The organism is Methylomonas defluvii (assembly GCF_033949435.1).
In the GTDB taxonomy this organism is placed as follows: Bacteria; Pseudomonadota; Gammaproteobacteria; order Methylococcales; family Methylomonadaceae; genus Methylomonas; species Methylomonas defluvii.
The window spans coordinates 230,685-281,955 of record NZ_JAXARY010000003.1; the positions used below are offsets into that span (position 1 = coordinate 230,685).

At 54.2% G+C, this 51,271-nt stretch carries 38 protein-coding genes and 1 pseudogene (1 of these 39 running past the window's edge); 16 read left to right on the plus strand and 23 right to left on the minus strand.

All coding sequences use genetic code 11. The features are described 5' to 3' along the window. Together QLH52_RS05375 and QLH52_RS05380 are read left to right on the plus strand one after the other, a co-directional pair. Positions 1–4,948: the end of a YDG domain-containing protein gene (locus QLH52_RS05375; RefSeq protein WP_319960813.1), read on the plus strand. The gene continues 5,462 nt to the left of window position 1, outside the view; only the last 4,948 of its 10,410 coding nucleotides appear in the window; its start codon lies beyond the left edge, outside the window; its stop codon occupies positions 4,946–4,948. A 211-nt stretch (positions 4,949–5,159) separates the two neighbouring features. After that, positions 5,160–5,687, plus strand: a complete 528-nt coding sequence (locus tag QLH52_RS05380; protein ID WP_319960814.1) for an SRPBCC family protein — start codon at positions 5,160–5,162, stop codon at positions 5,685–5,687. A 139-nt stretch (positions 5,688–5,826) separates the two neighbouring features. On the opposite strand, the gene QLH52_RS05385 is transcribed toward QLH52_RS05380, so the two are convergent. Both QLH52_RS05385 and QLH52_RS05390 read right to left on the minus strand, forming a co-directional pair. Further along, positions 5,827–8,028 carry a hypothetical protein gene (locus QLH52_RS05385; RefSeq protein ID WP_319960815.1) on the minus strand — a complete coding sequence of 734 codons (2,202 nt, stop codon included), beginning with the start codon at positions 8,026–8,028 and terminating at the stop codon, positions 5,827–5,829. Between the two features lie 439 nt (positions 8,029–8,467). Further along, positions 8,468–9,139, minus strand: a complete 672-nt coding sequence (locus QLH52_RS05390; protein ID WP_205450247.1) for a response regulator — start codon at positions 9,137–9,139, stop codon at positions 8,468–8,470. Positions 9,140–9,645: 506 nt separating this feature from the next. Between QLH52_RS05390 and QLH52_RS05395 the strand changes: the two genes are divergently transcribed. The 11 genes from QLH52_RS05395 to QLH52_RS05445 all read left to right on the plus strand — a co-directional run bounded on the left by QLH52_RS05395 (position 9,646) and on the right by QLH52_RS05445 (position 19,694). After that, positions 9,646–11,454, plus strand: coding sequence for a methanol/ethanol family PQQ-dependent dehydrogenase (locus QLH52_RS05395; protein ID WP_319960816.1), 1,809 nt, complete (start codon positions 9,646–9,648; stop codon positions 11,452–11,454). A gap of 146 nt (positions 11,455–11,600) precedes the next feature. Then, positions 11,601–12,443 (plus strand): methanol oxidation system protein MoxJ, encoded by an 843-nt coding sequence (gene moxJ / locus QLH52_RS05400; protein ID WP_319960817.1) that lies wholly within the window; start codon positions 11,601–11,603, stop codon positions 12,441–12,443. Positions 12,444–12,457: 14 nt separating this feature from the next. Continuing rightward, positions 12,458–12,934, plus strand: coding sequence for a cytochrome c(L), periplasmic (gene moxG / locus QLH52_RS05405; protein WP_319960818.1), 477 nt, complete (start codon positions 12,458–12,460; stop codon positions 12,932–12,934). 158 nt (positions 12,935–13,092) lie between these two features. After that, positions 13,093–13,374 (plus strand): methanol dehydrogenase, encoded by a 282-nt coding sequence (locus QLH52_RS05410; RefSeq protein WP_319960819.1) that lies wholly within the window; start codon positions 13,093–13,095, stop codon positions 13,372–13,374. A 371-nt stretch (positions 13,375–13,745) separates the two neighbouring features. Further along, positions 13,746–14,765, plus strand: coding sequence for an AAA family ATPase (locus QLH52_RS05415; protein WP_319960820.1), 1,020 nt, complete (start codon positions 13,746–13,748; stop codon positions 14,763–14,765). Between the two features lie 5 nt (positions 14,766–14,770). Next, positions 14,771–15,397, plus strand: coding sequence for an MxaP protein (locus tag QLH52_RS05420; protein WP_319960821.1), 627 nt, complete (start codon positions 14,771–14,773; stop codon positions 15,395–15,397). A gap of 16 nt (positions 15,398–15,413) precedes the next feature. Then, a complete protein-coding gene (locus QLH52_RS05425; RefSeq protein WP_319960822.1) occupies positions 15,414–16,268 on the plus strand; it encodes a DUF58 domain-containing protein in 855 nt (284 codons plus the stop codon). Beyond that, on the plus strand, positions 16,265–17,185 hold the full coding sequence (locus tag QLH52_RS05430; protein WP_319960823.1) for a nonribosomal peptide synthetase MxaA: 921 nt from the start codon (positions 16,265–16,267) through the stop codon (positions 17,183–17,185). Before QLH52_RS05425 ends, QLH52_RS05430 begins: the two co-directional genes overlap by 4 nt. Next, the gene (locus QLH52_RS05435) at positions 17,182–18,165 is read left to right on the plus strand and encodes a vWA domain-containing protein (RefSeq protein ID WP_319960824.1); all 984 of its coding nucleotides are present in this window, start codon (positions 17,182–17,184) and stop codon (positions 18,163–18,165) included. The genes QLH52_RS05430 and QLH52_RS05435 overlap by 4 nt, the downstream gene beginning before the upstream one ends. Continuing rightward, complete coding sequence (locus QLH52_RS05440; RefSeq protein WP_319960825.1) at positions 18,162–18,725, plus strand: MxaK protein; 564 nt, start codon at positions 18,162–18,164, stop codon at positions 18,723–18,725. Before QLH52_RS05435 ends, QLH52_RS05440 begins: the two co-directional genes overlap by 4 nt. Positions 18,726–18,761: 36 nt before the next feature. After that, entirely contained in the window at positions 18,762–19,694 is a 933-nt protein-coding gene (locus tag QLH52_RS05445) for a vWA domain-containing protein (protein WP_319960826.1), read from the plus strand. Between the two features lies 1 nt (position 19,695). Here the strand turns inward: QLH52_RS05445 and QLH52_RS05450 are convergent, their stop codons facing one another. The 7 genes from QLH52_RS05450 to QLH52_RS05480 all read right to left on the minus strand — a co-directional run bounded on the left by QLH52_RS05450 (position 19,696) and on the right by QLH52_RS05480 (position 30,474). Then, positions 19,696–20,868, minus strand: coding sequence for an EAL domain-containing protein (locus QLH52_RS05450; RefSeq protein WP_319960827.1), 1,173 nt, complete (start codon positions 20,866–20,868; stop codon positions 19,696–19,698). Positions 20,869–20,887: 19 nt separating this feature from the next. Further along, the gene (locus tag QLH52_RS05455; RefSeq protein ID WP_319960828.1) at positions 20,888–23,566 is read right to left on the minus strand and encodes a molybdopterin-dependent oxidoreductase; all 2,679 of its coding nucleotides are present in this window, start codon (positions 23,564–23,566) and stop codon (positions 20,888–20,890) included. Positions 23,567–23,578: 12 nt separating this feature from the next. After that, on the minus strand, positions 23,579–24,802 hold the full coding sequence (locus tag QLH52_RS05460; protein ID WP_051669854.1) for an NAD(P)/FAD-dependent oxidoreductase: 1,224 nt from the start codon (positions 24,800–24,802) through the stop codon (positions 23,579–23,581). A gap of 77 nt (positions 24,803–24,879) precedes the next feature. Then, the gene (locus QLH52_RS05465) at positions 24,880–26,172 is read right to left on the minus strand and encodes an alginate export family protein (protein WP_033156208.1); all 1,293 of its coding nucleotides are present in this window, start codon (positions 26,170–26,172) and stop codon (positions 24,880–24,882) included. Between the two features lie 31 nt (positions 26,173–26,203). Continuing rightward, complete coding sequence (locus tag QLH52_RS05470; RefSeq protein WP_033156209.1) at positions 26,204–27,964, minus strand: ABC transporter ATP-binding protein; 1,761 nt, start codon at positions 27,962–27,964, stop codon at positions 26,204–26,206. Positions 27,965–27,974: 10 nt separating this feature from the next. Then, on the minus strand, positions 27,975–28,988 hold the full coding sequence (locus QLH52_RS05475; protein ID WP_033156210.1) for an ABC transporter permease: 1,014 nt from the start codon (positions 28,986–28,988) through the stop codon (positions 27,975–27,977). Between the two features lie 91 nt (positions 28,989–29,079). Then, a complete protein-coding gene (locus QLH52_RS05480; protein WP_033156211.1) occupies positions 29,080–30,474 on the minus strand; it encodes a CmpA/NrtA family ABC transporter substrate-binding protein in 1,395 nt (464 codons plus the stop codon). 621 nt (positions 30,475–31,095) lie between these two features. On the opposite strand from QLH52_RS05480, the gene QLH52_RS05485 reads away from it, so the two are divergent. Beyond that, a complete protein-coding gene (locus QLH52_RS05485; protein WP_319960829.1) occupies positions 31,096–31,638 on the plus strand; it encodes a hypothetical protein in 543 nt (180 codons plus the stop codon). A gap of 326 nt (positions 31,639–31,964) precedes the next feature. Here the strand turns inward: QLH52_RS05485 and QLH52_RS05490 are convergent, their stop codons facing one another. The 5 genes from QLH52_RS05490 to QLH52_RS05510 form a co-directional block, all read right to left on the minus strand. After that, positions 31,965–32,141 carry a hypothetical protein gene (locus QLH52_RS05490; protein ID WP_171695365.1) on the minus strand — a complete coding sequence of 59 codons (177 nt, stop codon included), beginning with the start codon at positions 32,139–32,141 and terminating at the stop codon, positions 31,965–31,967. Between the two features lie 206 nt (positions 32,142–32,347). Continuing rightward, entirely contained in the window at positions 32,348–33,328 is a 981-nt protein-coding gene (locus tag QLH52_RS05495; protein ID WP_319960830.1) for a response regulator, read from the minus strand. Positions 33,329–33,331: 3 nt separating this feature from the next. Then, a complete protein-coding gene (locus QLH52_RS05500; RefSeq protein ID WP_319960831.1) occupies positions 33,332–37,009 on the minus strand; it encodes a PAS domain S-box protein in 3,678 nt (1,225 codons plus the stop codon). 273 nt (positions 37,010–37,282) lie between these two features. Beyond that, the gene (locus QLH52_RS05505) at positions 37,283–37,414 is read right to left on the minus strand and encodes a hypothetical protein (protein ID WP_319960832.1); all 132 of its coding nucleotides are present in this window, start codon (positions 37,412–37,414) and stop codon (positions 37,283–37,285) included. 181 nt (positions 37,415–37,595) lie between these two features. Continuing rightward, on the minus strand, positions 37,596–38,297 hold the full coding sequence (locus QLH52_RS05510) for a hypothetical protein (protein ID WP_319960833.1): 702 nt from the start codon (positions 38,295–38,297) through the stop codon (positions 37,596–37,598). A gap of 465 nt (positions 38,298–38,762) precedes the next feature. On the opposite strand from QLH52_RS05510, the gene ftsH reads away from it, so the two are divergent. Beyond that, a complete protein-coding gene (ftsH, locus tag QLH52_RS05515; protein WP_319960834.1) occupies positions 38,763–40,694 on the plus strand; it encodes an ATP-dependent zinc metalloprotease FtsH in 1,932 nt (643 codons plus the stop codon). Between the two features lie 125 nt (positions 40,695–40,819). On the opposite strand, the gene QLH52_RS05520 is transcribed toward ftsH, so the two are convergent. From QLH52_RS05520 to QLH52_RS05555, 8 genes are all read right to left on the minus strand, one after another. Further along, positions 40,820–42,184 carry a lipase family protein gene (locus QLH52_RS05520; protein ID WP_319960835.1) on the minus strand — a complete coding sequence of 455 codons (1,365 nt, stop codon included), beginning with the start codon at positions 42,182–42,184 and terminating at the stop codon, positions 40,820–40,822. Positions 42,185–42,186: 2 nt separating this feature from the next. Continuing rightward, positions 42,187–43,371: a hypothetical protein gene (locus QLH52_RS05525; protein ID WP_319960836.1), complete on the minus strand. Its 1,185-nt coding sequence runs from the start codon at positions 43,369–43,371 to the stop codon at positions 42,187–42,189. A 375-nt stretch (positions 43,372–43,746) separates the two neighbouring features. After that, positions 43,747–44,379: a glycoside hydrolase family 19 protein gene (locus QLH52_RS05530; protein WP_319960837.1), complete on the minus strand. Its 633-nt coding sequence runs from the start codon at positions 44,377–44,379 to the stop codon at positions 43,747–43,749. Between the two features lie 66 nt (positions 44,380–44,445). Continuing rightward, a complete protein-coding gene (locus tag QLH52_RS05535) occupies positions 44,446–46,212 on the minus strand; it encodes a DUF2235 domain-containing protein (protein ID WP_319960838.1) in 1,767 nt (588 codons plus the stop codon). 109 nt (positions 46,213–46,321) lie between these two features. Continuing rightward, on the minus strand, positions 46,322–47,134 hold the full coding sequence (locus tag QLH52_RS05540) for a lipase family protein (RefSeq protein ID WP_319960839.1): 813 nt from the start codon (positions 47,132–47,134) through the stop codon (positions 46,322–46,324). 53 nt (positions 47,135–47,187) lie between these two features. Then, positions 47,188–47,586, minus strand: a complete 399-nt coding sequence (locus QLH52_RS05545; protein WP_319960840.1) for a hypothetical protein — start codon at positions 47,584–47,586, stop codon at positions 47,188–47,190. Between the two features lie 71 nt (positions 47,587–47,657). Next, positions 47,658–48,125 (minus strand): M15 family metallopeptidase, encoded by a 468-nt coding sequence (locus QLH52_RS05550; RefSeq protein WP_319960841.1) that lies wholly within the window; start codon positions 48,123–48,125, stop codon positions 47,658–47,660. A 32-nt stretch (positions 48,126–48,157) separates the two neighbouring features. After that, the gene (locus tag QLH52_RS05555) at positions 48,158–49,912 is read right to left on the minus strand and encodes a patatin-like phospholipase family protein (RefSeq protein ID WP_319960842.1); all 1,755 of its coding nucleotides are present in this window, start codon (positions 49,910–49,912) and stop codon (positions 48,158–48,160) included. 493 nt (positions 49,913–50,405) lie between these two features. Here QLH52_RS05555 and QLH52_RS05560 point away from each other — a divergent pair, with 493 nt between their 5' ends. Continuing rightward, entirely contained in the window at positions 50,406–51,080 is a 675-nt protein-coding gene (locus tag QLH52_RS05560; RefSeq protein WP_319960843.1) for a response regulator transcription factor, read from the plus strand. Positions 51,081–51,169: 89 nt separating this feature from the next. On the opposite strand, the pseudogene QLH52_RS05565 reads toward QLH52_RS05560, so the two are convergent. Next, positions 51,170–51,271 (minus strand): annotated as a pseudogene (locus QLH52_RS05565) (IS110 family transposase); the annotation flags it as partial.

Sequence of the window (51,271 nt, forward strand, 5' to 3'; positions counted from 1 at the left end):
CGTGGTCGATGCTGATCGTGCGGCCGGTAATGCCGTCATCGAAGTTGCCAACGGTGTTACGATCAACGCCGGCACCGGTTCCATCACCATGGAATTACGCGACGGCACCGGCAACACCGAAGACGACAGCGGCAATATCACGTTGGCGGGACAATTATTGGCCGATACGATCAGCATTATCCATCGCGGTACCGGCGGCGCGAGCGGCAGCAAAAATATCGTTTTGAACAGCGGTGCAGGCTTGACCGCCAACGGCAGCGGGGATGCGCTGGTTTTGGCGGCCGCCAGCGGCGGCGAGCTGATCAACAATGTGGGTAGCAATGTACTCTCTGCGGGCAACGGACGCTGGTTGGTGTACATGCACAGCCCATCGGGCTCGACCGAGGGCGGCCTGACCGGGGTGGCCGGTTCGGCGCTCCCCAGGCTATACAACAAAACTTACGACGGCAACGCGCCGGCAACAATCGTCGCGGGCAATCACCTGATCTATGACTACCAGCCGAGCTTGAGCGTCGACGTCGGCAACATCAGTAAAACCTACGGCGACGCCGACCCTAGCGCGAGCAGCGCATTTTCGGGCTACGTCAACGACGACGGCGTGACGGACTCGGCTACCGTCGCGGGTTTAAGCGGCACGCCGAGTTTTAGCATCGTCGGCGGCACGGCCGGCACTGCCCGCGCGGTCGGCAGCTATACCGTCAACGGCGCGGTGGGTTCGGCTGCGATCAGCGGCGGGGCCGGTTATTCGACGACGATAGGCACCGGAGGCGCCAGCGGAACCTTAACGGTCAACAAAAAAACGCTGACCGTGACCGCCAGTGACGACAGCCGCGCCTACAACGGCTTGGGCTACAGCGGTGGCCATGGCGTCAATATTACCGGCTTCGTTAACAGCGAAACATCAAGCGTATTGGGCGGCAGCGTCAGTTACGGCGGCACGTCGCAAGGCGCCACCAACGCGGGTAGCTACACCATTACCGGGAGCGGATACACTTCGAGCAACTACGATTTCAGTTATGTCAACGGCACTTTGACCATCACACCTTATGTGGTCAGCCTGACCGGCAATCGGGCCTTTAACGGTTCGACCAACGTGGCGGCCGGCATCTTTTCGACCGGCAGCTTGGTCGGCAGCGAAACCCTGAGCCTGAGCGGCACCGGTACGGTCGCCAGCAAAAACACCGGCACCGGCAAGACAGTTACCTTAGGCACCCTGGCGCTGGCCGACGGCAGCAACGGCGGTTTGGCCAGCAACTATACGCTGACGGGCGGCACGCATACCGCCGATATTTCAGCCGCCGGCTTGACCGTCAGCACCAGCGACGTCAGCAAGGCATACGACGGCGGCACCAGTGCGGCCGGTACCGCCACGCTGACCGGCGGTACGCTGTACGGCAGCGATAGTCTGAGCGGTGGGACATTCGCTTTCACCGACAAAAACGTCGGCGCCGGCAACAAGACGGTGAGCGTCAGCGGCGTGACGGTGAGCGACGGCAACAGCGGCGCCAACTATTCGATCAGTTACGCCAATAACACCAGCAGCACCATCACGCCGTTCGTGGTCAGCCTGACCGGCAACCGGGCCTATAACGGTTCGAGCAACGTGGCGGCCGGCATCTTTTCGACCGGCAGCTTGGTCGGCAGCGAAACCCTGAGCCTGAGCGGCACCGGTACGGTCGCCAGCAAAAACACCGGCACCGGCAAGACAGTTACCTTAGGCACCCTGGCGCTGGCCGACGGCAGCAACGGCGGTTTGGCCAGCAACTATACGCTGACGGGCGGCACGCATACCGCCGATATTTCAGCCGCCGGCTTGACCGTCAGCACCAGCGACGTCAGCAAGGCATACGACGGCGGCACCAGTGCGGCCGGTACCGCCACGCTGACCGGCGGTACGCTGTACGGCAGCGATAGTCTGAGCGGTGGGACATTCGCTTTCACCGACAAAAACGTCGGCGCCGGCAACAAGACGGTGAGCGTCAGCGGCGTGACGGTGAGCGACGGCAACAGCGGCGCCAACTATTCGATCAGTTACGCTAATAACACCAGCAGCACCATCACGCCGTTCGTGGTCAGCCTGACCGGCAATCGGGCCTTTAATGGTTCGACCAACGTGGCGGCCGGTATATTCTCGACCGGCAGCTTGGTTGGCAGTGAAACCCTGAGCGTGAGCGGCACCGGCACGGTCGCCAGCAAAAACGCCGGCACCGGCAAGACAGTTACCTTAGGCACCCTGGCGCTGGCCGACGGCAGCAACGGCGGTTTGGCCAGTAACTACACGCTGACCGGCGGCACGCATAGCGCCGATATTTCAGCCGCCGGCTTGACCGTCAGCACCAGCGACGTCAGCAAGGCATACGACGGCGGCACCAGTGCGGCCGGCACCGCCACGCTGACCGGCGGTACGCTGTACGGCAGCGATAGTCTGAGTGGCGGCACATTCGCTTTCACCGACAAAAACGTCGGCAGCGGCAATAAAACGGTGAGCGTCAGCGGCGTGACGGTGAGCGACGGCAACAGCGGTGCCAACTATTCGATCAGTTACGCCAATAACACCAGCAGCACCATCACGCCGTTCGTGGTCAGCCTGACCGGCAACCGGGCCTATAACGGTTCGAGCAACGTGGCGGCGGGCATATTCTCGACCGGCAGCTTGGTTGGCAGCGAAACCCTGAGTGTGAGCGGCACCGGCACGGTCGCCGATAAAAACGTCGGCACCGGCAAAGCGGTGATCTTGGGGACTTTGGCCCTGGCCGACGGCAGCAACGGCGGTTTGGCCAGCAACTACACGCTGACGGGCGGCACGCATAGCGCCGATATTACGGCCTACGTCGTCGACCTGACCGGCAGTCGTACCTACGACGGCACCACCGCCATCACTGCCGCTAGTTTGGCGACCTCTACCCTGGTCGGTAGCGAAACCCTGGGCCTGAGCGGTGCCGGAACGGTCGCGGATAAAAATGTCGGCACCGGTAAAACGCTTTCGCTAGGCTCTTTGGCCTTGAATGATGGCGGCAACGGCGGTCTGGCCAGCAATTACACCTTGGTTGGCGGTACGCTTAGTGCCGATATTACGGCTTACACAGTCAGTTTGACAGGCAATCGCAGCTACGACGGCAGTGCCGATGTGGCGGCCAATATTTTTGCCATGAGTGCGCTGCTTGGAACCGAAACCTTGAACCTAAGCGGTACCGGTACGGTGGCGGATAAACACGTAGGGGTCGGTAAATCCGTGACGCTCGGCAGCCTAGCGCTGGCCGACGGCAGCAACGGCGGTTTGGCTAGCAATTACACGCTGACGGGCGGCACACATAACGCGATCCTCACTACGGCAAGTTTGACCGTCAGCACTGGAAACGTCAGTAAAACCTACGATGGCAATACGTCGGCGATCGGCACCGCCATGGTCTCAAGCGGCACACTCTATGGTAGCGACAGCCTGATTGGCGGCACGTTTGCCTTCACCGATAAAAATGTCGGTATCGGCACCAAGACCGTCACGGTTGCCGGGGTCACCGTGAACGATGGCAATGCCGGCAATAATTATTCGGTGTCCTATCTGAACAACACAACCAGCACTATCAGCCCGTTTGTTGTGAACCTGAGTGGCGGCAGGAGCTATGACGGCACCACAGCCGTCGCCGCTACGGATTTGCACATCGGAAGTCTGGTCGGTGGCGAGACTTTAACCCTATCAGGTGCGGGCTCCATCGCTGATAAAAACGTTGGCATCGGCAAAAGCGTGAACTTGGGCTCTTTGACCTTGGCCGACGGCAGCAACGGCGGTTTGGCCAGCAATTACACCTTGGTAGGAGGAGATCTTAGTGCGGACATCAGCCAAGCTAATTTGGTTTTGACCACCGGCGACATCATCAAAACGTACGACGGCACCACGTCCGCCTCGGGAACGCCAATCGTCAAAGCCGGCAGCGCTAGCCAACTGTTCGGCTCGGACAGTTTATCCGGCGGTGTGTACACATTCATCGATAAGAATGCCAGCGGCGGTAGCACCGTGAGAGTTAGCGATATTAGCGTTTCCGACGGCAATGGTGGCAACAACTACGCAATCAGTTACAGCGATAACACGACCAGCACAATTTTGCCTTACGTCATCCATTTAACCGGTTCGAGGGCGTTCGACGGCAGCAACCTTGTGAACGCTAATGTATTCAATTTAGGCACTTTGGTTGGCAATGAAACTCTGCTGCTGAGCGGGGCTGGCCAAATGTTAGATAGCAGCGCCGGTATCGATAAACCGGTCGATCTTGGAACCTTGGCCTTGAGCGACGGCGGAAATGGCGGCTTGGCCGGCAATTACACGCTAGCCGGCGGCAATCCAGTCGTCACTATCCTACAAAGCTCCGCTGGCAATACGCCAACCGATACCGTCGACGCCGGTACCGTAGTACCGGACAGCGGCGGAAACGGCGGCGTGGGCAACAACGGTTCCAACAGCGGCGCCAAAACCGGCGGCTTAGCGCTTTCCGCGCTACGCGGTGCCGATAGCAACCGGACCGTACAATTCAATATCGCCGACTCGGGGATCAATGGCGGTGGTAGTAGCGCCACCGGCTTGACGACGGGTGGTACCGGGCCGACGCAATCAGGCAATACCGTGCATTTATTGGCGTCCCAAACCTTGGTGGCGGGAGGGCAGATGCAGATCGTTGCCAACGTTGAGGTTAATGATTATTCAAGTGGCTTCAGTTTTGCGCTGCCTGCCGGAGCACTGCCTGCAACGGCCGGAGACAGCACGGTCTCGGCGAAAATGGGTAACGGCGAGCCGTTACCGGCTTGGCTGAGTTTTAATAGTCAGTCGTTAAGCTTCAGTACCGACAGCGCCGGTGCGGCGCAGTTACCGCTGCAAGTCGTAATCACTCAGACCAGCGCGAGCGGCCAACAAAAATCGATTGTGGTGACTATCGAAAAACAAGACCAAGCAATCTGAATCTGCGGCGATAAAAGCTGATCGACCGGGCGAACCTTTGCTCGGTTTAACCGCGTCGGCTTCGCGATGCACTTACCTTTTCGCTCCTTTCGGCAGTTGCCGGGAGCAGGCTAAATGAAGTTTCCCCACATCAATTCGGGGTTTATTCCCGATGAACGCTGACGGTGCGCCCGGATAATACCGGGTTTTTCACCACCCTTCGGGATTGCTTATGCGACACATCATGCTTTCATTCAGCTTTTTGTTCCTTTCCTGGCAAGTTCACGCTCACGGCCCGACGCCGCAAAAATCCAAGGAGTCTGTGACCATCCAAGCGCCTATCGCCAAGGTTTGGACCGAATTAAAAAATTTCGACGACATTGCCAACTGGCATAGCGACTTGAAAAAGAGTGTGGGTGACGGCAAGAATCAGTCCGGCGGCCTGCGTACCTTGACGTTTCAAAACGACGAAACTCTCACTGAAGAACTGGATTATTACAACGAAGCGGAACACGAATACAGCTACCGGCTGAAAACCGAAAACACCAAAGCGCTTCCGACCAGTTCGCATACGGTTGATGTGAAAGTCGCGGCAGGCGAGACCGCCGACAGCAGCGTGGTCACCATCAAAAGCCGCTTCTACCGCGGTGATACCGGCAACACGCCACCGGAGAATTTGAGTGACGAAGCGGCGGTTAAAGCAATGACGCATTTTTTCAAGAACGGCTTGAACGGCTTGAAGGCCAAGCTGGAGAAGTAAATTTTATGTCGTCATTCCTGCTTACGTGGGAGTGACAGAGCCAGGGACCTTTGTATGTGAATTTCAATCGCCTCCTGTAGTGAGCGGAGTCAACCCACAAAAAAATCGCCCCTTGCGGGGCGATCTGTTGTCTGAGGTTTTACGGATTGGGTCCGTTGTGGCAGCTAAAACAACTCACTTGATAACCCGCCGGCCAATTCTTAATACCAAACTCATCGGCATCAATGGTTTTCGCAACCTTTACCGCACTCAAGGGAGTGCCGGCGCTGGTTGTACCGTGGCAATAGCTACAGCTTGGCGTAGTGGCTGTGCCGTTTTTATTGGCGTCTTCGTGTTGCTTAACCCAGGCGTCACCGGTGGTATGCATGCCGTGCGGGCCGCCGTTTACCGTATTCGGCACCGTGGTATGGCAAGCCTTACATTCGGCTACCGTACCGGCGTGTCCTTGCACGGCGATGCTTTGCAGGTTTTCATCGGCATGTGTGGAGGGATACTCCGCATGCGTCGAACCGTGGCAAGCCTCGCATTGCAAGCCGCCGTGGCCTTTACTGAAGCGGTACAAGTTCAATCCGGGAACCGGCGTATTGGCATTGGTGGCAAAGGTATGATCTGTTGGCACAATCGCTTTGCCGGTGGTGTCGATGCCTGAAATCGCGCGTTTGCCGGGCGCGGCGCTATTGTGGCAAGACTCGCAGGTCGGCTCGTTGAACCAGCCTTGCCGAGTGGCACTACCGACCGCTTTCATATTGCCGTGACAGCTCTGGCAACTGATAGCAGGGTCGCCGCTGGCGTCCGTGGCGGTGGACATCGCACCACGCAGACACTGCGTTACCGATCCCGGATGACATTGGTAACAAGCGCTGCGGTTGTCCAGGCTATCCAGGGTTAACTGGGTGGCAGGGTCTTTTACATCGGCATGTTTTAAATGCAAGGACTGGGTGAATGGCGCAATGCCGGTCATGCCGCCCATCACCGTGGTCTTGTTTTCCTTATCGAAATAGGCATTGCTGGCATGGCACGCCACGCAAAGAACCGGTTGCCCAGCATCGGCCGTCGCCAGTAAGCCTGCTGATTTGTAGCCTTTGCTATTCAATGTGGTCAGTGCATCGTTGAATAATTTACTCCCCGCCTGTTTTTCATCATGCAGACGCAGAATGTTACGCTTCCAATCTTTGTCGGGATCGGCATCGAACACCCAGCCCGCCACCGGTTTGGCAGCCGTTTGTGCGGCATTGTTATTGGTGTCAGTGGATGCGTGGCAGCCTTTGCAAGTCATCTCGTCGCTGACCGGCAATACGGTGGTGGCGCTAGCCAGTACTTTACCGCTCAGCGCATCCTTGGCGACGACCTTAACGGTGGGATAGAAGTTCTTGTTACCTTTGTCGTCGAAGGGCGTCACCGGAATACCCTCGGCCTCGAACCAGCCGAACGCTGTGTTGTAGGTCATCGGCGCGGGTGTTAGGGATGGCGTTTTGTTGCCGGGCATGGGGTTTCCGCTGGCGAGTCCGTCCAGGTTAACCCCGACATCCGGTGCCGGATTCAAGCCTACCAACTCGCCGACCCAAGACCAGAAATTGGTTTTGTTGGCGCTGCTGGTATTGATAGAGCCGCTACTGTCGGCGACTGCTTCATAAGTCAGCAACACGTTGCTACTGACTAACTTGCCGTTTTTGTCTTTCAATTGCGCATGCAAAGTGTTGTAGGGCGGCAAGATTGCGAACACGGAAAAATCCAGGCCGTCCATGCAATGCATACCTAAGTCATTCCAGGCCAGCAGGGTGTATTCGCCGACAGCCGTGGTATTTAATACCGTCACTGCGACCGTTTTGGAGGTCTTGCTGTCGCGGATGGTCACCGTGGCCGAGCCGGCTTTAAGACCTTTTATGGTAGCGAGATTATTGGCATAGCCGACGCTGGCAATTGAGTTGTCCGACGATTGAACGTTTACTGTGCCGGAGGCGTTGGTGACCGTGACGGTGGCAGTGCCGCCCACATTGACCGCCAATACGGCCGGCGAAATCGTCAAGACGGGAGAAGGGGCGCTGATGACTTTGACTTCCACGCGCTTCGAGCTCTTACGATCTCTCACCGTGACCGTCGTAGAACCAGCTTTTACACCCTTGATGCTACCGATACCGCTGGCGTAAGTGACTGTCGCCACACTGGTATTACTGGATTTTACACTGATGCTTCCGGATGATTTTGTGACCGCAATCTTGGCTAGTTCACCCACGAAGATTTCGACGGAATTGGGTTTGAGTTCAAGCGCCTGGACGCTACCAAATTCGCATACACCCAGAAAAATCAGCAAAAGCTGAAATATAAATAGACGTGCATTCATAATATCTCCCATGAATACGTTTTGATCGGATGGGTAATCGTTAATGAATTGCCCATATGAATGGAAGCAAACGGCCAACATCCGATACCGCGTCGCTTCTCGATGATGCTTAATTACTTTTTTTAATAAGGTTATTCAGTCGGCACAATAACCATTCAACATGAATTGAAGATGAAAATATAATGAAGTAATGATTAAGACTGGCGCAGCTTTTAGACCCGGAAGGCTTGAATCGGGGGTCTTGAGCCAGTTGCTTGGGAAAGGGATTTGCAGGCTTACAACCGGGAGTTCCGGTCGCAAGCGCCCATTCACAGCGTTGTTAAACCGGTTAGCTCTGAGTCTATCGAAGCGCACACCGGCCTAGGCTTCGACTCGCTCAGCCCGAACGGCATGCCAGGGATAAATAGGGCCGGGTTAATAGGGAAGGGTCTGTTCCGCGCTAGCTGTGCTCATACAGTTCGCTGCCGGTATTGATAATACCTTGGCGACCAGCCAGCAGTGTCAATTCCGACATGGTTTTGACGTTTAATTTTTCTTTGATCGCCGTACTGTGGTTGCAGACGGTTTTGTAGCTCAAACATAATTTTTCCGCCGCTTGACGGGTACTCAAACCATTGGCCAGCAGGCAAAAAATGTCGAATTCGCGCGGCGACAGCGATTTAACCTTATATGCCTCATCCTGGCCGATAGCCATATTCACCGCCAATTGCTGCGCCAAAGCCGGTTCGATATACGTGCCGCCTTCCGCCAGCGTGCAGACTGCGGTCACCAGCGTGTCCGGCTCATTATTTTTGGTGATGTAACCTTTGGCGCCGGCCTTGATCGCGCGGGTGACATAGACCAGTTCGTTATGAATCGAAAATACCAATATCTTGCAATGGGGATAGCGAACCAATAAGCGCCGCACCGATTCCAAACCGCCCAGACCGGGCATGGATAAATCCATCACCACCACATCCGGCGTCTGCTTGTCATATACCTGGCAAGCGGTCTCGCCCCTATCGGCTTCATAGACGGCGCCTATTCGTTCCGACAAGGATAAATAAGTCTTGTAACCGGCTCTGACCACCGCATGGTCGTCTACTAATAAAACGCTGATTTTATTCGCCACTAACTACGTGTCCTGATTGGTTTTTGGTGTGGATGAGCAAGAAACGCCCCCGGCAGAACCGGTGCTATCCCTAGCTGGCGCTTCTTGCCCCGCCATGATGCCGATTTTTATGCCGGGAAACCATGGGAGCTTTTCCCGTTTTGCCACGGCGTGCGGCTGCGTGCGACCGGGAAAACTTCCAGGACTTTTTTCGCGGAATTCCCAGGCTATTTATGGATTATTCCGTAACGCCCGATAGGCCGCCTTCTTTACCATTTGCGCCAGCATGGCCCGGTAGGTCTAAGTCAATATTGTGTGCGACTTGATTGAGATTGCTGATGTGAAAAGTGAAGGAGATTTCTGCCGCAAAGCAAAATCTCGCGTCACGGATGGACGCCAAAATTAAGCGCAGCGTGTGATTGATTTTGCCCGGAAATGCCGATGGCGTTATCCGCTTTTAACGGAAGGCTCCCCTAACCAACCGATTTGCCGGGCCATGCAACCTAATAAACAACATAGGAGGATTCATGCAAATTTCACGGTTTGCCAAGCAGGTATCGACCACGGCCTTAGTCACGGCTGCGGCCTTGGCCGTGTCGTCATCGGCGCAAGCGAATAAAGAACTGGAACAACTAGCCAAGCAAAACACCAACTGGGTGATGCAGACCAAGGATTACGGTTCGACGCATTTCAGCGAAATGATCGACATCAACGCCAACAACGTCAAAAATCTGAAAGTGGCCTGGTCGTTTTCCACCGGCGTCTTAAACGGCCACGAAGGCGGTCCGTTGGTTATTGATGGCATCATGTACGTCCACACGCCGTATCCAAACAATGTGTTTGCGATCAGTTTGGACGAGCCGGATAAGATTTTATGGCAGTTCAAGCCCAAGCAAAATCCGGCCGCCCGCGCAGTGGCTTGTTGCGACGTGGTTAACCGCGGTTTGGCCTATGCGCCGGCCGGTAAGGATTATCCGGCCACCATTTTCCTGAACCAGTTGGATGGTCATGTGGTGGCGTTAAATGCCAAGACCGGCGAACTGCTGTGGAAAATGGAAAACTCCGATATTGCGATGGGCTCTACGTTGACCGTCGCGCCGTTCGTGGTTAAGGACAAAGTCATTGTCGGCACCTCCGGCGCAGAGTTGGGGGTCCGCGGTTATGCCACCGCTTACAACATTAAGGATGGCAAGCAAGCCTGGCGCGTTTACGCCACCGGTCCGGATGAAGACATCAAATTATCCAAAGACTTCAACAGCGCTAACCCACATTACGGCCAATTCGGTTTGGGTCTGAAAACCTGGGAAGGAGACGCCTGGAAAATCGGCGGTGGCACCAACTGGGGCTGGTACGCTTACGACAGCGACTTAGAAATGTTGTATTACGGCTCCGGTAACCCGGCACCGTGGAACGAAACCATGCGTCCCGGCGACAACAAATGGACCATGACTATCTGGGGCCGGGACGTCAACACCGGTGAAGCCAAATTCGGTTACCAAAAAACCCCGCATGACGAATGGGACTACGCTGGCGTTAACTACATGGGTCTGTCCGAGCAAATGGTCGACGGCAAAATGACCAAATTGCTGACGCATCCTGACCGCAACGGTTTGGTCTACACCTTGAACCGCGAAAATGGCAGCCTGGTTAACGCTTTCAAAATCGACGACACCGTCAACTGGGTGAAAAAAGTCGATCTGAAAACCGGTTTGCCAATCCGCGATCCGGAGTATTCCACCCACATGGATCACCAAGCCACCGGCATCTGCCCATCGGCGATGGGTTATCACAACCAGGGTATCGAGTCTTACGATCCCAATAAAAAATTGTTCTTCATGGGCACCAACCACATTTGCATGGACTGGGAACCGTTTATGTTGCCCTACCGGGCAGGCCAGTTTTTCGTGGGCGCGACTTTGAACATGTATCCGGGTCCGAAAGGCACTTTGGGTCAAGTCAAAGCGATGAACGCTGTTACCGGCAAAATGGAATGGGAAGTTCAGGAAAAATTTGCAGTGTGGGGCGGCACGACCGCCACTGCCGGCGACTTGGTGTTCTACGGCACACTGGACGGCTACATCAAAGCGCGTCATTCCAAAACCGGCGAAGAGTTATGGAAGTTTAAATTGCCTTCCGGTGTTATCGGCCATCCGATCACCTATAAACACAACAACAAGCAGTATGTGGCGATTTATTACGGTGTCGGCGGCTGGCCGGGTGTAGGTTTGGTGTTTGACTTGGCTGATCCGACTGCCGGTTTGGGTGCGGTGGGTGCTTTCAAGGAACTGGCGCATTACACCCAAATGGGCGGCGGGGTGATGGTGTTCGCGTTGTAGAAAGCTTTCCTGGTTCCCACGCGCTGCGTGGGAATTCAGGTTAACCGCGCTGCGGTGGCGATGATCTGCCGCAGCGCGGCTACTAAGGCGTTCCCGCGCAGCGCGTGGGAACGAGGCGACGAGTCTACTTAATTCCTAGAATCACTATGAAAACAAGCACACGCATTGTGGCTGCGTTGGCATTGGGCTTTGGTTTTTCCACAGTTCAAGCCGAACAGCCGGTTTTAAAAGTCTGCACGGCTGAAAACGAAATGCCTTACTCCAATAAAAACGGCGAAGGCTTTGAAAACAAATTGGCGCAGTATGTGGCCGAACAACTGGGCCGCAAATTGGAAACCGTCAGCTGGACAGATCCGCGCTACTTTATCCGCGATTACCTGGATAAAGGCTTGTGCGACGTGGTAATGGGCGTCGATGCCGGCGACCCGCGTTTGTTGACCACGGCACCTTACTACCGGTCCGGCTACGTGTTTATCAGCCGCGAAAAAGACGGGCTGGATTTGCAGAACTGGGATAGCCCGGCTTTGAAGCAAGCCCAGCGGATTGCTTTCGCACCGGGCTCTCCGGCCGAAACCATGCTGCGGGCCATCGGCCGTTACAACGATATGTTCAATTACCAACAAGAGTTGGCCGGCTTCAAGTCCAAACGTAACCAGTACGTCAAGTACGACAACGACAAACTGGTCAACGAAGTGGCTTCCGGCAAAGCGGAAATCGCCATCTTGTGGGGACCCGCCGCGGCCCGCTACGTGAAGGCATCGGCCACGCCGCTGACGATGACGCTCATTCCGGACAACGCCAAGCGCGCCGACGGCGAAAAAGTGGGTTTGCATTACAGCACTTCCATTGGTGTGCGTAAGGACGACAGCGCTTTGCTGGGGCAATTGAACAAAATCATCAAAGACGGGCAGGACAATATCGAAGCGTTGCTGGAAGCGGAAGGGATTCCGTTGCTGGATCAACCCGAAACCGCCGTGTCCATGAACTAAACAGGAAACCTTGAATGAAATTGAAAACATTTTTGACTGGCGCCGTGCTGTCGATGTCAGCGCTGGCGGCAACTGCTGTCCAGGCTGACATCACCCTGCGCCATGCCTTGACCGGGGAAGCGCTGGATTTGAGTTTTGCCAAAAAAGGCGGTAACACCGACAAATTCAAGCAATTTATGCAAACCGGCAAAAACCCTTACAACGGCGATGCCGAGGCAGCCAAGAAAGGCGAAAGCTTGTACATGACCGGTTGCTCGGGCTGCCACGGCCATGAAGCCGAAGGCAAACTCGGCCCCGGTCTGGCCGACGACTACTGGACTTATCCGCGCGGCCTGACCGACCAGGGTTTGTTCGAAATCCTGTTCGGCGGCGCCAACGGCATGATGGGTCCGCAGTATGTCAACTTCAGCACCGACGACATGCTGCACATCATGTCTTTCTTACGCAGCATTTACAAAGGCGATCCGAAGAAAGCCGAATGGCTGAAATAAACACCCTCACCCTAGCCCTCTCCCGGAGGGAGAGGTAGCTCAAGCCACTCAGCTAACTCCAGGCGACTTGAGTTTGCCTTGGAAGTAGGTATTGAACCCTCTCTCCATGGGAGAGGGCAGAGTGAGGGTTATCCAACAAATTACTTTAGGAGATCAACATGAACAAATTAGTAATGTTAGGCGCGGTACTGCTGGCTTTTGGCCTGTCCGGCGCGGCAAAAGCCTACGACGGCACCAAATGCAAAGAAGCCGGCAACTGCTGGGAACCGAAACCGGGGTATCCGGCACAAGTGGCGGGCAGCAAATACGACCCGAAACACGATCCCAACGAGCTGAACAAACAAGCGCAATCGATCAAGGAAATGGAAGCCCGCAACGCCAAACGTACTGAAGTGCTGGCGAAAACCGGCAAGTTCGTTTACGAGGTCGAAGGCCAATAAGCAACGGGTGGGTCGGGATGCGCAGTGCGCAAGCCGACAGTGACCACGAGGATAGAACCCTTAGGACGCCGCCAGGGACGGCGGTAACTAATGATGCGGAGGGAATCGAAGATTATTCTGCCGAAGCGAAGACCAAGGAATGCCCAAGGCAACGGCGCGCTCAACCCATGCAAGCTGTTTAAGAACTTCGCGAGTGCAGTAGCCCTTAAACAGCTTCTAAACGAAACCTCACGGCTCCGGGCCGTTGCTATGCCGCTTAGATCACGAAGGCCCGTTATCAGCGGCGCGTGTGTCTGCAATCGGCGGCATGGCAACCCAGCACCGGAGTTCTTTTTGCGGTATTGGCTTTAATCAACAGCGCTCAATTAGCTATGACAAGCAAGCAAACCCTCAGCGACTGGCGCGCCAGTGCGTTGCAGTTGGAACAACAAATCAACCATGTCGTCGTCGGCCAGCAAGCGGCGGTACGCAATCTGCTGATAGCCGTATTCGCCCGCGGCCATGTATTGCTGGAAGGCCAGGTCGGCGTCGGCAAAACCACCTTATTGCGGGCCATCGCCCAAGGTCTGGGCGGACACTACCAGCGTATCGAAGGCACCATCGACCTGATGCCGGCCGACTTGATCTATTACACCTATTTAAATCAAGAAGGCCGACCCTGCGTCGATCCCGGCCCTTTGCTGAAGCAGGGCGAACAGTTGTCGGTGTTCTTCTTTAACGAGATCAACCGGGCCCGGCCGCAAGTGCATTCGCTGCTGTTGCGGGTGATGGCCGAGCGCAATATCGGCGCGTTCAATCGCGAATACCGGATGCCGCACATTCAGGTATTTGCTGATCGCAATCGGGTGGAAAAAGAAGAAACCTTTGAATTGCCGGCGGCCGCTCGCGACCGGTTTTTCATGGAAATCAACATCAACACACCCAGTGACGACAAGGTGCTGGACGATTTGCTGTTCAATCCGCGTTACCACGATGTCGATGCCTTGATCGGGGAAATGGCCGCCAGCCAAATACCTTATTACCAGCTCAACGACTGGGCGGCGGCGATTCAAGACAGCATCCAGCCCAGCGCCGCGTTGCGCCAATACGCCTTGGATTTATGGAAAGCCACCGCCGATCCCTGCGCATTCGGCATCGCTTTAGCCGATGTGGAGATGAACAACCTGTTGCAGGCCGGCGCCAGTCCGCGCGGCGTCAGCTATATGATACGTGCCGCCAAAGTTCGGGCCTGGCTGGAAAATCGCGACAGCCTGTTGCCGGAGGATTTACAGGCGGTTTTCGCCGTCACCATGTCGCACCGGATATTCCTGAACCCGATGTATAGCTATCGCCAAGACGATATTGTTCCCACCTTGATAGACAGCATACTCAACCAAATCGCCGCACCGTAACACCCATGAATATTAAAACTGCTCTGCGCGCCATGCTGCCGCATGCCGGCCTTGGCCACTTATTGGAAACCTATTTAACCTGGTCCGGCGTCGGGTTTATTTGCTCGTTTATCGCCAGTAGTCTGGATAAACATGCCGACGTGCCCTATGCCGCGTATTACACCAGCGCCCTGAACGACGCGGTGGGTTTTAAATTCTGGATTTTATTGGCGGTGGTCGGCACCTTGCTGTTTTGTCTGAGCCTGCCGGTGTTATATCTATCGCTGCATTTTCCGGCACTGAGCGATTTCAGCCGGCGCTTGCGGCGGTTTACCTACACGTTTTTTTTGGTGGCCTTCGATGAGGGCGGTTTGATGATAGGCATTTTGACCGCCAATTTTATCGATACCAGCGAGCGCATCTCGCTGTTGGCTAACAAATCGTTTTTGTTCAGCGATGTCGGTTTTTTCACGATCCTGGCTTTGTGCCTGCTTAACTCCTTGCTATGGCTGTTCGGCGAAGCCATTCACAGCCGCAATCCGCAAACTTATTCCGGCGTGGTGGCCTTATTGATGAGGGTGCCGCTCAAATTTTCCATTCCCGGCTACTTGGTTGTGACGGCCGTGCTGGCGAATTTGGTTGTCAGCCAATAAGGTACTCGCTAAAACGATGTCGGCCACGATAAAGCCTTTCCAATACCGCCTGCCACGCCCGGCAGTCGGTGTATTTCCCGGCGCGCACCCCGGACAAATGGTCGGCAACGGCCAATTGTTCAAGCGCCATGACACCTTGATCGCCCGTCCGGACCCCAGGCGCATCGATCTGCGGGCCAGCCTGCTCGACCCGTTCGGAAATTATCAAGTGCGGGTGCAGCAGCAACACAGTGCTATCGACGTGTATTTGCTGGCCGATTTATCCGCTTCCATGCGTTTCGGCGGCGGCTATGACAAGCGCCGTGTAATGGCCGATATGCTGTTATCGATTGCCGCATCGGCCCTGGAATACGGCGACAACATCGGGTTTATTGTGGCTAACCAGCAGGTGCTCACCGACTGTTATTTGCCGGCTGGTAAACACCTAGGCCGGATTCAATCGACAGCAAAACGCCTGGAAACACTCGACCTGCAACCCGGCTCGGCAGGCTTGCTGCAAGCGCAACGCTATCTACCCAAGCATAGGGCCCTGGTGTTTCTGGCGTCGGATTTTCATTTTCCGTTACCGCAGTTGCAAGCCATTTTGCAAAACTTGCGTCGCCACGACGTGATACCGCTGGTGCTGTGGGACCCAGCCGAATACAGCCGGTTACCGGATTGGGGCCTGTTTCAAATTCAGGATCTGGAATCCGGCAAGCGCCGCACGCTGTGGCTGCGTCCCGGGTTGAAGCGCAAGATAGAACAGGCTTTTGCGCAGCGCCAAAGCCAATTGCAACACCATTTTCGGGCGTTTGGTTGCGAGCCGTTGTTTATCGAAAACGGCTATCGTGCGGCGGAGCTAACACAATATTTTTTACGGAGAGCAGGGTGATACAGGCGTTGCAGCGGATACGCTTCAGTTTGGCGTTGGTGATAGCGACGATGCTATTGGTAGCTTGTTCCGGTGCGTCCAAGCAGGCGCTGCACGATTATCAACTGCAAACACCTCGGCCGTTCGGCTATGTGATCGGCGATACCATCCCGCAGCGGATTGTGCTGGAAACGCGCGCCGGCATGCTCTTGGAGCGCAACAGTCTGCCGGCGCCGGGCCGTTTGAATCGCTGGTTACAACTGAACGCGGTAACCGTGCAGGAAACGGCCGGCAATGACGGCAAGCGCTATCAAATCGATCTGCAATATCAGCAATTTTACGCACCGCTGGAAGTGAAAGCCTTGAGCATACCCGGTTTCACCTTGCGCTTTCAGCAGCACGGGCAAACTCTGGAACAGCCGGTCGCGGCCTGGACCTTTACGACCGCACCATTGCGGGAATTAGTGGTCAGGCAGGATCAACACGGCGAATATATGCGCCCGGACCAAGCGCCGAGCTTGTTGGATGACGCGGCAATTGTCCGGCGCTTATGCGTGTCGCTGGTGGTGGCGCTGGGCATTGCTTTGCGTTTGGCTTGGCTTTACGGTTATTTACCGGGACTACCGAAACGCAGCGTATTCAAGCGCGCGCAGCGGCAACTGCAAACCCTTGGCTTGTCACAGTTGCCGCAAGGGCTGGGCGCTGTACATGCGGCATTTAACGGTCTTCACGGTAAGCCGGTGTTTTTGCACAAACTGGCCGAGTTTTATCAGGACCACCCGGAATATCGCAGCATCGCTGACGAATTGACTTGGTTTTTCGATTATTCCAATCGTTACTTTTTCGGTGACGCTTCGATAATGCCGCAAGAACACGATCTGCAAAAACTCAAAACCCTGTGCCTGCATTGCCGGGAAATCGAGCGAGGCAGCCGATGAATTTGGGCTTTGAGTATCCTTGGGTCTTGCTCGGTTTGGGCTTATGCCTGTTGCCGATGTTGAGAATGGGAGTGGTCGCCAACCCCTATCCCTGGCTGGCGATATTGCCTATCGACCCACTATCGCTGGCTATCAGCGCCTTGATCCGCTTGCTGGGCGTACTGGCGATAGGCGGGTTGAACCTGGGCTTGGCCGGTGCCTATCTGCAGGAACAGCAAGTGGAGCGCATCGGCCACGGCGCACACATCGTCATGCTGTTGGATCGCAGTAACAGCATGGACAACACCTTCGCCGGCAAGACGCCGGAAACCCAAGGCGAGGAATCCAAAGCCAACGCCGCCCGCCGCTTGTTGAATCAGTTTGTCGATCAGCGCACGCACGATTTGATAGGCATCGCCGAATACAGCACTTCGCCGCTATTCGTGCTGCCGCTCACTGAAAACAAAGCGGCCATTCATGCCGCGATAGACGCCACCGCCTTGCCGGCCTTGGCTTATACCAACGTCAGCAAGGGCTTGAGCATGGCCTTGGAGTTCTTCGATAGCCGGCCGGTGACCGGTTCGCGCATCGTGTTGCTGGTGTCGGACGGCGCGGCGGTAATCGATCCGGATAGTGAAGCAGCCCTGCGCGAGTTGTTCAAACAACGCCAAGTCAGTTTGTATTGGGTGTTTCTGCGCACCGCCAACAGCCCTGGCTTGTTTGAAGTGCCCGACGACCCGCGCGACGATAATGCTCAGGCCATGCCGGAACGGTATCTGCATCTGTTCTTTAACAGTCTGCATATTCCGTATCAAGCCTATGAAGCCGAAACGCCCGGTGCATTGCAGCAGGCCATTGACGACATCAACCGCTTGGAGAATCGGCCCCTGCATTATTTCGAGCGGATTCCGAAGCAGGATTTATCCACGCGCTGTTATGCCTGGGCGGCAGCAATGTTGCTGGGTTTGCTAGGCGTGAAACTCTGCGAGGCCAGACTGTGATCCGTAAGTTAAAACACTGGGCGCTGTGGGCCATATTGGCAGCAGCTTTATTAGTAACTCTGACGCAATTGCTGCAACTGTATGGCCTAGCCGGCCAAAATCGGCTGATCGGCCAATTACTGGCCGATCAGGATGTCGGCGCAGACGAATTGGCCACCTCGGCGCCGGAAGTACGCATGGCCAGAGCGGTTTATCTCAGCCGGCACCAACGCTACGACGAAGCCTTGGCGACGCTGAACCTGTTATTGCAGCAAGCCGGTGCCGAAGCGCAAGCGCAAACCCGTTATAACCTGGGTAATCTGTATCTAAGGCAAGCGATGCAGAAAGCCGAAGCGGGCAATGTCAACGAAGCGATGCCGCTACTGGGGTTGGCCAAGCAAGCCTATCGGGAAGCATTAACGCTGGACAGTCAGTTTTGGGATGCCAAATACAATCTGGAAGTGGCGATGCGGCTGCTGCCGGAGATGGACAGAATCAGCAGCGGCGACGAGCAGGACGATCTTAATCAACAGACACAACTGTGGACCACCTTGCCGGGCTTTCCGCGTGGCTTGCCCTAACTTGGCGCTTATCTTCCCGACCGATAATTTCGCTATATGACTATCGCCCCCAATCTTAGGGATTACCGTTTCTGGCTGCTAACAGCGGCCTTGCTGTCCTTGTCGGTAGTGTTTTTCCATCCGCAAACCAGCGCTCAAGTGCCACTGTACCGGCTGGTGTTTGTTGTCGACATTACCCGCAGCATGAACACCGAAGACTATCAGCTGGATAAACAGCCGGTCAGCCGCTTGCAGTTTGTCAAACAGGTGTTGCGCCAGGAATTGTTGAAACTGCCTTGCGGTTCGCAAGTCGGTTTGGGGGTGTTCACCGAACGGCGCTCGACGCTGCTGTTCGAACCGATAGACGTGTGTTCGGGATTTGCCGAGATAGACGCAGCGATTGCGGCGCTGGATTGGCGCATGGCCTGGGCTGCCGACAGCCGCATCGCCAGTGGCTTGCTGAGTACGCTGGAGCAGTTAAAAGACAAAGATCAGACCCTGGTGTTTCTCAGCGACGGCCAGGAGGCACCCCCGCCCAATCCGCGTTACAAACCCGATCTGTCGCCAGTTAAAGATAAGGTAAAAGGTGTGATCGTCGGCGTCGGCGGCGAGCAACTGTCGCCCATCCCCAAGTTCGATGCCAAGGGCCAACGCCAGGGCTTTTACAAACCCGAAGACGTGCCGCATCGTTCGTCCTTTGGTGAATCGGATCTAAATCCCGAGAATATCCAGGGCTACAACGCCCGCAACGCACCTTTCGGCAGCGAGGCGGCAACCGGCGACGAGCATATGAGCCGGCTGCACGAAAGCTATCTCCGTCAGCTGGCTGCTGAGAGTGGTTTACGGTATCGACGTCTGAGCGATACCGACAGTCTGGATCAAGCGCTGCAACAAGCCGAGTTTGCCAAGCCTGGCACGCACACCGTCGATAGCAGCTGGCGCTATGCCGGTCTGGCTTTGTTGTTTCTGGTGATGGTGTATCTAAAGTAGCTCAATCGCCCGCCACGGTATCCACCAACAAAATCCGCTCGCTATCTAGGCGTAAAGACAGGGTTTTACACAGCAAGCTGGTTTCAAAATCCATGTAGCGCTCGGAAGTGACGACCCGATTGCGGTCGCCGCAGTTTTCCAATGCCAGCAATTGAAAGAAATAAGGGCGCCAGGACCAGTTAAAACCGATTTTGCGCGGATCGGTGAACCATTGGTTTTCCTTGAAATTAAAATCCGGCGAAATCTGGTCGCCCTGGTTGTTGCACAAATAAAAACGAATCACGCCGCTATCGGTAAAGTTCCAGCTGACCAGTTCATTCAAGTTAAAGTCGTCCTGCAAGGTTTCGGCCAGCTTGTAAATCAAGGTTTTGGTGGTGTTGATGGCGCTGACTTTCTTTTGCACCTTAACCAGCGTGTTTTTCAAAAACTTAGTGCGCAATGAGGCGATGTGTTGTTCGTAAAGCTCGGCCGGTTGAAAATCGGCTTCGGCTTTGGCAAACAAAAACCCCTGCATGAATTGCGCGCCGCAGTTCAAACTAAATAAAAACGCTTCGTCAGATTCCACGCCTTCGCAAATAATCCGGCAGCCGGTGCGTTTACCCAGCCGCGAGATCATATGAATGATGTCGCCGGCGATGCCGCCCTTGGTGGCCAGTTTGAACAGCCGCATGTCGATTTTGATGATGTCGGGTTGAATGGCGATCACCCGTTCCAGCTGCGAGGCGCCGGCGCCGAAATCGCCGATAGCCACACTCAAGCCGTGTTTGCGGTAGCGCTGTACGATTTGTTTTAACTTTTGCGGATCGACATGCGCATTGGAAATTTCCACGATGATGCGTCGCCGGTCGATATTCAACTCGTCCAACATCCGTAGCGTGGGCAGCGTGTTTAATTGGCGCAGATTTTCTATCCAGGCCGCGGAAATATTCAGCGCCAGATAGCTTTGCGTATCGGCCAATTCCGAGAACTTTTCCAGGGCTTGCCAGCGTACCTGCCTGTCCAGCTCGATACGGGTTTTGGCATCGACCTCGGCGGAAGAGAACAGGGCACCGGCGGAAACCACTTTGCCTTTGTCGTCGTATTGGCGGGCCAGGGCTTCGTAGCCGACGATTTTGCCGCTGGCCACCGAAATAATGGGTTGGAAATACGGAAATAACTGTGTTTTAGCTTGCATCGTCCCTTGGGCTATCAATTTAACTGGGTTTGGGTAAAAACTCCTTCAACTCCGCGACGCAGGAACCGCAACCGCTACCGGCGCTCAAACAGGCGCTGATGTCGGCGACGCTTTGCAGTTGCTGGGTTTGCACCGCGTGTCGGATAGTTTTTTCGCCCACATTGAAACACGAACAGACGATTCGGCCAATATCGGCTTCACCTTTTGGTGGCAGTCCGCTCAGCAAGCTCAGGCGCTCTGCTCGGCTCAACTCATTTTTAGCGAATAAACTGCCCAGCCAGCCAGGCTCGGGCAGTTCGCAATCCGGTCCGACGAACAAACAGGCTTGTAATTCGCGATCCGGTAAATAAGCGGTGCGGTAATAGCCGGCTTGTTGGTCGCTGTATTCCAGCCAGCAGTTATCATCATCAATATGTCTTGTGTCAGCGAGCAGCGCGCGGCTCCAGGCCCGCCAGTCCTTGGCGGGTTCGGTAGACGCTAACTCGTAACGAAAATAGCGGTCGCCGCGCACACTGACTTGATACTCGGCCCCGCCAATTTGCAAGGGACGGCGCGACAAAATAGTGGCATACCAACGTGCCGGGCAGGCATAGATTTTGGCCGGTGTTTGCTTGCTTTCCGGTTGCCCGGAATAGGGATCGACCACCGGATTGACCACGGCGCCCATGCGGCCGTGGCTGCTGAGTTGTTCGGTCCAGTGCATAGGTACGAACAGACTGCCGATTTGTTGCCCCGGATTGAGATCGACGCGGGCCAGCATACTGCCCCAACGGCTTTCTATCTGCGCCAGACTGCGCGCGCTTAAGCCGAGGCGTTCAGCGTCGGCGGGGTTTATCTCGACGAAAGGTTCCGGGCGGTGCGCGTTTAATTTGGCGGCCAGACTGGTGCGGGTCATCGTGTGCCATTGGTCGCGCAGGCGGCCGGTATTCAGCGTAAACGGATAATCGCTATCCGGCGCATTAACCGGCGGACGCGGGGTAATCGGGATGAAGCGGGCTTTACGATTGCTTGTGTAGTACTGGCCGTCAGTAAACATTCTGGCTATGCCTGCGGTTTGCTCGTTGGTGACCGGCCATTGCACCGGTTGCAGCGCGTCATAACCTTGCCCATCCAAGTGGACAAAGGCCGATAAATTAAAATCGCGTAACTGATGCTCGTCATCGTTTTCGAAGGCCGACAGCGCGGCGTGTTCACGAAAAATATCGGCGCTGGATTGGTAATTAAACGCATCGCTAAAACCCATGCGTTGCGCGACTTGGCTGATGATCCACCAGTCGTGTTTGGCTTCGCCGGAGGCCGGAAACAAGGGCCGTTGTCGAGAGATGCGCCGCTCCAGATTGGTGACGGTGCCGTCTTTCTCGCTCCAGCCGGTGGCCGGCAGCAGCACATGGGCTAACTTGGCGGTATCGGTGTTGGCGATGCAATCGGAAACCACCACCAATTCGCATTGCTGCAGAGCACGTTTCACTTTGTCGGCGTCGGGCATCGATACGACCGGATTGGTCGCCATGATCCATACGGCCTTGATTTGACCGGCGGCAATGGCGTCGAACATGGCCACGGCCTTCAAACCTTGTTTGTCGGCGACTTTGTCACTGCCCCAAAAGCGGCCGACTCTATCGACGTGTTCCGGGTTTTCCAGGTCCATATGCGCAGCCAAGGTGTTGGCCAAGCCGCCCACTTCGCGGCCGCCCATCGCGTTAGGTTGGCCGGTAAACGAGAACGGTCCCATACCCGGCTTGCCGATGCGGCCGCTGGCGAGGTGGCAGTTGATGATGGCGTTGCATTTATCCGAACCTGAGCTGGATTGGTTGATGCCTTGCGAATAGACCGTGACGGTTTTCTCGGTGCCGGCAAACCAGTCGAACAGTGTGGCGACTGCTTCGCTAGGCAAGCCACAGCCTGCGGCGACCTGCTCGATACTGCCGGCGGTTTTCACAGCTTCTTGCAATGCGGCCTCGAAACCTTCGGTATGCGTGTCTATATAAGTCTGATCGATCCGGCCGTTTTGCGCTAAATAAGCCAAAATGCCGTTGAACAATAGCGCATCCATGCCCGGTTTAACGGGCAGATGCAAATCGGCGATGTCGCAACTGGCCGTGCTGCGCGGATCGATCACCACGATTTTTAAATGGGGATTGGTTTCCTTAGCCTTGCGAATGCGTTGAAAGGCAATCGGGTGGCACCAGGCGGCATTGGAGCCGACCAGTAAAATCAATTCGGCCAGTTCCAGGTCTTCGTAATTGCAAGGCACGGTATCGGCGCCGAATGCGCGTTTGTAGCCCACTACCGCCGAGGACATGCACAAACGGGAATTGGTATCGATATTAGCGGTGCCGATGAAGCCTTTCATCAATTTGTTAGCGACGTAGTAATCCTCGGTCAGCAATTGGCCTGAGACATAAAACGCCACCGCTTCGGGGCCGTGCTGCGCAATAATGTTATTGAAGCGTTCCGCGACATGATCTAAAGCTGACGCCCAATCGACTTGTTTCCCTTGAATGCTGGGGTAGAACAGGCGATTTTCCAGCGACACGGTATCGCCCAGCGTCGCGCCTTTGGAGCAAAGTCTGCCGAAATTGGCCGGGTGCTTACTGTCGCCTTTGATACAGACCCGGTGTGTCGCGTGGTCTTCTATCGTGGCTTCGATGCCGCAGCCGACGCCGCAATAAGGACAAGTGGTTTTGATGGTGTTCATGGGTAAAGGAATTTAAGCCGCGCGCGCGAGCGGGATTCTGCCGAACATCAAGCGGTCGCGGATCGCGGCAATCGGCGTGCTTTCTTTAACCAAATTCAGATACCAGGCACTGTCGCTGGTATCCCCGTACAAAATAACGCCGACGACGACGTCGCCGCGCAGGACGATTTTTTTATAGATGCCCAGGCCGTGGTCAATCAACTGCAAAATCTGGCATTCGCTGTCGCCTTCGAAATCGCCTACCGAGAATAAATCGATGCCTGTGACTTTCAGCATGGTGGCGGACGATAAGGTTTTAAATTGGCTGTCGACTTTACCCGCCAGTTGTTGGGCGCAGACTTTGGCTTGTTCGTAGACCGGCGCGACCAAACCGAACAGTTCGCCCCGATGCTGCACGCATTCGCCGACCGAGAATATCGCCGGGTCGCTAGTCTGCATGCCGTCGTCGACTACGATGCCGTGCTGACACGCCAGGCCAATGCGTTTCGCCAGACTGATATTGGGTTTGATACCGGTGGACATGATCAGCATGTCGGCCGGTAAAACACTGCCGTTACTTAAAGTCACCGCGCTGATATGCCCGTCCTGACTGTCTATGCGTTGGATGGTGGTACCCAGATGAAATTGAATGCCTTTATCCGCCAATTGCCGTTGTAAAAACGCCGCAGCTTTACCATCCAATTGCCGGTTCAACAAATGGTCGGCACGGTTGATGACGCTGACTTGCATACCGCGTTGCAATAAGCCGTTGGCGGCTTCCAGACCCAGTAAACCGCCGCCCAGAATGACCGCATGGCGTTTGCTGGCGGATTTTTCGATCATGGTTTCCACGTCGGCGATGTCTCTAAAGCCCAATACGCCTTCGACGTCGCGGCCCGGTATGTCCAGCATCAGCGGCAAGGAACCGGTGGCGATCAACAGTTTGTCGTAAAACGCACAGGTGCCGTCGTGGGCGATGACACAGCGGCGTTCGCGATCCACATCGACAACCGCTTTGTCCGGTCCGCAATACAAGGTCACGCGGTTTTTTAGATACCAATCGAAATCGTGAATCATGATGTCGGCAACGCTTTTGGCGCCGAACAACACCGGTGTCAGCATGATGCGATTGTAGTTGCCGTGCGGCTCGGCGCCGAACACGGTAATGTCGTAGCGATCCGGTACGGTTTGAATCAATTCGTCAACGGTGCGCATGCCGGCCATGCCATTGCCTATCACTACCAATTTGAGTTTCATGATGTTGTCGGTACTATTTGCGAAGATCGTTGGGAAATCGGACGCAAACTGTGCAAAACAGTTTGCGCCGCTGTTGCCTAGAAGCTGACGTTGCCTTGCATCCAAATCACTTGGGTGTCCGGGAACGCCGGGTTATCACTGTTAAAGTTCGCGTACTTGGCTAACAGCGAGTAATGTTTGCCAAACTTTTTCAGGGCCTGAAAATCCCATTCCTTACCGTATTCAATTTTGCCGGTATCGTCTTTAAAGTCGTGATAGACGCCGGTAATGATCAAGCTGTCGTTCATCGCTTTGTAGCTGGCGGTGGCGAAGACGTCGCGGATACCATTAGCCGGTGTAGTCAAAAATAAATCCGCCCACCCCTGGAAAGCGTGATTGGTGCCCAGCGGGGTTTGGAAAGATTTGCCGGCTCCGTAGCCGTTTAGCTGCTCCACGGCACCTGATACGGTCAGGTTGTAAGCACTGGCCCCCGCCATCAGATTGAAGCGGTCGGCCTGGTAGTGGTTGGGGTTGTCGCCGTAGTCCGATTGTTTGCTCCATTCGGCCGTGTAGATGGCATTGACAGTGTCAAAAAACTGCGGCGATTTGCCGTCGAAGCGCAAGCCGTAGGTTTGCGAGGAGTTAGCGTAGTTAGCGCGTTCGCGGTAATCCAGCCAGTATCCATAACCGATCAGGTTGCCCCAGTCATTAATCTTGTAATTCAGGTTTAAAAACGGCGCGTTTATCGAATGCGTTTCGCCGAATATGTTTTGGATGTGGTCGATATAGCCGACGTTTGCTGTCAGCCCGAACAAGGTCTGATTATTGTGGGTGATCAGAATCGAATCATAGGTCATTTCCATCTGCCGCCAGCCGACGTTACCGATGAAGCGGTCGTCGTCCAATTTGATGCGTTGCCGGCCGACTTTGATCAGGGTGTCGGCGATGCCTTTGTAGCTGATCCAGAATTGATTCAGCTCGTTGCGGGCCGGATCGGCAATGACGGCATAGTTGCGGTCACGGTTCGAGGTAGTACCGCCGCGGTCGTAGTCGGCTTGCGCCGCGTAGAGGCCTTCGTATTCCGCGTAACCTTGGAAATCGTGAAAAACCGGCGTCAGGAAACCCAGCCGCAGGCGCACCGTATTGGCGTTGGCGGTTTCCACCGGCTGGCCGCCCATATTGGCGGGTTTACGAACAGAGTTGTCTTTATCGACATTCTCCCAGCGGTAGTTCAAATCCATTTTTACTGCGCCGTTGCTGCCGTAATGGTAGAAATTCAAGGCGTCTTCCACCTCTTTGGTAATGTCGGCGGCGGCCGGCAGGCTGAAGAAGGTGAGTGATAATAGTGTCGCCGGTAACGTGCCGGTTGGACGTTTGAGTGTTTGCGGCATAAGGCCCCCTAGGAAAACAAGCGGTTATAAATTAATGGGTGTGATCGCATTCGGACAGGAAGGTCAGCAAGCTCTCCCGGTACTTGTAGTAATCCGGATGCTCCAGCAGGGCCTTGCGAGTACGCGGCCGAGGCAGGTCGATTTCTTGAATTTTGCCGATTTTGGCGTGCGGGCCGTTGGTCATCATCACCACTCTGTCAGCCAATAGAATGGCTTCGTCGACATCGTGCGTCACGACGATCGCGGTGACGTGGGTGCGTTCCCAGACTTCCATCAATACTTCCTGCAATTCCCAGCGGGTCAACGAATCCAGCATACCGAACGGTTCGTCCAGTAGCAGTAATTTGGGCGACAAGGCAAAGGCGCGGGCAATACCGACGCGCTGGCGCATGCCGTTGGACATGTCCCCGGCTTTTTTAAACATCGCATCGGCCAGACCGACCCGGGTCAGGTAGTATTCGACGATGTCCTCGCGTTCGTCTTGCGAGGCATGTGGGTAGACTTTATCCACGCCCAGCATCACGTTTTCGAAGGCGGTCAGCCAGGGAAACAGGCTAGGAGCCTGAAACACCACGCCGCGATCCGGACCGGCGCCGCTGATTTCCCGGTTATCCAAAATAATGCCGCCTTCGGATATTTCGTTCAGGCCGGCGGTCATCGACAACACCGTGGATTTCCCGCAACCGGAGTGGCCGATGATGGAAATGAATTCGCCTTTCTTCATTTTTAAATCGAAGCCGTCCACCACTTTCACGGTACTGTTGCCGTCCGGGGTAGGGTAGATTTTGGACAGATTGGAGAATTCCAGATAGCGGGCCTTGCCCAGATCGCGGGCGCTGGGTTTTAGCGCCGAGGTATCCAGCTTCCAGTCGTTACTGGTATTGGGGCGGACATCCGGTAGCTTGAGCTTGTCGCCAGCGTCGGCTTGGGCTTTTTCCATGCCGATATTCATCAAATAGCGGGTGATTTCCGCGCGCAGGCGTTTGAATTCATCGTTATGGTTTAAAGCGGTGCGGTCGCGCGGCCGCTCCAGGTTGACCGTAAAGGACGGGCCAAAGCTGGCATCCGGGCCGGGATTGAGTGGAATGACCCGGTCGGCCATGTAAATGGCTTCATCGACGTCGTTGGTAATCAAGATGACAGTCTTTTTATCCTGTTCCCAAATTTGCAGAATTTCGTCTTGCAAGTTGCCGCGGGTCAACGCATCCAGGGCGCTGAGCGGTTCGTCCAGCAGCAAAATATCCGGGTTGGCGGCCAGCGCCCGGGCCACGTTAACACGCTGGCGCATACCGCCTGACAACTCGGCGGGTTTTTTGTCCATCGCCCGGCCGAGGTTCACCATTTTGACGTACTTCTCGGTATGCGCGCGGCGTTGTTCCGGCGTCCAGTCCTTAAAGATCGCATCTACCGCCAGCGCCACGTTTTCGTAAACGGTTAGCCAGGGCATCAAGGAATAGTTTTGAAACACCACGCCGCGATCCGGGCCGGGTTCGGTGATGGGCTGGCCTTGTTTCAATAGTTCGCCGCTGTCGGCATGGATTAAACCCGCAATCATCGATACCAAGGTCGTTTTGCCGCTGCCGGAAAAACCGACAATGGCGATAAACTCGCCTTCGCGAATATCCAGATTAATGTCTCTGAGGATGGAGGTTTTGTCTTTGCCTTCTCCGTAGGATTTACAGACATTTTTTAACTCTACTAGCGGCTTATACGCATCGTTGGCGGGAACGGAAGACATAGCGGATTGTTTGTGCATGGAAAGTTCGATGATTTTGGCTTGGGCGGCGCTCATGACGGCATCCTCAGATTTTTTGGAACGAGAACAGGTTTTGTAACGAGTGCATTACCCGGTCGAGAATGAAGCCGATAATACCGATGGTAAATACCGCCACCATGATCCTGCTCAAGGAATTGGAACTGCCGTTTTGGAATTCATCCCAGACGAATTTGCCCAGTCCTGGGTTTTGCGCCAGCATCTCGGCGGCGATCAAAACCATCCAGCCCACGCCCAAGGATAGGCGCATCCCGGTAAAGATATAAGGCAATGCCGAAGGCAGAATGATGCGTTTGATCTGCGTGGCCCAATCCAGTCTTAACACTTTGCCGACGTTGACCAGGTCGCGGTCTATCGATGACACACCCACGGCGGTGTTGATCAGCGTTGGCCATAAAGAGCATAAAGTCACGGTGATGGCCGAGGTGACGAACGATTTGGCGAACCAGGAATCGTCGTCAGTGACATAGATGGCGCTCACCACCAAGGTGACGATGGGCAACCAGGCTAGCGGCGATACCGGTTTGAAGATTTGAATCAAAGGGTTAAACGCGGTATTCAACACCGGACTCATGCCGCAGATGATACCTAGAGGCACGGCAATCAGCGTAGCGATGATAAAGCCGGCGAATACGGTGCGCAGGCTGGTAAATATTTGGTCCAGATAAGTCGGTTTGCCGGTGTAGGGGCGGGGCTTGATTTCCGCTTTGGGGTCTTCGGCCAGTTTTTCTTTATTCCGTAATTCCTGGCGTTCGTAAAACTCGGCCATTTTGGTTTTTTCCGCATAGTGTTCGGTCACCAAGCCGCTGACTTCCGACCATACCGCGACCGGGCCGGGAATGGCGCCCAAACTGGTGTTGATGCGTGCGGCAGTGACGCTCCAAAATCCTAAAAACAAGATGAAAGCGATGATGGGGACGCCCATGACCAGCCATAATTGACGCATTTGTTGGGCAGGGTTTTCGCCAGCGGCGATTTTGACCAAGGGTACGAACCAAGTCAGGCCGGTGATGTTGAAAAATTTGATCAATGTATTAGTCATGTCTTTGCTCGCTTGTCTTAATGGTGTCGGTAAAAAGGATGCGTCCATGCATCAACATACGATCCTTGTGTAGAGCACCCACCAGAGTTTCTTAGTCGACAATCTTGCCGCCGGAGACGGTTTGTTTGCCTTTCAAGCCAATCGGAAATTTGGCTAGATAATCGTTAGGTTTGTTGGCATCGAACGGAATTTTGTCGATGAAAAAGTTTTGTGAAGGCTTGATGCCGGTGTCGGCCGGAAAATCTTCCGCTTTGGCTTTACCCTCGGCCACCAATTCTTTCGCCGCAGCCAAATAGATATCGGGGCGATAAACTTTTTTCGCGGTGTCGAGATACCAGTTATCCGGTTTTTGCTCGGCGATCATGCCCCAGCGCCGTAATTGCGTCAGGTACCAAACCGCACTGCTGTAAGAGGGATAGCTGGCGCCGTGACGGAAGAAGGTGTTGAAGTCGGGCAGGGAGCGTTTGTCGCCTTTTTCGTATTCAAAGGTGCCGTTCATGCTGGCCGCCAGTACTTCAACGTCGGCGCCCACATATTGTTTTTGCGACAACATTTCAATCGCTTCCTTACGGTTTTTGTTGCTCTCGGCATCCAGCCAGATCGAAGCGCGGATCAAGGCTTTAGTGACTGCCAGATAGGTGTTGGGATATTTCTCGGCCCAAGAGCTGGTCACGCCGAACACTTTTTCCGGAGTGTCTTTCCACAATTCCTCGTCGGTGATCACCGGCACACCGATGCCTTTAAATACCGCTTGCTGGTTCCACGGCTCGCCGACGCAATAGCCGAAGATGGTGCCGGATTCCAGCGTCGCCGGCATTTGCGGCGGCGGCGTGACCGACAACAAAGCATCGGCGCTGATCTGGCCGGAAATGTCTTGCGGTGGCGCATAGTAGCCGGGATTAATGCCGCCAGCCGCCAGCCAATAGCGCAGTTTCAGGTTGTGGGAACCGGCCGGAAAAGTCATCGCCATATTGAATGGCTTGCCTTCGGCTTTATATTTGTCCACTACCGGTTTCAGATAATCAGCCTTAATCGGATGCACCGGTTTGCCGCCCTCCATTGGCACATTGGCTTTCATTTGTTTCCAGATGTCGTTGGATACGGTGATGGCATTGCCGTTGAAGCCCATGCTGAAGGCAGTCACGATGTCGGCCTTGGTGCCGAAGCCGATGCTGGCCGCTAACGGTGCCGGCGCCAGCATGTGCGAACCGTCCAGCTCGCCGTTCACAACCCGGTCCATCACCACTTTCCAATTGGCTTGTGCTTCCAGTTGCACAAACAGGCCTTCCTCTTCAAAAAAACCTTTTTCCGCAGCCACCGCCAGCGGGGCCATGTCGGTCAATTTGATAAAACCGAACTTCAAATCTTCTTTTTCCAGTTTCCCGGCGGCGAAGCTGTGGTTGGAAAAGCCTAATATGCCCAGCGCAACCACCGAGCTGAAAGCGGCGGCAAGTGTCTTCGGGGTGAAAATGCGGTTCTGTTTCATGTCGGTTCCTGTCAATTGAGAAAAACGGGCCAAAAAAAAGGCGTCTATGTCCGACTTGTTTGCAAGCCTGACAGTAGACGCCTTTGTCTTTAGTGCTCAACAGTGAGCGGGGTTTGGGTTTACCACTCCTACACTGGAGTATTGCTGCTTACTAAGCAATGCTGATGCCAGTTTAATGACTCTTGTGATAACTATATGTAAAAAACCATTATAAACAGTGTGTTACACCTATTTTTGGTGAGTCTGTTTTTAGAGAAATTTGCGGGTGCATCTTGGCATGCAGAAAAATCATGCACTCTATTGATTCGGAAGTGCTTTTTTTGCACATGCGTGGTGCGCACCGGAATGGGGAGGCTCGCCGAGACATGCGGAAGAATTAGCGGTATTGCTAAGGTCGCGGGTCTGCGATGTAGGATTGGCCGGGCCGATATGAGCTTCCCGGTGGCTGGATAGGCATTTTGCCAGGTGTAAACCTGCCGGATAATGGCAATATTTCATTTAGGTGCACGAGCGAAGCAAATTGATACAATTCGTAGCAATGATGCTCGCCGTCTATGAAACAGAATAGGATGCAGCGAGTTTTAGGTAGACGAGTCAATCGAATTTAAGCTGGGGCGGATTATGAAATACATCGTAAAACAAATTGCCGATGACTTTATCTTTGAAGAAATGGAGCAGGCCAGGAAGCAGTTTGTCGAGGCGCTGAATTACACCATGGAAAGCGCTACGATATTTTTCGATAAAAATCCTACCAATCCGCTGGATTTTTTTATTGCCTACGATTTTCAGCAAAAGCACGGCGACCCGGTGGTGTATGGGTTTAATTTGCGGGATGAAATGATCCGAATTTTTAGTTTGGACGACAACAAAACCCATTCATCTCAATCAGCCCTGGCAATCAGCCAACAGCTAAAAAAACTGGCTGAGGAACTTGAAGAGCGTTACGACCCGGAACCGACCAAGACCATCGCCGAAACCCAAGAGAAAAAAGACAGACAATATGCCAGCAGCATCAATCGGTCTTACCGCGATGTACTCAGAGAAGCGCTAGAACACGACCGAGCCGAGCAATTGCGGAAAGCCGAGGCTGAGACTGCAGCGGCAGACGACGGCTATCAAAGGCATACGATTTTACTGGGCAGTAAGAGTGCGGCTAAATCCTAAGCCCGGTCCGTAAATATCGTCGCTCCCGCGCAGTCCGACATTCACGTGACAGCGCTTAGCTGCCACATCACACTGCTAAGCCAATTTCCGGCTGACAAGACCAAAACGGTATTTTGAAAACGCCAGACAAACTCACTGCGGATGCATTGATTAGAGAGGGACCCGCAGCAGGGTTAATGCCACTATTGAAACGTGTTTAAGCAACTGCTTTGCGCTTTGGAGTACCCAATACCCCATCAAACCAGAGAGGAACAGCCAATCCGCTGACTGTGCGTGGACTTGTCCTCACCGGTTCGAGTGTTGTGTTTGGCTAGTATGCTCTGCATTTACACCGACAACATCCAGCCGTTTGCATAAAAAATCTCAAACTCCCGGAACAGCACGAAGAATCTGCCGAATTTGATTTTGCCTGTCCCGGCTTCATTCAGATCGGCGACGGTGCCGTCGCCATACCAGTTACTGTGGATGACATCGCCGATTTGTATTTTTTCGTAGGTTTTCATGACGCGCCCCTGGTTATTTAATGACAAGCAGTACGCAGCATAAAAAATGCCAAAACTATCGAATTAAACGGGGTTTGGGGTAGCGGGCGGCCAAGCCTTGCAGGCTGCGGCCTGAGTGCGGAGAGCTTGATAGGGCCTGATACAGAAAAGCCGGTTTCCGACTGCGATCGTTACGGAAAATCGTCACCGATACGATATTTAGTAGCTTATTGGCCCCATGCGGCTTTCAGACTTAAGATTTCCGGCATTATCTCCAAAAACAAGGCCAGCAAGCGCGGATCGAAATGACTGCCGGCCATGCTTTGCATCGACTTTAAAGTCTCTTCCAGCGGCCACGGTTCTTTGTAGGGACGTTTCGTCGTCAAGGCATCGAACACGTCGGCAATCGCCACGATTCTGGCAGATTCCGGGATCGCCTCACCGGCCAAACCCAACGGATAGCCGCTGCCGTCCCATTTTTCGTGGTGATGGCGGGCGATTTCGGCGGCCATTTTGAAGACCGGATTGTCGCTTTTGTTCAGAATGTCGTAGCCGATTTGCGAATGCGATTGCATGATCGGCCATTCCTCTTCATTAAGCGCCCGTGCCGCTTTTAAAATGCCGTGCGGAATGCCGATTTTGCCGGTGTCATGGGTGGGCGCGGCCAATTCCATCATCGCAACTTGCGATGGCGTCCAACCGGCGGCGCGGGCCAGTGCCGCCGAATAGGCAGCCATGCGCCAGATGTGGTCGCCGGTGTACGGATCGTTATAGTGGCCGGCATCGCCGAGCATTTCGATGGCGGCGCGGGCGAGTTGGTCCAGCTCGTCTACTCGTACCAGCGATAAATGGGTTTGCACCCGGCGCAACACGATGGGGCCGGAGACCGGTTTTTGGATGTAATCGACCGCGCCGACATCGAAACCGCGCGCCTCGTTTTCCATTTCTCCCATCGCGGTAACGAAAATCACCGGGATTTTCGCGGTCAGCGGATCGGCTTTTAACTGCGTGCATACTTGGTAGCCGTCCATGTTCGGCATCATGATGTCCAGCAGAATAATGTCCGGTTGATGTTCCCGGGCGGCGGCCAAGGCTTTTTCGCCGTTGATGGCAAATAGCAGTTGAAAGTGGTCCTTGAGTATTTGCTGTAACACTTTTAAATTGTTCGGTTCGTCGTCGACCAGCAATACTTTGTAGCTGTCTTTCATGGCTTATTCCTTAAACGTGATCGCTAATTTATCCGCCAAGCGATTAACTTGGATTTTCGCGGCGTCGAAATCGAAACTATCCACTTCAAAACGGATGGCTTTCAGCTCGGTTTCGTCGAGAAACGCGCTAAGCCTTTGTAAAACCGGTTCGACGTGGTCAGGATTCAAGCTGTCCAGCGCGGTGTTTAATTGCTGTAAAAGGCTGCCGACCTGATCGGCATCGAAGGCTATTGCGGCGACGGCGACCGGTTTGCTCGGCAGTTTTAGTTGGTGTATGGCTGCAACAGCGGCGTTTAGCGCGGCGTCCAGCGTCTTGATCAATTCCTGGATATTTTGCAGGTCGCCGCTTTTGAATTGCGCGTCAACCTCGGTTGCCAGACCGGCGATAACGGTTAAGGCCAGATTGCCCGCCACGCCTTTTAACGCATGGGCGATGCGCCGGACCGCTTCCGGATTCTCCGGGTGCTCCTGTAAATTACGTAGTAATTTTCTGCCGTCCGCGCCATGTTGTTCGGCAAAATTTAGTAAGGCATCGGCATAAATCAGTGGGTCCAGCCAGGTTGCCAAACCTTTTTCGTAATCGGCGAAGCCCGTCAACGGCGTAAAGTCCACGGCAATTTTTACTGGTTCGGCAATATTCACGCCGGTGTTGGCAATGCCGTGCCCCTTGGGCACTAGCCGTTCCATCTGCGTTAATAAATCGTCGACATCGATGGGTTTGCCGACGATGGTGTCTATACCGGCATCCAGTGATTCACGGCGTTCATGGCTCAATACGCTGGCGGTCAGGGCCAGAATCGGGATATGGCTACCGCTGGCTTGTTCCAGTTTGCGAATTTGCCGGGTGGCGGCTATGCCATCCAGCACCGGCATTTGCAAGTCCATCAGAATCAAGTCGTAGTCACCGCTTCGAAAGGCGTCCACCGCTTCCTGGCCGTTTTTAACCCAGCTGACTTGATGGCCTTGTTGTTCCAAACGCAAGCGCGCCAAAGTGGCGTTGGCTTCTATGTCTTCCGCCAGCAATACCTTGAAGCGGCGCGGCGAAAAATAAGCCACGCTATGCACCGAGCTCACATCGTACAGGCAGTTTTCCGCGCTGGCTGATTCCGGCATATGCACGGTGAAATGAAACACCGAGCCGACCCCGGCTTGGCTTTCCACCCAAATACGACCGCCCATCATCTCGACAATTTGTTTGCTGATGGTGGTACCTAGACCGGTGCCGCCAAAGCGGCGGCTAGTGGTGGTATCCGCTTGCGAGAACGATTCGAAGATATGCTCGGTTTGTTCCTGGGTCATGCCTATGCCGGTATCGCTGATGGCAAAATGCAACATCTCTATGCCTTCCGCACGCTTGATCGTCACGCCTATGCTGCCGGTATCGGTAAACTTTACCGAGTTGCCGACCAGATTCAAAATCACTTGCCGTAAACGGTTCGGGTCGCCGACGAAATGGGTGGGCAGTCCGGCTTCTATCGCCAGATCGATACGCAAACCTTTTTCGGCGGCGCGTAAACCCATAATTTGCAGCGCTTCTTGCACCGCAAACGGCAGGTTGAAGCACACCGATTCCAACTCTACTTTGCCGGCTTCGATTTTGGAAAAATCCAGAATATCGTTAATCACACCCAGCAGATGCCGGCCGGAACTGAGGATGGTTTTGATGTGGCCGCGCGTATCGGCGGCCAGGTTTTGATCTTGCAAGGCCACTTCGGCAAAGCCGATCACGGTGTTCATGGGCGTGCGGATTTCGTGGCTCATATTGGCCAGAAAATTGGCCTTGGCTTTGGCGGCGGCCTCGGCTGCTTCCTTAGCCAGTCTGAGTTCCTGCTCGGCTTGTTTCTGCAGGCTTATGTCGGAAATAAAGCCGACAAATAGGTGCCGGCCCTCCGAGATAATGCCGTGCCCCACCGCCAAATTGGCCGGAAAGCGGCTGCCGTCTTTGCGTTGGGCGATGACTTCCCGCTCTATGCCGAGAATTTTGGCCTGATGGGTGGCTAAAAAATGCTGGATGTAACTGTCGTGCGCGGAGGCATCCGGTTCCGGCATTAGTAGCGAGACATTCTTACCGACGATCTCGGCGCTGCTCCAGCCGAACAGTTTTTCGGCGGCCGGATTGAACATCCGGATCAAACCGCTGCTGTCTATGGAAATCACACCGTTTACGGCGGTTTGCACGATGGCTTTGACCTCGGTGGTGGCCATCGCCACCAGTTCTTCCAAGTGCTCGCGGTATTTCAGCAATTCGGCTTCCGCCGCCTTGCGTTCGGTAATGTCGGTGATGGAACCGACCATCCGCACCGGCCGGCCCTCGGCGTCGCGCAACGCATCCCCCCGATCCAGCACCCAACGGTAGCTGCCGTCCTTGTGCCGCAGACGCAGTTCGGTAGTGTAACGCTCGTTATGTTCCAAGTGTTTGCGAAACGCTTCACTGGCGCGGGCTTTGTCGTCGGGGTGAATTAATTCGAAGAAAATTGATTCCACGTTCGGCAATTCGCCGTCTGCATAACCCAGAATCTTGTTCCAGCGCGGCGATAAGTAGTACTCATGATGCACGATGTCCCAGTCCCAGATGCCGTCGTTAACGGCCCGTTCGGCAAGCATATAGCGTTCCTCGCTGGTACGCAGGGCGTGGGTGCGTTCGGCGATTTTCGCTTCCAGATTATGTTGGGCATCCGCCAGTGCATCGGTCATGTGATTGAAGGAGTTGGCCAATTCGGCAATTTCATCCAGACCTCGGACTTCGGCTCGCACCGACAAGTCGCCGTCGCGAATGCGTCGGGCGGTACAGGTTAGGCGCGAGATGGGCCGGACGATACGCCGGGCCAGGGCGTTGGCGATTATCGTCGTCAAGCCGACAAAAACCAGCACGGTGAGCAGCATTTGTTTTTCCAGGCGCTGAATGGGGGCCAGCGCCTCGGCCTGTTCGATATGCGCCATGATGCATCCGCCGCCGATTTCCGGAATCGTGCGGAAACCATGAATGACGGCACGCTCCCGGTAATCGCTGGCCATCATTTCCGCGTTTTGCCGGGCCAGACAGCTTTGCATGGGTTGCGCAGCGATAGGGTGGCTATTGGCATAGCGCGGCTGGGTAACGAAAAAGCCGCTGCTGTCGGCCAGGAAAGATTCGCCGGATTTGCCCAAATCGGGGTGAGCCGTAAAAATACTTTGAATCAGGCTAACCGGATAGCTGATCAACAATTGCCAGGGCAGTTTGGCATCTTTGGCAATCACATAATAAAAACGTGGCTGGTCTGGAACCGGTTTGCTGAAGTCGGCCAGTTGTCCGGCTTGAAAATTTTTAAGGTCAGAAAGAGCCACCGGCTGCTCGCCGACGCTGACCGTGCCCGATTCGGAGTCGAGCCGGAAAAACACCGCGCCGGCAGCGCCTTCGGTGAGTAAATAGTCGTTTATGAAATCAGTGGCACAAGCGCGGTTCAATTGCTCCGCCGCCACGCATTTCATTAGCACCTCGGCCAGGAAGGCGTGGGCGCGGGTGTCGGCACGTGCCAGTACCAGTTTGAGTTGTTCATGGCGGTTATCCGCGACGCGGCTGACAATATTAAAACGATCCGTGCGGATATTGTTGATGGCAAACCGATAGGCCATGTAACCGACCGATAAAGTCGGCAACAGGATCAACAGCAACAGCAGGGCAATCAGGCGTTTTTGCAGCATGTTGGGCCTCCATGTCGGCAAGCAGGTTAGCCGACTTTATGCCATGGATGGTGGCGATGCGGCAATATCTTACGCCAGTCGACACTCACATAACGCTAAGATTCCTCGGGGTAGGGAATTGTCAAACTGTGGTGGTAAGGACACCTGGAACCAGAGAGCCCATCTTGTGATTGCTCCAAACTTAAAAGTCGCCGCTCCCGCGCAGGCGGGAGCAAAATTGTCGTAATCGATGCGCTCAGAGGCCCCAACTTTTGCGGAGAAAGCCTGCGCAGCTTATTTGCGCAAGGCATTGAAAAAACTACACTCGGGTGCGCCGCCGTTACTGTCGAAAAACACAAAACAATCGTTAAACCATTTCACAAAACGGTCGGCGTGTTCGGCGCTGCCGATCGGGTATTGACGCATTTTCCAACGATTGCGGGCCGAGTCGTTACGATAGATGCCGCCGGCGTTGTAAGCGGTGCCGGCTTGAAGCGAATTGCTGGGGATTAAGGTCTCTAACTAGACTTGCCCGGCGCATGATATACCCGCCGTATTTGCCGATCTGGTATTTACGCTCCGCGACTGGTCGGCGTTCTTGAGTTTTTTAGTCTACAGTCTCGGGCTCGCGCGGCTGCGTTGGCGGTTTGTTGATGCTCATCATCGGCGATGTCCATATCGGATGACGGCGCTCCTGACGGTAATAGGTTTCGTAAAGTGCTTGATAAACCATTTCGGACGCGGCCCAACGTTCCTTGCAAAAACTGGAAAGCATTAATCCTGAAACGGCGGCGCATACCCATCCCAGTAATAGCAACTTCTCAATAAACAAGACCACAGTAAAAATGGCCAGTATCAAAGTCAGGCTGCGCGCCAATTTGGATTGCAATTGCAGCGCCTCCACCTTGGCCACCACGGGGTTGTCGTTGTCCCTAAGCCTATCCAAGGCTTCGTAATATTGACTCAGCAACGGGTCGTTGGTGGTTAAGGCCAGATTTTGCGCGCGCCGATACCAACTATCCGTTTTTTGGCGTTTGCGGTTTCGATATAAATAATCGTAAGCGGTATTGAGTATGTCGTGCGACAAGCGCTTGACGACAAGGGAGACCGCCAGTGTCAACAGCAGAAAAATCAACGCGCCCGCCGTGCTGGCGGCGAATGGGTCAGGCAAACGTTGCAATGCAGGGTGAATCTGTTCTCGGTAATTAAAGAATACGGCTACCAAAGTAGCGGACGGCAGAGCGATGCCGACTTGTTCGACCGGGTCTGTGAAAAGTTTGCCGATCAGTGTATTGAGCGGGTTCGACATTTTGTCCCTCCTTCTAAGTTGGGAAAAATGAGTTGCGGGACGCGGTGCGCCCGGTTGCTTTGACCGTTGGTCATTAGATAGCAAACGCGACGAAACAGCAACTCAATTGATGAAGCGATTATGCCGACATTGGCTTATATGAAGATGTACGAAAATACCCATGCTTTGGATGCATTTTTTACTTTGCTAACGGCAAAAAATAGTGCATCGGACCTTAAATCATTAACCCGCGTCTCAAATGCCGGCGTTCGCTTGAAGCTGGGGGCCAGAGGTAGTTAATAACCGGATTTCCGTATATTTAAGAAAATATTTCCGGCTCAGTACATTTGCTTACTCGTTAAAAACCGGTAAAACTGGCGTACAGTGAACGAACAAAGAGGCCTAAAACAGGTATCCCCATTTTGGCTGGAATGGCGGATTAGGGACCCTGCAATGGCCTCGATAACTACAAGAGGGGAGTGCGTCATGATAGACCAGCAAAAACTAACCGAGCTTTATCAGACTTTTGTTAAATGGTTATGCGTGTTTTGGGCGTGGCTCAAATCGACGTGGCAAAGCCTATCCAAACCTAAACCGGGTACCGACCAGCCCGACGGCAGTGAGCCTAAGCGTTCACCGGTATGGTTATACGTGCTGTTGGGGATTTTTGTAATGTCGCTATTCGCCGGCGGCGAACGCATCCAGGGCCAGGAAATTCCCTATAGCCAGTTCTTAACTTTGGTTAATGACAATAAAGTCGAAAACGCCGTGGTTACTCAGCGTTTCATCAACGGCACATTAAAAGAAGAAGATAAGAAAATCGGCAAGCATTTCTTCACCGTGCCGCTATGGGACGAGTCGCTGGTTAAAAATCTGCAAGAGCATAAAGTGGAATACGTGGTCAGAAGCGGTGACAATTGGTTGAGCAATTTGCTGTTTAACTGGGTGATTCCGCTGGCGATTTTTGCCGGAATCTGGATGTGGCTATTGCCGAAAATGACCGGCGGAGCAGGGCGCGGCTTTTTGAACTTGGGCAATAAAATCCGTATTCAGCAGGAAACGTCTAAAACCACCTTCGACGACGTGGCCGGTGCGGAAAGCGCGAAGCAGGAATTAAAAGAAACCATCGAATTTTTAAAATCCCCGGAAAAACTGCAAAAGTTGGGCGGCCGCATGCCCAAAGGCGTGTTGTTGGTCGGCTCGCCGGGTACCGGTAAAACCCTGTTGGCCCGCGCGGTGTCCGGTGAAGCCGGGGTGCCGTTTTTTAACATCAGCGCCTCCGAGTTTATCGAAATGTTTGTCGGTATCGGCGCGGCGCGGGTGCGGGACTTGTTCGAACAAGCCCGGCAAAAATCCCCTTGCATCATCTTTATAGACGAACTGGACGCGATTGGCCGTTCCCGTGGCGGCCCGGCTATGCTGGGTGGCAACGACGAACGCGAGCAAACCCTGAACCAGTTATTGACCGAAATGGACGGCTTCGACGCCACCTCCGGCGTCGTGGTGATGGCAGCCACCAACAGGCCGGAAATCCTGGATAGAGCTTTGCTGCGTGCCGGCCGCTTCGACAGGCAAATTGTGGTGGATAAACCCGACCTGATCGACCGGGTGGCTATCCTGAAATTGCACAGCAAAGCCATGCAATTGGACAAAGATATCGACTTAAACACGGTTGCTAAACGCACACCCGGTTTCGTCGGCGCCGATCTGTCCAACATCGCCAACGAAGCGGCGATTATGGCCGCGCGCGGCGGTCGCGACACCGTCAACATGACCGATTTCGAAGCGGCCATCGACAGAGTGATGGCCGGCCCGGAAAAGAAAAACCGCATCCTCGGCCCGGACGAAAAACGGCGGGTGGCCTATCACGAAGCCGGCCACGCGCTGGTTGCGGAAAACGTACCGACCGGCCAGCCGGTGCATAAAATCTCTATCATCCCGCGCGGTGTTTCGGCGCTGGGTTTTACCTTGCAATTGCCGGTCGAGGAAAAATATCTTTCCACCGAAAACGAGCTGAAAGACCAATTAGCCATCCTGCTCGGCGGTCGCGTCGCCGAACAACTGGCGCTGCAAAGCGTCTCCACCGGCGCTCAAAACGACTTGGAAAAAGCCAGCGAAATCGCCCGCAACATGGTCTGCTATCTGGGTATGAGCAAAAAGTTGGGGCCACAAATTTACGGCCAACGCCAGCAATTGCAATTCTTGCCCGGCGATGTCAACGAGCAGCGCAACTACAGCGAAGAAACCGCACGCATCGTCGATGCCGAGATCAAGGCCTTAATTGAGGAAGCCGAGCGTCGCGCCCACAAAATACTCAGCGAAAAACGCGGCTACCTGGACAAACTGGCCGAGCTGCTGCAAGACAAAGAAGTCATTCAGCGGGAGGAGATGGTGGCGTTGATTGGCAGTAAAAATTAAACAAAACGGACTATCTGCTCAAAACATGCTGAGATACAGCCCTGTTTGCGTGCATCCAGTAGGGCAGTGAGGGATTCCGATCACCGTTTTATTTAGCAGATGAATGGGTTTAGCCTATTTCTGAATTACGGGTTATTCGGGTTTCCGCAGCGGCTGTCTCGACGTAACAACTGAGCATTAATCAGCTTTCGATAGCTAGTGGCGTGGTGCTGCAACAGAATGTCAGGCTGTTTGCCGATGGTGTAGCAGTCGCCGCCTTCCTTGACACCGAACACCGGTATCAATTGTCCGGCCAGCGTGTAATTCAGTGATTTGGCGTGGATTTCCGGATTGTTGGCCGGCGCGTTGCCAAAATATTTGGCTACGCTGGCTTTTACACCGGTGTTTTCAAAGTCGTCGGCAACGTGCCCGGTGAATAACTCTGCTATTGAGCCGCGCACGGCTTCCTTGGCGTCGCCAAAGAAATCGGACACATGATTCAAAATCCCGCCGACGCTGACATTATCTTCCGTCACGAAACGGGTGACTTCGGATACGGTTTCCAAGCTTAAAGGTACTTGCGGCACTGGATCGCGGTCGTTGTTGACCACAAAAGCGGTAGAACCGGCGATTCTTGCAAAATCTTGGGCAAACTGTAAGTTGCCGGGTTTGGGCTGTGCAAAGAGGTAGGATTTGAGTATCGGTTTGCTCTTGAGCGGCAATTGATAGGGGTTCTGGGGATCGACGGTGGCGTAGTACAAAAAGGCGTGGATTAGCGTTGCGACCGCAGCACCCTGACTGTGCCCAGTTACAGTAATTCGGTTTATCGGCTGCGTTGCCAAGCGCTGTTGCAATTGCTCGAGAATGCCTCGCTGCTGATCGAATAGCAGTGAGAATGCGGCGTAGGCAAATCCTAAATGTACTTCCGCACTCGGTGTGGCGGCAAAGGCGATGGGCAGCGAGCGGTTTTTAGGGAGTTCAACGCCGCCGAATGCCGGGATGGTGCTGGCATAGGCATCAGCCAGGATGCTGGTCCATTCGGCCACTGTGCCGCGAATCGCTATCGCAATGTGTCCTGGATCTTGCTTGGATTCTGCCATGATCCAAGCATTATTCAGTGGTTTGAGACCGTTAGTTTTGATGTCGTTGGGATTGTCGCCTTCACCATTCCAAGACCAAACTTTGTTCCAATCGGTGTTGCCTGGGTGGCGGCTGTCATAGACCAGCCGCCACCCATCGGGCTTGGCCTGAAATTGTCCCTCAGGATCTTTAAGCTTGGGATTGTTGCGGTCGTCCTGGTTGTTCAGTTCGATGCATAGCTCCAATAACGAAGCAGCTTCCGCCGCCGAGAACTCGGCTGGAATGACATTGGAAACCACAGCCTGATCGCGTAAGTTTTGATAGGGTGCTAAGGCATGCGGTGCGGGTGTTGTAGCACAACCCGAGACGAGCAAGGACAGGCCAAGACAAGTTAAAGGCAGCTGCGGGTGTGGGTGGGTAAACCATTTCATCACTAGCCCCCTTGTTGCGCTATTAAGCACCATTGACCGCGTTCCGTTATGTGGCGGGCGACGACGCCGGCGGCGGTTTCCGCCAGTTTGGCGACCGCTTCGTTGTTCAACGCACCCCAGGAGCCCCCGCGGATGGCCTTGCCAACTGCCCCGGCGACACTGGCTTCAGCTTTACGGGCCTGAGCTTCGATCGCGTGAAAGCCGGCTTCGTCGATGGTAATAGTGGCAGAGGCACCGTCGCGGCGGTCGTAAACCCAGTGCACCGGTTTGCCGAAATCTATGACGTAATCTTTCAAGCTGGCGGCGGCGTTGGTATTCGGCAGAACCGGCAACGGCGCGTAATGGTCGCGGAAGGCTTCCAAGGCGATACGCAAGGTGTCGGCGGCGATTTGGCTGTGGTCGATGCTGACTTGGTTGCCGGTTTCGACGATGCCGGGATAGCCGTATTGGGTACCGTCGCGGCCGACGAAGCCGAGGCTTTTTTGCGCCAGTTTGCCGGTGGCTTTGCCGAGTTGCTTGTCGAACAAGGCCAGAACTTTCTCCAGTTTGGGATCATCAGGGTTCAGCTTTAAAACTGACGCGGCTTGTTGCCGCAGCTCGGTTTGTTCGGCGGGGTTTTTAATGGCTTGGGACAACCATTGCGCGCCGCCTTTTATGAAATAGGCCTTTAGATAGTCCTCTTCGAGTTTAAGAACTTGCTCGGTGTCAGCGGCGAGCAGGGCGGTTTCGGTTTTCAGGCGCTCATGAAGCTGTTTGCGGTGCTCTGTCAGACCGGTTTTGATTTTGTCGGCCAGGCCGACAGGGCCGTCGAAGTGCGGCGAGGTGGTCAAGTTGTCCAACAGATCGGAAATCAGCGATGGCTTGCCAAGCAGATTGCCATCGTCCAAGTCGTGCAGTTTGTCGAGTTCGGCTTTGAGATTGCCTAGTGCCTTGACCAATCCGGGTTCGAGGCGCGAAGTTAAAGGCGCCATGCAGCCGACGAATCCGGCGGCGTCGATATGGGTTACCGGTTTGGGTAGCGTCAGATTCAACGCCTGTAGTTTGTCTTTAATTTTCTCGAAGGCCGGTAGGTGGCTTACCGCGGCCACTGGCGCTTTCGGCGTCTCGGCGCAGCCGACGACCAGACCGGTCGAGGCTGCCAGTAGCCAGGGTAACAGGCGTGTAGTGGAGAAATAGGCGTTGTCCATGGTTTGTCCTCATTGCATGAGTCATTATTATTTCGACAACCGATAAGGCCGTTGCCGAATCCGTTCCGGCGCGGCGCCATTCATGATTGCGTCGCGCCGCGTTTAGGTTTCGCGCGGATCGAGTATAAAAGCACTATTGAAAACTGTCGGCTGGCTTACATTTAAATTGGTGCGCCAGCCTGGGTTGCCGGGCCTCCCAACCCTTGGGCTTGCAATCCCAGGTTTGTACTTCTACGCAATCGAGAAAGGCGCACCGCCTAGTCTAGCTTCTGGGTAGGGCGCGCCGGGTGCGCTTTAGAGACGCCTATCGCAATCCGCGGCGACCTGCTCTAGTGATCGCTCAGTTGGCCAGCCAATGCCCGATCACTTTTCCGCTTACTTCACTAAGAGTTTGATCGATCGATACAAAGCCAGACGATCTTGTAAGCCGGCGGTGCCACCGTTGATTTTCTTCGTGATGGAAGTGAAGTCCTCGATATCGTTATCGTTGGTTTCATCGTCTGCCAATGCGTTCAAGCCGTGGCCGAACCAAAAGTAGGCCGCGCTCAACGCTGCCCATTTGGGTTCGATCAGCAATTCTGGCTGAGCGATCAAATCGACGCCCAGGGCCTTGCCAACATCCGCGTAGTTGCTGCGGCCGGTGATTTGAATCAAGCCCCGGCCGCGAAACCGGTAGCCGTCGCCCGAACTTTCCGGGCCGTTGCCGATGCGGTTGGCGTAGATGTAATTTGCTAATTTCTCTTCGTTGGCGACATAGGGAGCGGCGACGGCTTCGGTCGGAAAACGCTTGGGCCAGACCGCCACCAACCGGGCTGCCGTTTTGTAGTAAAGGCCTTCGGTCAAGCGGTTGAACTGGCTGGATTCGTGGCCGGTTTGCGCTAGAAAGCAGGCGATGCGGCCGGGATTGTTGATTTGAAATTGCTCCATGGCAGGATTCAACGCGCCGGCCCAGATGTCTGGGGTTTTGCATTGGGGGAGAGCGGTTTTAAGTAACGTGGCGTCTATCATATGGCTACCTCGAGTTTCTGTGATCGATAGCCGCCGAACTTGTGGTCCGGCGGCTTGGCTCTAACGCTATAACAGGTCCGTCATCTGCCGACAGATTTTGTCGAGCTTGTTGATCAGACGTTTTCGAGTTTCCCTCATTGCCAACAAGATCGCGAGCATCAGCACCGATATCCACGGATGAACCTCGATCACGTAAGTAATGAAGTTTTCGAAATAGACGGGCGTGACATAGCGAATCAGGTCGCCTAGCAAACGTAACGGCCTATTAGTCGCCGCCGCGCAGAATTTCGGCTCACTCTCGTCCCCGCAAGCTTGGTACTGAACCGAATCCGGCACGTCTAAGACTTTTTGCATGATGCTGAAATAATCGTTACCGGCCAGCGACGCCTTATCGCAGGTTGGATTGCCGGATTCGATGTGAATTCGGGCAATTTGAACATGGGTTGCTTCGCAGTCGTTTAGCGCGATAACAGACTCGGGCGGATTTTTCCAAAAAACACCGGCGACGATGATGATCAGCATCGTGATTTCAACGAACGCTCGATACAGGTATTTCCGGGATTGAATGATTTTATTGCCGGCCACCTCTAGCTTAGGCCAATCCGGTTTGTTTTCGTGCTGCGGTTTAGCGTGGTTTTCGAGGGCATCGGTGGTAAAGCGTTGTAGCTGGCCGGATGCATCAACCACATCGACCACATCGAAGCGGGCCGGCATACCGTCCGGCGCGTAGCCTTCGCTGAATTCTTTAAGTTTGCGGTAGGCACTGAAATGCACGGCGATATTGCCCTTCAGCATCAGTTCGCCGGTATCGGGGTCCAGCGATAGGGCGCGCAGATTGCGCGGCCCGTAACGGTAATACAAGCCAATGCCGTCGCGAGAGTCGTACAGTTTGTCGTAGACGTTGGCGCTTTCCCGATACGAGGTCAGCACGTCGTCATAAACAATCAGTCCGTGTGCCATAGCTTTTTCCAGCATCCAGACCAGCGCGACATCCGACATGCCTGTGCGCGGGTAACCGCCGCCGACGTTGGAATGCACGCCGGCAAACCAGACCTGTTCGACAGTGTTGTTGAAATGGCGCTCATCCCAGACCAGCGGGTGAAAGGTTTGCCGCTCGTCGTCTATCGACAATGCGTGATAGGCGTTTTGTATCGAGTTATTTAGTTTGAAGTCGTAGAAGTTATGCGCCAGTTTCGGGAATTGGTCTGTGAATTTATCCAACGCACCGAAGAAGTATTCGAGTGCCCAACTGAAATCTTTCGGGAAACCCAACGCCGATACCGTATCCCAGACACCGATAAAATGAATCGCTAAATTGCCGCCGGGCGCGTAACCGTCACCGGCAAGCGCGTATTGGTCCTTGAAGGCTTGCTGCTTGGCGGTGTCCTTACTTCGGTAACAAGCAAAAGCTTGGTTGACCAAGTCTTCGAACCGGTCGGAATCAAAGCCGCTAGGCCCTTGGGCATGGCGGATATCGACCAAGCCGCACGCATTCAGAAACCCGGCAAAGGCGCGTACTGTCGCTGCACCCCGGCTGAAACCGAATAAAAAAATCTTGTCGCCCGGTTTATAGCTGCGGGCCAGGAAGTGATAAAGATGCAAGACATTGTCGCGAAAACCGAAACCGAACGCGCCGGACATGGCGGTCCAATATTTGTTTTTGCTGGTGTCGCTTTTGTCGGTGCCGACGCCCTGGTCGTAGAAGGTATATTGATGGGCGTTGCCGCTGGTGACGTCCACGGCCTTATAGGTTTTGTACACGTTGCTGTCGCTACCGTACCCGCCTTTGTTGCCGGTGCCGTCGGAACAGAGAACGATGTTTTTAGTGCTCATGGTATACCTCTCTTGAATTGGCGGATTTGCCGTTATTATTATTGACCGAGGCCTTGCTTAAACTGTCCCATATGTACATTCCGACTCGGCAACTGCGTTTGCCTGGGGATCATAAATTCTTCTCGATATTTTGAATATATCGGTCGATAAAATGATGTTCGATAAAGGATGGAATCAAATCCAGTTTCTGGTTTAGTGAGCCTTTAATCCGTTCCATGAATTTAAACCAGTAACCGACATCCTCGTGTAATTTGCCTTCCGAATCGAAGAAGCGAATACTGCCGCCTTCCTGATATTTGTTTAGCCGGTCGGGTACGCGCGGCACGATGTCGTTATCGTTAACAAAACGGAAATAGCGCGACTTCAGGGCTTGGTCCAGTTCGGTGACGAAGCGGCGGTCGCCGACCCGTGGCTGGCCGAAGGTATACAAACCGTTGATGGATTTGTAGATGCGTTGATCGATGTCCAGCGTCAGACGCGCCGCCGCCAGCATCGCCAACGCGCCGCCCAGGCTATGGCCGGTCAGCCACAACGACTGGCCGTATTGATGGACGCTTTCCAGGGTATCGATCAAGGTATCCCAAATGGCGTCGAGAGCATCGTCGAAGCCGGTGTGGATATTGCCGTGCGCCGTCGAGCGGAATGCCATCTTGGCGTCGGCGCACCAATCTTCCGGTACTTTTTCGGTGCCGCGAAAGGCAATCACGATGACGCTGCCGCTGTGGGCAATAAAGGCCTGGGTATCCTGGCTGGAGCTGGCGATTTTGCTGGCGTCGATAAATCGGCCGTTAAAGCCTTGCACCGACAGTTTGTTCAATACCTCGGGCTCCTCCGCGTAAGCTAGCCGAGACGATAATGCCAGCGCATAGGCGTTCGGTAGCGAAAACTGGGTGTTGTTGGGTTCTATAGTGAGTTGTTTCATTTTGATCACCAAAGGTTGGAGTGTTGGCCTATCGCGATAGTCAAATTCAATCACTAGGCAGTTCGCCGAATGTCCACCAACATTGGCGTATCGTGAACTCGGTAGTTATTGCAGTAAAATAGCCACAAATCGTTGGCGAACAAACTGAGCTTGCCGTTCGCTGTCATCGTGACTTCGGCTGATGCGCCTATCGGAAAATTGTTCTTTTCATTCTCGTCGATTGCACCGCACAAGTAAAACAAGTCGTAGTCCGGTAAACGGCTAAATCGTGCCACATAGCGAGTCCAGTCTTCTCGCCAACCCGTGGGGCCGCAAATATGCGAAGCATCCCGCCAACTGCCGGATGCAGTAAATTGATATTTCTCACCAACAGCAACGTCCAAGCCGGTGGGGTAATAGCGGTGATGAGGATCAACGTCTACTTGATGGGTGTGGTTGGGTTCTAATTTCATGCTTGCTTAGGGTTTAATGTTCAAAAGTCAGCGGATGGTATGTAAATGTCGGTAGCCGTGCAGCCAAGGCGTTACGGATATTTTGCTTTTGGCAACTCGAAATGCGGACCGTCAATGAAGGCCTTTTTCCCTGCCTTTTTACGTAATGCCGTGTAATCGGCAACCAAGTCTTCCGGCGCTTCGTCGGTATTGGTTAAAGTGACATCCCAGGCACCACCCCAGCGGATCGGCACATTCAGTTCTTTCGCGGCAGTGCGCACCGCGTCGGCAATTTTGTAAATAGGCTCCCACTCCCAACGCAGTTTGCCGTTGATATACGGTACCAAATCGACCGCATGTCCGGTGATGTGCCGGGAATCCAACGTCTGGGACGCGCCGGATTGAACCAATTTTTGCTGTTCGGCCAGTGTCCTAATGCCGTCGTGAACGGAGAAGTCCTGGCTGGTGAGTTCTATGGCCCGTTTGACAACGGCCACCAAATCGGCATGGACGCCGTTAAGTTCTTTAAGGGATTTTTCACCCAATTTAAATCCGCTCATGATGGCTCCTTGAAAGTTGTTAAATGATGAATTTACAGCCCCCACTCTCGCAAAGCCGTTTTTAACCAATCGTTGATTTTGGTTTGTAAACCGTCCTTGGAATTTTCGAACAAAGGGGCCAGATAGAGCTGGGGAAATACACCGTGCGGACTAATGCGGCCTTTGGCTTTTTCAATCAAACGGGCGATACGTTTTGCCAAGGGGGCTTGAAAATCGGCGGCATCCAAGTCAAATTCGTCTTTTGGATAAGGCTCTGTCTGCTCGGGAAACTGGCTGCTACCGCAAATAGGAATTAAGCTAATTTTACCGTTTGAAATTAATGAGCTGGCAGTATGAGCGTTTGCCCAGTCTTTGACCAATAAATTGGAAACCGGCAAATTGAAGGTGCTAATCAGAAAGTCCTGGCAGTTTTTACGGCCCAACAAGAAATCGTGACGGCGGAAACGCTCACTTAAAAAGCCACCAAAAGCAGAAGCACATGCCGTGGCGATGGACTTACCCCCTGCGACCTCGCCGTCGCGTTTGGCGGTAATCATAAAACGGCTGAAAATGTTGCTGTCCGCAGCCAGCATCAGATCGCGGCTATCGTAGCGGACCTGATTTTTCCAAGCACTCAGCAGGGGGGGAATCGATTTCAATAGCTCGGGCTGATCCTTTGGACCCAGCGAAGCCTGGTCGGCAAAGGGATCAATCAAAATCAAGGCGCGATGTGCATCATCGCCGCCACGAGGGTTGGAATTTAAAAAACCTGCCAGTGCGGATCGGCACAATTCGATAGGTTCGTTGTTGGTCATGCCGCCGTCGGCGGCGGCAAAATGGTACTCATCAGCGACGACGTCGGCGACCATGCCCTGAGAAGTAGTGATCGGCTCAACAGCCAATTCGGTCCAGATCGGGTCGATATGGCGAATGGGATCATTCGAATTAGGCAAGATAATGGCGCGGTAGCGATAATGCGTGATCGGTCGTGACAAAGCGCGCAACGGAAATCCGAGCGGGAAAGCAGAGGTACCCAAAGCATATTGCACGGCCTGATCCCATGGAATGGCGTTTTTTGTGTTGCCGCCTACCGTAAACTCATCCGGGCGAACCTGATAATTAGGATTCAGCCCTTGACTAAAAACTGCCATCCGCACATGGTCGGCATGATTGACGTATTCCTGCTGCAGGCCATTATCGCCCATGTCGATCCGGTAAGGGATGCCGCGCAAGTTGGTCAGGGTCAGATAAATTGGTAGCGGATTTTCGATAAACTCGCGGGTTTTGGCTTTGAGCGTCAGGCTGGGGAAGGCCTTGTCAAAATTGGCGATCATCCAAGCGCAGTTATCGAGCACACGTGCATTCAACAAGGAAACCGTCGGCTCCGGGCCTTCGATATCAGCGGTATCCAGCATTTTATGAATATCGACTTCCTTGACCCAGATTCGGTAGAAAGGGTTAGCTTCTTGATCGCTAGGGCTTGACGCTTTACGAACCGGCGGAAAATCGAAGGACAATGCTCGCGCTAACAACGCAGCCGTGACCCCACCACCGGAAGTGCCGGTCACCACTTTGAGTTTGACCTTCCAGTCCGGTACGTCTTCACCGTTTTCTTTAGCGGTTTGCCAGTTGTCCAACGCTTCGATCAGGAAATCGATTACGCCTGCGGTATAGGCGCCTGACGACACCGTACCGCCCATGACCAACCCAATTTCGAAGGTTTTCGAGGCGGGGTCGTATTTGACAACATCGGGGAAGCATTGGTCGAAATCTGTTGGTTTTCCTTGCAGATCTTTGAAATTGGTCATGGTACCGTTGCCCTGTTAATGTCCGCGTAGAAATTAATATTAAATGAAAAAGATCGAAACTTTGTTTGCCAATAAACTCGAAATTACACGATAAAACCCAGTCGGGTAAGGTCTTGATTGCTTTGCCGCCTCTTTTATTAACCCGGTCCTTAGATTCCCTGGTTCCCTCATTCCCGCGGAAGCGGGAACCCACCTTGAAAATTGGGCCCCGCATACGCGGGGCGGCTATATTTGAGCGCCGGTTTAATAATAGCTTTTGAGTGCTTGCTCAGCCAGATGTGATAGCCGTGAGCACAGGCTAAGTCGAGCCGGCAGCCAAGTTGGCGATGGATACTTGCCATGTCGGTGCCTCTTTGGTTTTGCCTATAAGGATTCTGGCCCAACGCAATTCCCACTGCCACTTGTTTTCCGTACTAGTACAAGTGTACTGGGTCTATTGCGGGCTGTACGGGGTTACAATCCGCCAATCAGGCTTGCTACGGGGATGAAGACTGTGAATATTTTGTTAATTGACGACCACTTTTGCGCGCGCGAAGGGGTGGCCTGTTTGTTGAAACAGATTTACCCGGACGCGCAGGTCTTTGAGGCGGAGAGTTTCGCCGCCGGTCTGGCGATTGCGCGGGTTCAGACTTTGCATTTGGTATTGCTGGACTTGCAGTTGCCGGATCGAAGTGGTCTGGACGGTTTAACCGAGCTGAAACAGGTGTTTCCGGATTTGTGCGTGGTGATGTTCTCCGGGGTGGAAGACCGGGACGTGGTATTTCAAGCCCTGAAATCCGGAGCGATGGGGTTTGTGGTCAAGACTGTGTCGCGGCAGGCCTTTGTCGAGGCTTTGCGCGACGTGTTGTCCGGCAAGGTGTATTTGCCGGCGGCTATGGCTGGTAAGCCGTCGGTAGCCGCAAGCAGTGACGACTCAATGTCCGGCATTCAGCCAAAAACCAGTCCGACCAGCTTGGGACTGACGCCGCGCGAATTTGAGATTCTGCGTTGGATTGCCTGCGGGCATACCAATAAGTCGATTGCCAAGCGGTTAAACATTCAGGAGCAGACGGTCAGGAATCATTTGCGGCCTATTTTCCAGAAATTCGGGGTGTCACGGCGGACCGAATTGCTGGTGAAGTTGTTCGAGCAAGGGATTGTGTTTGGGTTGACCGGAGCAGGATTGTAGAAAATCTCCCCCTTTCCCCTATTTTTATAAATGGGGGGAATTGGCAGCGTTTTTGCGGTTGCGTAGAGACGTAGATACTGTTATCCAAGTCAAGCCAAATGAATAGCCGAATCGAAGGGTTTGGCGGATTTTAAGACGCCGAACGCCACATGAATCAATTTTCGCATCATGGCGCCGATAATGAGTTTATT

What these genes read in the sequence shown, in the direction of transcription:
- QLH52_RS05395 (WP_319960816.1), top strand. Translation starts at nt 9,646, where the DNA reads ATGCAAATTTCACGGTTTGCCAAGCAGGTATCGACCACGGCCTTAGTC.
- QLH52_RS05510 (WP_319960833.1), bottom strand. Translation starts at nt 38,297, where the DNA reads ATGTCGAACCCGCTCAATACACTGATCGGCAAACTTTTCACAGACCCG.
- QLH52_RS05415 (WP_319960820.1), top strand. Translation starts at nt 13,746, where the DNA reads ATGACAAGCAAGCAAACCCTCAGCGACTGGCGCGCCAGTGCGTTGCAG.
- QLH52_RS05470 (WP_033156209.1), bottom strand. Translation starts at nt 27,964, where the DNA reads ATGAGCGCCGCCCAAGCCAAAATCATCGAACTTTCCATGCACAAACAA.
- QLH52_RS05465 (WP_033156208.1), bottom strand. Translation starts at nt 26,172, where the DNA reads ATGCCGCAAACACTCAAACGTCCAACCGGCACGTTACCGGCGACACTA.
- QLH52_RS05480 (WP_033156211.1), bottom strand. Translation starts at nt 30,474, where the DNA reads ATGAAACAGAACCGCATTTTCACCCCGAAGACACTTGCCGCCGCTTTC.
- QLH52_RS05490 (WP_171695365.1), bottom strand. Translation starts at nt 32,141, where the DNA reads ATGAAAACCTACGAAAAAATACAAATCGGCGATGTCATCCACAGTAAC.
- moxJ (WP_319960817.1), top strand. Translation starts at nt 11,601, where the DNA reads ATGAAAACAAGCACACGCATTGTGGCTGCGTTGGCATTGGGCTTTGGT.
- QLH52_RS05550 (WP_319960841.1), bottom strand. Translation starts at nt 48,125, where the DNA reads ATGAGCGGATTTAAATTGGGTGAAAAATCCCTTAAAGAACTTAACGGC.
- QLH52_RS05460 (WP_051669854.1), bottom strand. Translation starts at nt 24,802, where the DNA reads ATGAAACTCAAATTGGTAGTGATAGGCAATGGCATGGCCGGCATGCGC.
- QLH52_RS05520 (WP_319960835.1), bottom strand. Translation starts at nt 42,184, where the DNA reads ATGAAATGGTTTACCCACCCACACCCGCAGCTGCCTTTAACTTGTCTT.
- QLH52_RS05380 (WP_319960814.1), top strand. Translation starts at nt 5,160, where the DNA reads ATGCGACACATCATGCTTTCATTCAGCTTTTTGTTCCTTTCCTGGCAA.
- QLH52_RS05420 (WP_319960821.1), top strand. Translation starts at nt 14,771, where the DNA reads ATGAATATTAAAACTGCTCTGCGCGCCATGCTGCCGCATGCCGGCCTT.
- ftsH (WP_319960834.1), top strand. Translation starts at nt 38,763, where the DNA reads ATGATAGACCAGCAAAAACTAACCGAGCTTTATCAGACTTTTGTTAAA.
- QLH52_RS05505 (WP_319960832.1), bottom strand. Translation starts at nt 37,414, where the DNA reads ATGCGTCAATACCCGATCGGCAGCGCCGAACACGCCGACCGTTTTGTG.
- QLH52_RS05435 (WP_319960824.1), top strand. Translation starts at nt 17,182, where the DNA reads ATGAATTTGGGCTTTGAGTATCCTTGGGTCTTGCTCGGTTTGGGCTTA.
- QLH52_RS05445 (WP_319960826.1), top strand. Translation starts at nt 18,762, where the DNA reads ATGACTATCGCCCCCAATCTTAGGGATTACCGTTTCTGGCTGCTAACA.
- QLH52_RS05555 (WP_319960842.1), bottom strand. Translation starts at nt 49,912, where the DNA reads ATGACCAATTTCAAAGATCTGCAAGGAAAACCAACAGATTTCGACCAA.
- QLH52_RS05425 (WP_319960822.1), top strand. Translation starts at nt 15,414, where the DNA reads ATGTCGGCCACGATAAAGCCTTTCCAATACCGCCTGCCACGCCCGGCA.
- QLH52_RS05525 (WP_319960836.1), bottom strand. Translation starts at nt 43,371, where the DNA reads ATGGACAACGCCTATTTCTCCACTACACGCCTGTTACCCTGGCTACTG.
- QLH52_RS05495 (WP_319960830.1), bottom strand. Translation starts at nt 33,328, where the DNA reads ATGAAAGACAGCTACAAAGTATTGCTGGTCGACGACGAACCGAACAAT.
- QLH52_RS05535 (WP_319960838.1), bottom strand. Translation starts at nt 46,212, where the DNA reads ATGAGCACTAAAAACATCGTTCTCTGTTCCGACGGCACCGGCAACAAA.
- QLH52_RS05530 (WP_319960837.1), bottom strand. Translation starts at nt 44,379, where the DNA reads ATGATAGACGCCACGTTACTTAAAACCGCTCTCCCCCAATGCAAAACC.
- QLH52_RS05410 (WP_319960819.1), top strand. Translation starts at nt 13,093, where the DNA reads ATGAACAAATTAGTAATGTTAGGCGCGGTACTGCTGGCTTTTGGCCTG.
- QLH52_RS05450 (WP_319960827.1), bottom strand. Translation starts at nt 20,868, where the DNA reads ATGCAAGCTAAAACACAGTTATTTCCGTATTTCCAACCCATTATTTCG.
- QLH52_RS05475 (WP_033156210.1), bottom strand. Translation starts at nt 28,988, where the DNA reads ATGACTAATACATTGATCAAATTTTTCAACATCACCGGCCTGACTTGG.
- QLH52_RS05385 (WP_319960815.1), bottom strand. Translation starts at nt 8,028, where the DNA reads ATGAATGCACGTCTATTTATATTTCAGCTTTTGCTGATTTTTCTGGGT.
- moxG (WP_319960818.1), top strand. Translation starts at nt 12,458, where the DNA reads ATGAAATTGAAAACATTTTTGACTGGCGCCGTGCTGTCGATGTCAGCG.
- QLH52_RS05545 (WP_319960840.1), bottom strand. Translation starts at nt 47,586, where the DNA reads ATGAAATTAGAACCCAACCACACCCATCAAGTAGACGTTGATCCTCAT.
- QLH52_RS05455 (WP_319960828.1), bottom strand. Translation starts at nt 23,566, where the DNA reads ATGAACACCATCAAAACCACTTGTCCTTATTGCGGCGTCGGCTGCGGC.
- QLH52_RS05540 (WP_319960839.1), bottom strand. Translation starts at nt 47,134, where the DNA reads ATGAAACAACTCACTATAGAACCCAACAACACCCAGTTTTCGCTACCG.
- QLH52_RS05485 (WP_319960829.1), top strand. Translation starts at nt 31,096, where the DNA reads ATGAAATACATCGTAAAACAAATTGCCGATGACTTTATCTTTGAAGAA.
- QLH52_RS05500 (WP_319960831.1), bottom strand. Translation starts at nt 37,009, where the DNA reads ATGCTGCAAAAACGCCTGATTGCCCTGCTGTTGCTGTTGATCCTGTTG.